The organism is Pseudoalteromonas sp. SMS1, assembly GCF_021530565.1.
Taxonomy (GTDB): domain Bacteria; phylum Pseudomonadota; class Gammaproteobacteria; order Enterobacterales; family Alteromonadaceae; genus Pseudoalteromonas.
This window is the reverse complement of sequence record NZ_JAKGBI010000005.1, coordinates 1-57671: the sequence shown is the minus strand read 5'-3', so window position 1 is coordinate 57671 and position 57671 is coordinate 1. Positions and strand designations below refer to the sequence as shown.

General features: G+C 43.1%; 52 protein-coding genes and 1 pseudogene (1 of these 53 running past the window's edge). 24 read left to right on the top strand and 29 right to left on the bottom strand.

Annotated elements, in window-relative coordinates:
• The 6 genes in view from L1286_RS07705 to L1286_RS07680 are tightly spaced (at most 55 nt apart) and all read right to left on the bottom strand, a layout consistent with a single transcriptional unit that may run on beyond the window.
• Positions 1–380, bottom strand: partial view of an SDR family NAD(P)-dependent oxidoreductase gene (locus tag L1286_RS07705; protein ID WP_235406323.1) — the 5' portion only. Its footprint begins 349 nt before the window's first position; 380 of the gene's 729 nt are visible here — the first part of the coding sequence; it begins with the start codon at positions 378–380; its stop codon lies off the left edge, out of view.
• Positions 381–395: 15 nt separating this feature from the next.
• A complete protein-coding gene (locus L1286_RS07700; RefSeq protein ID WP_235406322.1) occupies positions 396–926 on the bottom strand; it encodes an FKBP-type peptidyl-prolyl cis-trans isomerase in 531 nt (176 codons plus the stop codon).
• A 55-nt stretch (positions 927–981) separates the two neighbouring features.
• Positions 982–2538 carry a transglycosylase SLT domain-containing protein gene (locus L1286_RS07695; protein ID WP_235406321.1) on the bottom strand — a complete coding sequence of 519 codons (1557 nt, stop codon included), beginning with the start codon at positions 2536–2538 and terminating at the stop codon, positions 982–984.
• A gap of 24 nt (positions 2539–2562) precedes the next feature.
• Positions 2563–3549 (bottom strand): hypothetical protein, encoded by a 987-nt coding sequence (locus L1286_RS07690; RefSeq protein ID WP_235406320.1) that lies wholly within the window; start codon positions 3547–3549, stop codon positions 2563–2565.
• A 1-nt stretch (position 3550) separates the two neighbouring features.
• Positions 3551–3838: a cell division protein ZapA gene (locus L1286_RS07685; RefSeq protein ID WP_235406319.1), complete on the bottom strand. Its 288-nt coding sequence runs from the start codon at positions 3836–3838 to the stop codon at positions 3551–3553.
• Positions 3838–4065 (bottom strand): DUF904 domain-containing protein, encoded by a 228-nt coding sequence (locus L1286_RS07680; RefSeq protein ID WP_235406318.1) that lies wholly within the window; start codon positions 4063–4065, stop codon positions 3838–3840. The genes L1286_RS07685 and L1286_RS07680 overlap by 1 nt, the downstream gene beginning before the upstream one ends.
• Before the next feature lie 227 nt (positions 4066–4292).
• On the opposite strand from L1286_RS07680, the gene L1286_RS07675 reads away from it, so the two are divergent.
• Together L1286_RS07675 and L1286_RS07670 are read left to right on the top strand one after the other, a co-directional pair.
• Positions 4293–5129, top strand: coding sequence for a 23S rRNA (adenine(2030)-N(6))-methyltransferase RlmJ (locus L1286_RS07675; protein ID WP_235406317.1), 837 nt, complete (start codon positions 4293–4295; stop codon positions 5127–5129).
• Between the two features lie 202 nt (positions 5130–5331).
• A complete protein-coding gene (locus tag L1286_RS07670; protein WP_235406316.1) occupies positions 5332–6609 on the top strand; it encodes an EAL and HDOD domain-containing protein in 1278 nt (425 codons plus the stop codon).
• Positions 6610–6637: 28 nt separating this feature from the next.
• Here L1286_RS07670 and L1286_RS07665 read toward each other — a convergent pair whose 3' ends face one another.
• The 3 genes from L1286_RS07665 to L1286_RS07655 all read right to left on the bottom strand — a co-directional run bounded on the left by L1286_RS07665 (position 6638) and on the right by L1286_RS07655 (position 10911).
• On the bottom strand, positions 6638–8137 hold the full coding sequence (locus tag L1286_RS07665) for a Ppx/GppA phosphatase family protein (protein ID WP_235406315.1): 1500 nt from the start codon (positions 8135–8137) through the stop codon (positions 6638–6640).
• Position 8138: 1 nt separating this feature from the next.
• Entirely contained in the window at positions 8139–10226 is a 2088-nt protein-coding gene (gene ppk1, locus L1286_RS07660) for a polyphosphate kinase 1 (protein ID WP_235406314.1), read from the bottom strand.
• Positions 10227–10404: 178 nt separating this feature from the next.
• Positions 10405–10911, bottom strand: coding sequence for a glycine cleavage system protein R (locus tag L1286_RS07655; RefSeq protein ID WP_235406313.1), 507 nt, complete (start codon positions 10909–10911; stop codon positions 10405–10407).
• Between the two features lie 270 nt (positions 10912–11181).
• Here L1286_RS07655 and L1286_RS07650 point away from each other — a divergent pair, with 270 nt between their 5' ends.
• From L1286_RS07650 to L1286_RS07620, 7 genes are all read left to right on the top strand, one after another.
• A complete protein-coding gene (locus L1286_RS07650; RefSeq protein ID WP_235406312.1) occupies positions 11182–13416 on the top strand; it encodes an ABC transporter permease subunit in 2235 nt (744 codons plus the stop codon).
• Positions 13417–13430: 14 nt separating this feature from the next.
• Positions 13431–15080, top strand: a complete 1650-nt coding sequence (gene pstA, locus L1286_RS07645; protein WP_235406311.1) for a phosphate ABC transporter permease PstA — start codon at positions 13431–13433, stop codon at positions 15078–15080.
• Positions 15081–15109: 29 nt separating this feature from the next.
• The gene (gene pstB / locus L1286_RS07640; protein ID WP_063358700.1) at positions 15110–15937 is read left to right on the top strand and encodes a phosphate ABC transporter ATP-binding protein PstB; all 828 of its coding nucleotides are present in this window, start codon (positions 15110–15112) and stop codon (positions 15935–15937) included.
• Between the two features lie 70 nt (positions 15938–16007).
• Complete coding sequence (gene phoU, locus L1286_RS07635) at positions 16008–16709, top strand: phosphate signaling complex protein PhoU (protein WP_235406310.1); 702 nt, start codon at positions 16008–16010, stop codon at positions 16707–16709.
• 131 nt (positions 16710–16840) lie between these two features.
• Positions 16841–17518 (top strand): TIGR00153 family protein, encoded by a 678-nt coding sequence (locus L1286_RS07630; protein ID WP_063374481.1) that lies wholly within the window; start codon positions 16841–16843, stop codon positions 17516–17518.
• Positions 17519–17699: 181 nt separating this feature from the next.
• Positions 17700–18968: an inorganic phosphate transporter gene (locus L1286_RS07625; protein ID WP_235406309.1), complete on the top strand. Its 1269-nt coding sequence runs from the start codon at positions 17700–17702 to the stop codon at positions 18966–18968.
• Between the two features lie 74 nt (positions 18969–19042).
• Positions 19043–19948 (top strand): hydrogen peroxide-inducible genes activator, encoded by a 906-nt coding sequence (locus tag L1286_RS07620; protein ID WP_235406308.1) that lies wholly within the window; start codon positions 19043–19045, stop codon positions 19946–19948.
• A 52-nt stretch (positions 19949–20000) separates the two neighbouring features.
• Here the strand turns inward: L1286_RS07620 and L1286_RS07615 are convergent, their stop codons facing one another.
• Both L1286_RS07615 and L1286_RS07610 read right to left on the bottom strand, forming a co-directional pair.
• Positions 20001–20198, bottom strand: coding sequence for a hypothetical protein (locus L1286_RS07615; protein ID WP_235406307.1), 198 nt, complete (start codon positions 20196–20198; stop codon positions 20001–20003).
• Positions 20199–20352: 154 nt separating this feature from the next.
• On the bottom strand, positions 20353–22860 hold the full coding sequence (locus tag L1286_RS07610) for a two-component system response regulator (RefSeq protein WP_235406306.1): 2508 nt from the start codon (positions 22858–22860) through the stop codon (positions 20353–20355).
• Positions 22861–23129: 269 nt separating this feature from the next.
• On the opposite strand from L1286_RS07610, the gene queA reads away from it, so the two are divergent.
• The 8 genes from queA to L1286_RS07570 all read left to right on the top strand — a co-directional run bounded on the left by queA (position 23130) and on the right by L1286_RS07570 (position 32376).
• A complete protein-coding gene (gene queA, locus L1286_RS07605) occupies positions 23130–24167 on the top strand; it encodes a tRNA preQ1(34) S-adenosylmethionine ribosyltransferase-isomerase QueA (RefSeq protein ID WP_235406305.1) in 1038 nt (345 codons plus the stop codon).
• Between the two features lie 202 nt (positions 24168–24369).
• On the top strand, positions 24370–25500 hold the full coding sequence (tgt, locus tag L1286_RS07600) for a tRNA guanosine(34) transglycosylase Tgt (RefSeq protein WP_235406304.1): 1131 nt from the start codon (positions 24370–24372) through the stop codon (positions 25498–25500).
• 32 nt (positions 25501–25532) lie between these two features.
• Positions 25533–25871: a preprotein translocase subunit YajC gene (yajC, locus tag L1286_RS07595; protein WP_023397444.1), complete on the top strand. Its 339-nt coding sequence runs from the start codon at positions 25533–25535 to the stop codon at positions 25869–25871.
• A 21-nt stretch (positions 25872–25892) separates the two neighbouring features.
• Positions 25893–27752, top strand: a complete 1860-nt coding sequence (secD, locus tag L1286_RS07590) for a protein translocase subunit SecD (RefSeq protein ID WP_235406303.1) — start codon at positions 25893–25895, stop codon at positions 27750–27752.
• An 8-nt stretch (positions 27753–27760) separates the two neighbouring features.
• Entirely contained in the window at positions 27761–28702 is a 942-nt protein-coding gene (gene secF / locus L1286_RS07585; protein WP_235406302.1) for a protein translocase subunit SecF, read from the top strand.
• A gap of 164 nt (positions 28703–28866) precedes the next feature.
• Positions 28867–29397, top strand: a complete 531-nt coding sequence (locus L1286_RS07580; RefSeq protein ID WP_235406301.1) for a hypothetical protein — start codon at positions 28867–28869, stop codon at positions 29395–29397.
• A 198-nt stretch (positions 29398–29595) separates the two neighbouring features.
• Positions 29596–31374 carry a bifunctional diguanylate cyclase/phosphodiesterase gene (locus L1286_RS07575; protein WP_268832166.1) on the top strand — a complete coding sequence of 593 codons (1779 nt, stop codon included), beginning with the start codon at positions 29596–29598 and terminating at the stop codon, positions 31372–31374.
• Between the two features lie 210 nt (positions 31375–31584).
• Entirely contained in the window at positions 31585–32376 is a 792-nt protein-coding gene (locus L1286_RS07570; protein WP_235406299.1) for a substrate-binding periplasmic protein, read from the top strand.
• A gap of 1 nt (position 32377) precedes the next feature.
• Here the strand turns inward: L1286_RS07570 and L1286_RS07565 are convergent, their stop codons facing one another.
• From L1286_RS07565 to L1286_RS07545, 5 genes are all read right to left on the bottom strand, one after another.
• Positions 32378–32998 carry a hypothetical protein gene (locus L1286_RS07565; protein WP_235406298.1) on the bottom strand — a complete coding sequence of 207 codons (621 nt, stop codon included), beginning with the start codon at positions 32996–32998 and terminating at the stop codon, positions 32378–32380.
• A 42-nt stretch (positions 32999–33040) separates the two neighbouring features.
• Positions 33041–33178: a hypothetical protein gene (locus L1286_RS07560; RefSeq protein ID WP_235406297.1), complete on the bottom strand. Its 138-nt coding sequence runs from the start codon at positions 33176–33178 to the stop codon at positions 33041–33043.
• A gap of 348 nt (positions 33179–33526) precedes the next feature.
• On the bottom strand, positions 33527–35158 hold the full coding sequence (locus L1286_RS07555) for a methyl-accepting chemotaxis protein (protein ID WP_235406296.1): 1632 nt from the start codon (positions 35156–35158) through the stop codon (positions 33527–33529).
• Between the two features lie 148 nt (positions 35159–35306).
• Complete coding sequence (gene rsuA, locus L1286_RS07550) at positions 35307–36017, bottom strand: 16S rRNA pseudouridine(516) synthase RsuA (protein ID WP_235406295.1); 711 nt, start codon at positions 36015–36017, stop codon at positions 35307–35309.
• A 48-nt stretch (positions 36018–36065) separates the two neighbouring features.
• Positions 36066–36395, bottom strand: coding sequence for a 5-carboxymethyl-2-hydroxymuconate Delta-isomerase (locus L1286_RS07545; protein ID WP_235406294.1), 330 nt, complete (start codon positions 36393–36395; stop codon positions 36066–36068).
• A gap of 207 nt (positions 36396–36602) precedes the next feature.
• On the opposite strand from L1286_RS07545, the gene L1286_RS07540 reads away from it, so the two are divergent.
• The 5 genes from L1286_RS07540 (at position 36603) to L1286_RS07520 (ending at position 41097) form a co-directional block, all read left to right on the top strand.
• Entirely contained in the window at positions 36603–37388 is a 786-nt protein-coding gene (locus L1286_RS07540) for a hypothetical protein (RefSeq protein WP_235406293.1), read from the top strand.
• On the top strand, positions 37381–38004 hold the full coding sequence (locus tag L1286_RS07535) for a LysE family translocator (RefSeq protein ID WP_235406292.1): 624 nt from the start codon (positions 37381–37383) through the stop codon (positions 38002–38004). The genes L1286_RS07540 and L1286_RS07535 overlap by 8 nt, the downstream gene beginning before the upstream one ends.
• Before the next feature lie 8 nt (positions 38005–38012).
• Positions 38013–38510, top strand: a complete 498-nt coding sequence (locus L1286_RS07530; protein WP_235406291.1) for a gamma-glutamylcyclotransferase family protein — start codon at positions 38013–38015, stop codon at positions 38508–38510.
• Positions 38511–38519: 9 nt separating this feature from the next.
• On the top strand, positions 38520–40097 hold the full coding sequence (locus L1286_RS07525) for a serine hydrolase (RefSeq protein ID WP_442961689.1): 1578 nt from the start codon (positions 38520–38522) through the stop codon (positions 40095–40097).
• A gap of 82 nt (positions 40098–40179) precedes the next feature.
• Entirely contained in the window at positions 40180–41097 is a 918-nt protein-coding gene (locus tag L1286_RS07520; RefSeq protein WP_235406289.1) for a histone deacetylase family protein, read from the top strand.
• Here L1286_RS07520 and L1286_RS07515 read toward each other — a convergent pair.
• Positions 41094–41393 carry a DUF4144 domain-containing protein gene (locus tag L1286_RS07515; RefSeq protein ID WP_235406288.1) on the bottom strand — a complete coding sequence of 100 codons (300 nt, stop codon included), beginning with the start codon at positions 41391–41393 and terminating at the stop codon, positions 41094–41096. The genes L1286_RS07520 and L1286_RS07515 overlap by 4 nt on opposite strands.
• Positions 41394–41473: 80 nt before the next feature.
• On the opposite strand from L1286_RS07515, the gene L1286_RS07510 reads away from it, so the two are divergent.
• The gene (locus L1286_RS07510; protein WP_235406287.1) at positions 41474–43990 is read left to right on the top strand and encodes an EAL domain-containing protein; all 2517 of its coding nucleotides are present in this window, start codon (positions 41474–41476) and stop codon (positions 43988–43990) included.
• Here L1286_RS07510 and L1286_RS07505 read toward each other — a convergent pair.
• From L1286_RS07505 to rsmD, 12 genes are all read right to left on the bottom strand, one after another.
• Positions 43966–44778 carry a DUF2797 domain-containing protein gene (locus L1286_RS07505; protein WP_235406286.1) on the bottom strand — a complete coding sequence of 271 codons (813 nt, stop codon included), beginning with the start codon at positions 44776–44778 and terminating at the stop codon, positions 43966–43968. The two genes, L1286_RS07510 and L1286_RS07505, sit on opposite strands and share 25 nt — an antisense overlap.
• Positions 44779–44970: 192 nt before the next feature.
• Positions 44971–46254: a phosphoribosylamine--glycine ligase gene (gene purD, locus L1286_RS07500; RefSeq protein ID WP_235406285.1), complete on the bottom strand. Its 1284-nt coding sequence runs from the start codon at positions 46252–46254 to the stop codon at positions 44971–44973.
• Between the two features lie 14 nt (positions 46255–46268).
• Positions 46269–47099 carry a class I SAM-dependent methyltransferase gene (locus L1286_RS07495; RefSeq protein ID WP_235406284.1) on the bottom strand — a complete coding sequence of 277 codons (831 nt, stop codon included), beginning with the start codon at positions 47097–47099 and terminating at the stop codon, positions 46269–46271.
• Between the two features lie 100 nt (positions 47100–47199).
• The gene (gene purH / locus L1286_RS07490) at positions 47200–48786 is read right to left on the bottom strand and encodes a bifunctional phosphoribosylaminoimidazolecarboxamide formyltransferase/IMP cyclohydrolase (protein WP_235406283.1); all 1587 of its coding nucleotides are present in this window, start codon (positions 48784–48786) and stop codon (positions 47200–47202) included.
• A gap of 259 nt (positions 48787–49045) precedes the next feature.
• Positions 49046–49336, bottom strand: coding sequence for a DNA-binding transcriptional regulator Fis (gene fis / locus L1286_RS07485; RefSeq protein WP_010374122.1), 291 nt, complete (start codon positions 49334–49336; stop codon positions 49046–49048).
• Positions 49337–49351: 15 nt separating this feature from the next.
• On the bottom strand, positions 49352–50323 hold the full coding sequence (dusB, locus tag L1286_RS07480; protein ID WP_235406282.1) for a tRNA dihydrouridine synthase DusB: 972 nt from the start codon (positions 50321–50323) through the stop codon (positions 49352–49354).
• Positions 50324–50602: 279 nt separating this feature from the next.
• Positions 50603–51478 carry a 50S ribosomal protein L11 methyltransferase gene (prmA, locus tag L1286_RS07475; protein WP_235406281.1) on the bottom strand — a complete coding sequence of 292 codons (876 nt, stop codon included), beginning with the start codon at positions 51476–51478 and terminating at the stop codon, positions 50603–50605.
• Between the two features lie 190 nt (positions 51479–51668).
• A complete protein-coding gene (rpoD, locus tag L1286_RS07470) occupies positions 51669–53510 on the bottom strand; it encodes an RNA polymerase sigma factor RpoD (protein ID WP_235406280.1) in 1842 nt (613 codons plus the stop codon).
• 103 nt (positions 53511–53613) lie between these two features.
• A complete protein-coding gene (gene dnaG / locus L1286_RS07465; RefSeq protein WP_235406279.1) occupies positions 53614–55371 on the bottom strand; it encodes a DNA primase in 1758 nt (585 codons plus the stop codon).
• Between the two features lie 75 nt (positions 55372–55446).
• Positions 55447–55893 (bottom strand): GatB/YqeY domain-containing protein, encoded by a 447-nt coding sequence (locus tag L1286_RS07460; protein ID WP_063374509.1) that lies wholly within the window; start codon positions 55891–55893, stop codon positions 55447–55449.
• 21 nt (positions 55894–55914) lie between these two features.
• The gene (rpsU, locus tag L1286_RS07455) at positions 55915–56130 is read right to left on the bottom strand and encodes a 30S ribosomal protein S21 (protein WP_010362466.1); all 216 of its coding nucleotides are present in this window, start codon (positions 56128–56130) and stop codon (positions 55915–55917) included.
• Between the two features lie 179 nt (positions 56131–56309).
• Positions 56310–56891, bottom strand: coding sequence for a 16S rRNA (guanine(966)-N(2))-methyltransferase RsmD (rsmD, locus tag L1286_RS07450; protein ID WP_235406278.1), 582 nt, complete (start codon positions 56889–56891; stop codon positions 56310–56312).
• A 284-nt stretch (positions 56892–57175) separates the two neighbouring features.
• Between rsmD and L1286_RS07445 the strand changes: the two are divergent.
• Positions 57176–57671, top strand: a pseudogene (locus L1286_RS07445) (cell envelope integrity protein TolA); the annotation flags it as partial.

Genomic DNA, 57671 nt, shown 5'->3' with positions numbered 1-57671 from the left:
TGATCAGACGACATGAGTACAATTTTACCGTCTTGCTGTTGCTTCATCGTGGGTAAAACGGCCTGAATGGCGCTATAGGCCCCTTTCACATTGAGTGCGAACATTGCGTCAAGTGTCGCCTCATCTGTTTGTTCTATCGTGGCGCTCAAATGTTTACCTGCATTTGAAACTAAAGCGTCGACTCGGCCTGCTTCAGTTATAATATCAGCAATCACTTTTTTGACCTGCTCAACGTCACTGACGTCACAGTAACGATATTCACCAGCGTCGCTAGGCTGAATATCAAGATTAAAGACGTGATAATTTTGGCTTTGCAGCTTCTCAACAATGGCTTTGCCAATACCGAAGCTGCCACCAGTTATGATGGCAACGGGTTGCATATATTTTCCTTTTAATTAATCACAACACCCTGTTGAACAGCTTTGTTCTTCTTGAGCCGGCGCTCCACAACCACCAGCACCGTGCACGTGCCCATGTGATAATTCTTCAGCTGTCGCTTGCCTTACACTCACGACCTCAACAGCAAATGTTAACGTCTTACCTGCAAACGGGTGGTTAAGATCACAGTCTGCATTAAAGCGTCCCACTTTTACGATGGTTACTTGGTGTCTACCTTGGTTTGACTCAACAATGGCACTCATGCCTGGTTTCCATACTTTATTGTTTCCTAAGCCTTGTAAGTGCTTGATTGGAATGCGTTGTACTAGGCCTTCTTGATATTCACCGTAGCTATCTTTTGGTTCCAGTGTCACCGAAAACTTATCACCCGCAGTTTTGCCTTCAAGTGCTTGCTCAAGCCCTGGTAACATCCCTTCTTGTCCATGTAGGTAGCTGAGAGGCTCACCCTTAGTGCTTGATTCGATTTGTTCAGTGCCCTCACTGAGTGTGTAATGAAACTCCACTGCGGTGTCTTTTGCTATTTGCATATCTGCTCTTATTTATATCTCTATCATGTGGGCCTGTATTCTACGTCACAGCCTGTCATTGGGGCAAGTTAGGGACGTTTGAACTCGGCACTTCTGAGCTATTTACCGCATTTTCTAACTTATCCAAGTAGCTTGGCGTATTCAGTGGTTGTGTCGGCTGTGGAGCCTGTTTTGCGGGTAGGTGCAAAATTAAAACATTACCGGGTGATAAAATACTGGCAGCTTGGAGGTTATTCCAGTCGAGTAAGTCTTTGAGCGGGACCTTGTAAAATAGACTAAGCTCCCATAGTGAGTCACCGGATTCTATTGTATGGTGATGCTCAATTGTGGCTTGCTGAGTGGGGACTTGTTGTTGTAAGTAGGGGCTTATTTGATAGTCCACTGTTAATGAGCGGTCTATATTTGCTTGGTTTATAAGGATGCGCTCACCAACGATAATGAGGTTGCTTTGCTTATCATTGAGTTGCTTAATCTTGTTAACAGAAGTCGAGAAGCGCCTAGCGATCCCATAGAGGGTATCATTTTGTTTTACGGTGTAGCGGCGACTAAACTGTTCACGATAAAAAGCGCTTTGCATCAATGCCTTTTCTGTTAGAGGCACAAGTACTTTGTGGGGGCCGTCGGTTGGGCTTTGATGTCTTAAATAGCCCGGATTTAAAGCATGGAGCTGTTGTTTATTGATCTGTAATAGGTTCGCCAAAATGCCAAAGTTAAACTCCTGTCCGACATCTAAAATTGTCGTTGTAGCTTGATTTGGCAGAGTCGGCCTTTTAAAGCCAGTCTCTGGGTGCTGTAACAGATAACTTAGCGCGAGTAACTTTGGAACGTATTCAGATGTTTCTTTGGGGAGTGATAAATGCCAATAGTGGGTATTTTTGCGCGCTTTACGATTTTTTTTGATGGCACTTTTTACCCGCCCTTCACCTGAGTTGTAGGCCGCAATGGCATGTAGCCAGTTACCATTAAACGTTTTATGAAGATATTTTAAATACGCCAGTGCCGCGTCTGTCGCTGCTAAGACATCTTTTCTGCCATCATACCAATCATTGCTCTGAAGGCCGAAATGGTAAGCGGTCGCGTCAACTAACTGCCATGCTCCAACCGCATGCTGTTTGGAGACGGCATGTGGTCGGAAATCACTTTCGACAAAAGGTAGGAGTGCGAGTTCCAATGGGAGTTTTTGCTGCTCAACTTTTTTTACGATGTGGTATAGGTACGGAGCTGCGCGTGTGTTGACCTTAATTAAATATTGTGGCTGAGACAAATACCAATCAATGCGCTTTTTCAGCCTCGGATGCGGAGAGAGCTCAAACTGTAAGTTGAGAGCAATATGTTGCCACAAGTCTTTTTCTATAAAAGGCTTAGGTATGGAAGGTTGCGCCACCGCTTGAACTGCAAGTGTGGGTTTAGGGTTGCTTGCCGAAGAAACTTCGATCAACAGGGCATTGAGTACTTCTTTTTTGCTCGCTGTTTGAGTTTGGGTTTGCTTACACCCTGACAACATCAGCGTGAGTGTGACACACGCAAATACCGTTAATGCGTACTTTTTCGTTAATAAACAGACGCATTGGACAGCATTTATTTTCATCATAAAATAGATGGAGTAGTTCATGTCCACCACTATACCTTTTGGTGGTTATTTGTTCAAAACCTTGTTGGGACTTTTTTGTTTTGTGGCTTGCTGATAGTGAGTATCAAAACGCGCACGGGCGACCTTTTGTTGTTGATACTGGTAAGCCAATTTATCGAGCGCTTGAGATGAGTGGGCGGTATTGACAAGTGCTAAAAAAGTGGCTGGTAATATAAGTTGGTCGGCTTTATAGGGTTTGCCATATCCAGGCAGCACCCACTTAATGTCTTTACGCTGTGACAAATTTGCCAAGCTTTTTTGCCATTCAAGGGTATTTGGCTGCGCAATATAGGGCAGGAGATCCAAACTGTGTCCGCCATACAGCGCGTTATTTTTTGGACTGTACACGTTTAATGTCGCACCTTTGTAACCACTTTCAGGGGTCAGGCGTAAAGTATAAGCACCCAGGTCTAACTGTGTACTTACCGAGACTGATTGAAATTCAATTGAGGGGAGTGCGCGCCAACGTGTTAAACGCTGCTCTGCTTGCTCAAGCTTGGCATGCCAGTGAAGTTGTTGATCCGGAACGGCCTGTGCGACCCGCTTCTTACTTAAGGTTAAGCTCTGTTCAAATCCAAATAGCTTTTCCGAAAGCTCCAAATTGATTGCATCTTTCACCGTGGAAGTAGTGATATGGGTACTATGTGGCAGGAGTACTTGCGCATTGGGAAAGGCGCCCTTGAGTAAACTCATCCCGCTAAGTTGCTTGATATCTAGATTAGTTGCAATGAGATAGCACAATGGAACAGTTAATCTTCCTCTTATTTTCGCAATCAACAATTCTAAAGCGACAAAGTCTCCGTGACTATCAATCAAAGCTGCGCATTTATCACCTTGAATGAGCGCTTGATTTGGAATAAGGAACTGCGCATTTTTGTGCGGCTCGAGTAAAATGGTGTGCTTGTCTATCGTATGCCAACTGTTAGCAAAAGTGGAAAGCGGGATGAGCGTTATCGTGATAAGTAAGAGGCTGGCTTTTATCACATGCAGCATCTTACTTATCCTCTAGATGAGTGCGAAGTCGTTGGGCCAGTTGTTGGCTATACTGCTTTGCAGACTGCTGTTCTTGTTGCAAGGCTTGATATTCATGGCATAAATGTAACGCAGCCATAAGCAATGCATTTTGATCGGTACGGACCGTATCTCTGCGCTTCATTTCATCAACCCGCTTATTGAGCAAGTCAACCGCGTTGACAAGGGCCTGCTCTTGTCCTTCAGAACATGAAAACTGGTGGCTTTTACCCAATAAGGTAACTGCCACCTGGCTTACTTTATCCGTCATTAGCTCGCCTGATGGGCACTCTGTAACTTATCAAGTAAGCTGCTCAGCGTAGTGCTCGTTTCTTTTTGCTTTTCTTCTCGTTCTAGCAGTTCTAGTTGCAATGTTTCATTTTCATCAACTAGCTTACTGTTTTGTTCTTTTAACGACGCAATTTGTTGTTCAAGTTGCTCATTTTTTCCAATGAGTTGATCTATCAGCTGTTCGAGTTGTGGAAGAATATCGTTCATTTTAAATGCGCTCTTATCACTGTGATTTGTCATGCAAATGTAAAGCAAAGTGGGTTCTATTACCAGTAATTACGTAGCTTTATACTGATTTTTGCGCCGTTTTGAGAGATAATTCCGATAACTTCGTATTTTGTTCATTTGTCATTCATTAAAGCGGTCATATTTCGCGCATAGTGAATTGAGACTAATTTTCAAAAAGCAATTATGTTCAGCATATAAGGCGCCTTATGCTTAGTTATAGACACTCTTTTCACGCTGGTAATCCGGCTGACGTTATCAAACACCTAGTTTTGGCTGAGGTGTTATCTTACATGACTCGTAAAGATAAGCCGTTTGATTATATTGATACACACTCCGGTGCAGGTTTGTTTGAGCTTGCATCCAACGATGCACAAAAAACACAAGAGTTTGCAGATGGCATTGGTAAGTTAATGAATTATGACGGCAGTAACGACGCTATTTTGCGTTATGTTGACATGGTGCGTGGCTTTAATAAAGATAAATTGGCGTTTTACCCTGGGTCACCAAAAGTAGCTGAACAATTCTTAAGAAAGCAAGACAAAGGATGGTTTTTTGAACTTCACCCACAAGATTTGCCGCTGCTGCAAAAAAACACTGAGCACAAACGTTCTTTGCGGGTTAAAGGTGAAGATGGATTTAAAGGTTTAATTGGCCTGGTACCGCCTCAATCGAGAAGGGCCGTCGTCCTTATGGATCCGCCTTATGAAATAAAAACAGATTATCAAAAAGCAGTAAAAGCCATTGTGAAGGCGCATAAAAGTTTTACATCTGGCACCTACATGATTTGGTACCCAGTAGTAGATAGAGAGCGAATCGATCAGATGGAAGAAGCGCTGGTGGCATCGGGGATTCGAAATATTCAATTATTTGAATTAGCGACATCAGCAGATACAGACGTACGCGGTATGACCGCTTCAGGCATGATTGTGATTAACCCTCCATACATACTCAAGCAAACCATGGAGCAAGTTTTGCCTGAGTTAGTTAAGGCGTTAGCACAACAGGGTGGCTTTTACCGTTGCGAAGAGTTGGTCGCGGAATAATTTAGCATGAGGGAGTCAGCAATGGCTGGCTTCTTGTCTATTGAGTCGCTGATATTATCTTATTGCACGTTATCTTGGTCGAACAAGCGGGGTAGAATAAATTCGAACGCGTTTATTTTCTCTATGTATTTTATTTGCCCCGCAGAGCAACTTCTCATATGCTGAAGTTATGGATGCCTCGATTGCGTGCACAGAGTGAAGGATGTTAATGAGTAGTGAAACTGCCAAGGTAAAAAATAATGCCGTACAGTATATTGCCCGCCAAGCCATTTTGAATCGTGAGCAACAAGTGCATGCGTACGAATTATTGTACAGAGATTCTCACAACAACGTTTTTCCTAGTGGCGTTAGCGACGGCTTGGCAACGGGACGTTTGTTTTTTAATTCTCTATTGTTCATTGGGTTGGACAGACTTGCCGCAGGGTCGCTTGCCTTTGTCAACTTTTCTGACGAGACACTGATTCAAGAATTGCCTAAACTGCTCAGTCCGCAAGGATTGGTGGTGGAAATTGTTGAGCGTTCAAAAGACATTGAAAGCTTGACTAAAACGGTCAGTAAGCTGAGCAAGGTAGGGTACCGCTTCGCACTAGATGACTATGATGGGGATGCGCGTTGGGAGCCGCTTCTTGAAGTCGTGGACTTTGTTAAAATCGAAGTCGAGTTACCAATTATCAAAACTACGATGATGGTGAAAAAGCTAAAAAGGCAATATCCGCATATCCAAGTGGTGGTTGAGCGCATCGAAACGCTCGAGCAGTTTAATTTTATTCGCAGCGCTGGGGCGGATTATTTCCAAGGCTTTTTCTTTGCCAAGCCCGAGATGCTCAATCACGGTAATGTGGAACCTTCAAAATTAGCGGTTTTTGATTTACTTCGCTGTACTGCAAAAAAATCTCTGTGTTTTAAAGAAGTGCAGGCGCGAGTGGCAAAAGATCTCAGCCTCACCGCGCGCGTACTTAAACTTGCCAATGCCAAAGCGGGTGAAGACCGTATTGAAATTCGCTCGATTTCCCAAGCCGTTATATATCTTGGCGAAGATGCGATCCGTCAGTTTGTGAAAGTGTTGGCACTTAGTGAGCTGGGTGCAGATAAGCCTACCGAGTTAACGAAGCTGGGGCTAAATCGGGCGAAGTTTCTAGAGTTGTTCTTAGCCCCTGGTGGCGATGAGATGGCGGAGCAGGGATACTTAATCGGATTAATGTCTGTATTAGACGCTATTTTAGATGTTGAACTGTCGGTGATTGTTGATGAGTTTTCCCTCGATCCCAACTTAAGTAGTGCGTTGCTAAACTACAAAGGGCTTATTGGGGGGGCGCTTCGCCTTGCAATTGAGGTAGAGCGTAACAATCTAACGGAAGCTGAGCTGATACTCAATGCGATTCGACCAGCAACTGAAGTGCAAGTTTTATTTGAATTGATCATTCAAAGTCGTGCATATGGCGATGAGATGTTTGCGGTTGCAACAGAGGTAGACGAGTAATCGCTCGTCTACGCATTGTATTGTGCCTTTATATTAAGTGCATTGTCGTGTCGATAGACAAGTCGATGTCTAATGATTTCCAGTAGTGCTGTTCTTGTTCTAAATCTGCTGCGAACAGTGAATGCTCTTCCAACCAAGTGGAATCGAATTTTAAAGCGATATTATGTTTAGAAATGTGCATTTCATGTTTCGGAACCTGTGTTTTTTGGCGCTTCTGGTGGAATAAGATAGCCAGTCTCATTAGCGTTAACAGCTGAGAAAAACGCGGTTTAGATTCTGCGTCAACGAGTTCATTGAGGTCTTGTGTTTTAATTTTTTTGCGGTGAAAGCGAATGAGCGCGCCGAGCTGTTGTTGTTGTTCTTGTGTAAAACCAGGTAACTGGCTATTCAGCACAATGTACGCGCTATGCTTGTGAATACCCGATGAATTAATGGCAATACCGACTTCGTGAAGATAGACCGCCCATTTTAAAAGTGCGAGATCTCCCTCCTCCAAGTGCCAAATTGGCTTTGCGGCGTTGTAGAACTGCGTTAATGTTTGACAGATATGTTTGGCATGTTGCTCATCTACCGTGTATTGCTCCGCAAATGAGTCGATCGTGCGTGTACGAATATCAAACTCTTCATTTTGTGCAAGTTCGTGGAGCAAGCCCTCTCGAAGGGAGTAGTCACAGTATTCAAGTTGTTCGATCCCGAGTTGGTTAATCGCTGCAATTAAAATCGCCAGTCCCCCAGCAATGCTGGCCTTTCGTTCGTCAGGTAGCGCTTTTATGTGCACGTTTTTAAGCTCACCAGCAGAAACTAAGTGTGCTTGGATATCTCTTAAAGAATCTAAGGTAAGCACTTTGGATGCAAACAGTTCGTCATTAATTGCGCTCAGTGTTTTGATTGTACCAGAGGTACCAAGGCAGGATCGCCAGCCGGTCTTTTGGTATATCGCGGTCACAGGTTCGATATATTGTTCGGCATGAATGATCGCCTTTTTAAATCGTTTTTCTGTGAGCTTTTCGTCTTGGAAATACAGTTTACTCATAGTTACGCAGCCCACATCGCGACTTGTCAGCAGCTTATGAGACTGGTGTTTACCAATAATTACTTCTGTACTGCCGCCGCCGATATCAACCACTAAGCGATTGTTATCGTCATGGACATAATTAGAGACACCTTGATAGATTAATCGAGCTTCTTCTTGCCCCGAGATGACATTAATTTTGTAAGGAAAAACCGCTTTGGCTTGCTTAAGAAAATGGCGTAAGTTTTGACAACTACGCAAGGTATAAGTTGCAGCCACTTCTACATGTTTTTTTTCAAACCCTGCCAATGTTGCTGCAAATTGCTTAAGTACATGAAGCGCTCGAACTATAGCGTCTTCACTTAGGACAAAATCTTCATCTAAACCAGCTGCAAGGTAAACGCGATGCTTTTCTTTGTGTAACAGTTGTAATCTGCCATCGACCTCCCTTGCCACCACTAAGTGAAAACTGTTTGAGCCTAAATCTACGGCAGCAAAAGAGGGGTATTTTGTCATTTTATGTCCTACTACTTTCCCATTTTTTTATGTGATCATAAATTGCTATCTGTGAGCGGATTTTTTTCTTATTTCCTCGGTTCACATAATTATTTTTCTGTTCACTATCAATTAGTCGTGCTTTAACACGGTCTCGGAATTGTAGTTCCAATGTGTCAATGATCAACTGTTTTAGTGCTTCATCATAAATGGGAACGCCGACTTCTACTCGATGATCTAAGTTTCGTGTCATCCAATCAGCCGAGGAAATATAGACCTGAGGTTCGCCAGCATTTTCAAACACCATAACTCTCGGGTGCTCTAAAAAGCGGTCTACTATACTGATCACGCGAATATTTTCGCTAAAACGAGGTAACCCCGGGACCAAGGCGCACATGCCCCGAATTATCATGCGAATTTTAACACCAGAGCGCGCAGCACAATAGAGTTTATCAATCAGCTCTTTGTCCACAAGGTTGTTTACTTTGACAGTGATTCGAGCAACTTTCCCCGCTTTGGCATGACTCACCTCTTGCGCTATCAACGAGTATATTTTTTCGCGCGCATTGAGGGGGGAAATCATTAAATGGTCAAATTTAAAAGGTCTATAGCTGGTTTCTATGAACTTAAAGACATCGTCACATTCATTACAAATCTCAGGGTGTTTGGTGAATAAACTGAAATCAGTATAAATACGTGCTGTCTTTTCATGGAAGTTACCGGTGCCGATATGCGCATATTTGACGATTTTGCCTTTTTCCTTACGATGAATCACACATAATTTGCTATGTACTTTGAGTGCAGGTAGGCCCACCATGACTTTGATGCCATATTCACTCAGCATCTTGGCCCATTCGATGTTATTTTGCTCGTCAAAACGGGCTTTTAACTCGACCATAACGGTCACTTTTTTGCCATTCTTTGCTGCGTTTATAAGCGAAGCGACCAACTGAGAGCGGCTTGCAACACGGTAAATGTTGATTTTTATGTGTGTCACTTTGGGGTCGAATGCCGCTTGGCGTACATACTCCAACATATGGTTGAAGCTGTGATAAGGGTAATAAAGTAGAATATCTTGTTGTGAAATGGCTTTAAAAACACTGTCATGTCGATCAAAAGCGCTGCTTTTTAATGGGGGCAGAGGCTTGTTTTCCAAATAGCCTCTACCAACGTTGGGAAAAGCAATAAAATCCCTGAAATTCCGATAGCTGCCTCCTGGGATCAGAGCATCTTGCTGAGTCACGCCTAAACGCTTTTTCATGACTTTCATAATGCTATCAGGCATGGCCTCATCGTAGGTCAACCTGACCGGTTCAGCATACAGGCGCTGTTTTAAGCCTCTGGACATTTTATCCAACAAACCTTCTTCAAGTTCGTCATCCAGGTTATATTCGGCGTCTCGAGTGAGTTTAATTTCGTAGCCCTCGATATGCTCAAATGAAAGGAAGTTGCTAAATACATCACGTAAATAATACTTCACCACATCGTCCAAAAGCATAATGGTTTTTTGCCGGCGCGTTTTTTCTGGAGGCAGTATGACAAACCGTTCCAACCGATCGGTGGGGAGCTCCAATAGGGCATGATGGTGTTTTTCGTTTTCACTGCGCATTTCTACGAACAGGTAGGTCATGGTGTCATTGATCAGATCAGAGTAATCTTTGCTTTCAGTGACTAAAATAGGCGAAAGGTATTGTAAAACTTGATCATTGAAATAGTCGTGAAGCCACGCCTGATGAAACTCTGAAAGTTCTTCTGGCTGTTTAACATGAATATTATGCGCATTTAGGTCATTAAAGATTTGCTTGTGAATGTGATTAAACTTTTTACCAAGCGACAGTACTTTCTTTTGGATCTGATTCAGTAGTGCTTCGTTTTCTTCAAAGTTTGCATCCGGCAAGTTGCTCAGTAATATTCGGCGTTTCACGTCTGCGACTCGAACACGGAAAAACTCATCTAGATTGTTTGAGAAAATCCCCAAGAATCGAATGCGTTCAATTATAGGGTTATTTTTGTCTTTAGCCTCTTGTAAAACACGTTCGTTAAACGAGAGCCAACTGAGCTCTTTTGCAAAAAAACTGATTGCTTGTGGGTCACTAGATAATGCGTGCATTTTTCATTCCGTCGTAACAGTAGCTTTTTCTAGAGTATGTCTGCGATGTGACACTTATATGACAATAGGTACAAGGTGCGTAAATATGCGAAGAGGAAAGGTAATATGGCAGTGGTTCCATTCCTCTGCCATATAAGAGTAACTTAGATTTGACGAAATACGTTGTTTGATATCAACTTTAGTCAGGTTCAACGTCGACAATTAGATCGCTGGTGATAGCTTCTAATGCGTCAACAACGTTTTCTTTGTGTGTGCCTGGAGGCAAACTTACCGTCGCAAATGCGCTAAAAATGGGCACTCCCCAATTCGGGGCGCTTTGCTGTCGTGAATTCAGGTGCGTAATATTCGCGCCTTTATGGCGAATAACGCTTGATAGCTCTTGAATTATCCCTGGGCGATCATTGCCCGTTATCACTAAATTAAGCTTTTCTATCTTAACTTCATTTTGGTTTTGTTCACCATGTTCAATTCGGACTTCTAGCTCTGGTATTTCGTGAAGGGCATCTTGCAATGATTGCAAATGCTCTTCAGCGACTTCGACGAGTACAATACCTGCAAATTGACCTGCTAAATGGCTGAGGTTACTGGTTGCCCAATTACCATGCTGTTGCAAAATAGTGGCAGATATCTGTTCTACGAGACCAGGCCGGTCCTTACCTATAAGTGTTAATACTAACTGCTTCATATCACATGTCTCTTATTATTAAATGCCTTTACGGCGGTGGTGGAAAAGCGATTTATCGCCTGTTAAGCCTAGTAAACATGGGGGAATTTTCCAATAAGATGACAGTTGCTTTGTAAACAAATGCAAATGAAAACTAGATACATTAAAAAAACCTTTTAGTGTTAATAGTTAAAGTTAAAAAAAGCAACAATTTCATCATGGGTCATGTAACATAACTGTCATCTTGATGAAATATAATGCGCCGCAACTTGATAATAAAAAGGTGTTTTGATGACTTCCAATCCGCAAAAACCGTCCTTCAAAACGGATAGAAGCCGTCTCTTTAAAGACCGCTTTGCCCAATTCGGAATTACCTCAGGCGGGGTAATGGTTTTGGTTGCTTTGCTATTGATCTTCTTCTATTTACTTTACGTCGTGCAGCCAATTTTCGAATCTGCTAGCGTCACCAAGCGTAATGACATAACCCTAGAAAGTGACAAGACCTATTTTGGCTTGGGTATGGAAGAGCAAACCGAAATTGCATATTTACTTGATAACAACGGCCAAGTCGATTTTTATCAAATTAAGGGTCAAAACGCTGGCGATAAGCTCAGCGCGTTGGCTGTTGATTTAAATGGTCAAGTGACAAGCTTTTCTCAAAGTGCACCGTTTTTAGGTATCTATGCCTATGGTTTGGACAACGGTCAAGTACAGCTGGTTAAGCCAAGTTTTTTAATTTCATTTCCTGGCAATCAACGCGTTATGAAACCAAGGTTGAGCTACCCGCTGGATGGTGAGCAGCTACTGGTTGATGATCAAGGTCAGGCCATTAAACAGTTTGTATTTAGTCACTACGAAGATAAAACGGCTGTTGTTGCTCAAATGGCAGATAAACGTGTGCTTTTTGCATCGTTTAGCGCAGAAGAAAACATGTTCAGTGGTGAAATTGAGTGGAGTGTCGAGCGTAGTGAGCTTCCGATAGAAGGTCGTGTTGATGAGATGCTGATCTCGCCCGATACAACGCGAGTTTTCATTCGCTCAGCGAATCAAATTTATGTCTTTGACACGCGTTTTGCAGACGATGTCAAGCAGATCCAACTACTGGCGGCAAATGAAGAAAATGCCAACTTAGTCAATATGAGTTTGCTCGCAGGCGCTAACTCTTTGATGTTGAGTAATGATAATGGGGAAGTCTCTCAGTGGTTTGAAGTAAACACGGAACAGGGTCGCCAGTTTGCCAAAATCCGTTCTTTCGAAAGTGTAAAAGGTGCAAAAGTCGATATTTTCAGTGAGTTTTATCGCCGTACTTTCTTCACAACGACGGACACAGGCGAACTCGGTTTGTATTACACAACCAGTGAAGCGCATTTGTGGCAAGGTAAAGTGATGGACGGCGCAATTGAAAAGTTTGCTGTGTCTCCACGTGCGAATGCTGCATTGCTGTTATCAGGTAACACACTAAATGTCGTTGAGCTACATAACGAACACCCTGAAGTGACTTGGTCAGCGCTCTGGCAAGAAGTATGGTATGAAGGCTACCCAGAACCTGCTTATACATGGCAGTCAACTTCTGCAAGTGATGACTTTGAGTCTAAGTTTTCTTTGGTACCCATTTCATTCGGTACGATCAAAGCCGCGATGTACGCTATGTTATTTGCTGTTCCCATTGCTCTATCAGCTGCAATCTATACAGCCTATTTTATGTCGCCGGAATTACGCAGAGTAGTTAAGCCTACAGTTGAAATTATGGAAGCCCTACCAACGGTTATTTTAGGTTTCTTAGCGGGTCTTTGGCTTGCCCCGCTTATCGAGGAACATTTACCTGCGATTGTGGCTCTCCTCGTACTGTTGCCTATCGCGATTATTGGTACTGCATTTGGCTGGACCAAATTGCCTAAACAAATTCGCCACTTATTGCCTGACGGCTGGCATTCAGTGTTACTTATCCCAGTTGTACTGATTGTGGGCTGGTTATCATTTGCCATCAGTGACAGCATCGAAGTGTGGATGTTTGGTGGTAATGTGCGTCAGTATCTAACAAATGAACTTGGTTTGACGTTTGACCAACGTAACTCACTTGTCGTGGGGATTGCGATGGGCTTCGCCGTTATTCCAACAATTTTCTCAATCGCTGAAGATGCGGTGTTTAGCGTACCCAAGCATTTATCTAACGGTTCTTTGGCATTGGGTGCCACACAATGGCAAACATTGGTGCGTGTTGTACTGCTTACAGCAAGTCCAGGTATCTTCTCCGCCGTGATGATGGGGTTGGGTCGTGCGGTGGGTGAAACCATGATTGTATTAATGGCAACAGGTAACACACCAATTATGGACTGGAGTATTTTCCAAGGTATGCGTACGTTAGCTGCGAACATTGCGGTTGAAATGCCAGAGTCAGAGGTAGGTAGTTCACACTACCGGATCCTGTTCTTAGCTGCATTTGTACTGTTTATTTTTACATTTATCTTTAACACTGTGGCTGAGTTTGTTCGTCAGCAGCTACGTGAAAAGTACAGCTCAATGTAATGGAGTGAGATGACATGGTAAGACAATGGTTTAAGTCAGGATCTCCGTGGATCTGGATGACAGGTGGTGCAGTCAGCATCAGTTTAATCTCTGTAATTGGCCTGTTGGCAATGATTGCTTGGAAGGGGCTTAGCTTCTTTTGGCCAACTGAGGTTGTAGAATTTGAGTTAGAAGGATCCGTTGCAAAGCAAACTGTAATTGGTGAGATTTATGACCGCGAGATGGTACCTAGAACGCGTTTAGAGGCTGCAGGTTACGATTTATCTGACTATCAAGATGAGTACATTGAGCGTTTACTGGTCAAAACGGGTAACCGTGAATACGTCGAACTGGATTTTCGTTGGATTTTGACGACAGATATTCAAAGCCGTACAGTGCCAGAAAACATGGCGGTATTTGAACGTAGCAAAAATGGTAACTTTTATGGCTATGTTGTCCGTGTCATAGAAGATGGCAAAGCCGTTACACAGCAGCCTGTTGAGCGATTAGAGTTTCTTGTTGAACGCGCGGTCGAGCTAAATGAAGAGGCTTTGGATCTTCAAAATGGTGACATTGGCCACATTAACTATGAATTAGAAAGACTTCGTCTGAAAGAACGTGGTTACCAGTTAGATAACGAACTAACTGATGAGGTTAAAGCGGATCTAGAAGCGCAAAGAGCGCAGCTAAGAGAAGACTATAAAGTATATGAAAAGCGCTTATTCGAGTTGCGCGCTGATGCAAAGCGTGACTATGTTGTTGTGAGAGACATGCGCGGTGAAGAAGTAACGTTGCCACTTTATCAGGTATTGGATGTGTGGTTCCCGAACAATATGGGTTTCTTCTCTAAAGTGGGGCATTACTTTTCACAAACGGGTAAGTTCATTAGCGACGATCCACGTGAAGCGAATACGGAAGGTGGGGTATTTCCTGCAATCTTCGGTACTGTATTTATGGTGATGCTGATGGCTGTTATCGTGACCCCATTTGGTGTTGTTGCTGCAATTTACTTACATGAATATGCAGCAAAAAATGCAGTGACTAAGATGATCCGCATCGCCGTTATTAACTTAGCGGGTGTTCCTTCAATTGTTTATGGTGTCTTTGGTCTTGGCTTCTTTGTCTATATGCTGGGTGGCTCAATCGACCAATTATTCTATCCAGAAGCTGCACCAAGCCCTGTATTTGGTACTCCGGGTGTTATTTGGTCAGCATTAACACTGGCGATTTTGACTTTGCCAGTTGTTATCGTGTCTACCGAAGAAGGTTTATCACGTATTCCAAGTTCTGTACGTCACGGCTCTTTAGCTTTAGGGGCAACAAAAGCTGAAACGCTATGGCGTATTATTGTACCAATGGCAAGCCCTGCCATAATGACGGGATTGATTCTTGCGGTAGCACGTGCAGCGGGTGAGGTTGCGCCTCTAATGCTGGTGGGCGTAGTGAAGATGGCCCCGACACTACCGTTAGATGGTAACTTCCCATATATTCATTTAGATCGTAAGTTTATGCACTTGGGTTTCCACATCTATGATGTTGGCTTCCAAAGCCCGAATGTAGAAGCGGCACGTCCGTTAGTGTATGCGACGGCGTTCTTACTTGTTACAGTGATCATTGCGCTTAATATTACCGCAATTGGTATTCGTAACCACTTACGTGAAAAATTCAGAGCTCTAGAGCACTAATAGTACAGATTTAAAATAGGTATCCCTTTATGATTACAGTAGCGCCACAAGTAAATAACGCAGATGCTAACAACAAATTGGATCTTGCAAACTTGAGCCCAGAGCAAACAGCTTTAGAGATCAAAGACCTTGACCTTTACTATGGTGACAAGCAGGCTCTGAGTAAAATCAACATGTTGATCCCAAAGGGCCAAGTCACCGCGTTTATCGGCCCATCAGGTTGTGGTAAGTCAACATTATTGCGTTGTATCAACCGCATGAATGACTTGGTAGATAGTTGTCGTATTGAAGGTGAAATTAACCTTCAAGGGCAAAATATCTATGACAAGAGCGTGGATGTTGCAGCACTGCGACGCAACGTGGGTATGGTATTCCAAAGACCAAACCCTTTCCCTAAGTCTATTTATGAAAATGTTGTTTACGGCCTTCGTCTACAAGGTATTAAAGACAAGCGTAAGCTTGATGAAGTTGTAGAGCGTTCATTGCGTGGTGCAGCACTTTGGGATGAAGTTAAAGATCGTTTGCATGACAGTGCATTTGGCTTGTCAGGTGGTCAGCAACAACGTTTGGTTATCGCACGCTCGATAGCCATTGAACCGGAAGTATTGTTACTTGATGAACCAACTTCAGCACTAGACCCGATCTCAACATTGGTAATCGAAGAGCTGATTAATGACCTAAAAGATAAGTATACTGTTGTTATCGTCACACATAACATGCAACAAGCTGCACGTGTATCTGATCAAACAGCATTCATGTATATGGGTGAACTCATTGAGTACTCGGATACAAATACATTATTCACCACACCAACAAAGAAAAAGACTGAAGACTACATCACAGGTCGTTACGGTTAACGTCGCGAGGTGTCGCTTGCCCTGAAAAGGGCAACTTTGTGTTGGGTTGGTATAAGAAGGTAGGTTTTAGATGGAACACAATATTAATAAGCACATTTCTGGCCGCTTTAATGAAGAGCTGGAAAACGTAAGAAACCATGTATTGAGCATGGGTGGGTTAGTTGAGCAGCAACTAAACCTTGCATTGGATGCGGTGAGTACAAGCAACGCGGAAAAAGCGCGTAAAGTAAGTGAGAATGACTACAAAGTTAATGCAATGGAAGTAAACATTGATGAAGAGTGTACACGCATCATTGCTAAAAGGCAGCCTGCTGCAAGTGACTTGAGGTTAGTTGTCGCAATTGCAAAAACCATTGCGGATTTGGAGCGCATAGGCGACGAAGCTGAGCGCATCGCCAAAGTGGCATTGGATTCATTCACTAAAGATCAGCAGCACCTACTTGTGAATGTAGAGAACATGGGCAGACTGGTATCTAAGATGTTACATGATGTGCTTGATTCATTTGCTCGAATGGATGCACAGCGTGCTTTTGAAGTACACAAAGAAGACGCAAAAGTAGACAGAGAGTATGAAGCACTGACGCGTCAAATCATGACTTACATGATGGAAGACCCGCGTTCTATTCCAAAAATTATGGATTTGGTTTGGTCTGTACGTTCATTGGAAAGAATTGGCGACCGTTGTCAAAATATCGCGGAATACGTTATTTACTTCGTGAACGGCAAAGATATTCGTCATACCTCTCAAGAGGATATCGAAAAATCTTTATAGCTTGGTCAGGGGTTAATTGAATAAAAGCGCACGATTAATCCCTTGTTCATGATAAAAATCGTTCACAAATTCGGTTAATGCTGTAAACTTGGCCCTTGCACATGCATATTAATATGATTTAAGGGTCAGTTATGCCTAGTAATGCGTTTTTAGGAGTGTTTGCAAAATCTCCTATAAAGCCGATTGAAGAGCACATTAAGATAGTGCATCAAGCCAGTGAAAGCTTGATCCCGTTCTTTGAACATGTCTTCAAAGGGGAGTGGACTGAAGCGGATGCACTTCGCGTTAATATTCGTAACCTAGAACGTGAAGCGGATGCGTTAAAACGAGAAGTACGTTTACAACTTCCTCGCGGTTTATTCATGCCAGTTGAACGGACTGATTTACTGGAACTTATTACCCATCAAGATAAAATTGCCAATAAAGCCAAAGACATCGCAGGACGAGTTGTTGGCCGTGAAATGGCGATCCCCGAATCTATTCAAAAAGACTTTGTTGCTTATCTATCACGCTGTGTAGATGCAACGAAACAAGCCTCTAAAGCGATTAACGAACTTGATGAACTGCTGGAAACAGGGTTCAGAGGTCGTGAAGTTGCCTTGGTCGAAAAAATGTTAGTTGAGCTTGATGCGATTGAGCAAGATACCGATGACATGCAAATAAAAATTCGCCAAGAACTTCGTCAGGTGGAAGCCGATCTTAACCCAATTGATGTGATGTTCTTGTACAAGATCATTGAATGGGTAGGAGAGCTTGCCGATATCGCTGAACGTGTTGGTGCTCGCCTTGAGGTGATGCTAGCACGCTGATTCTTAATCAGCGAAACGAGTTAACTAGTTGTACACTGTGATTACTCTCCAAGCGAGTTAATGCTAGAGAGCACAGTGTTGTGTTTGTTTAATCGTTATTTGTGGGTCGTTCAACCGATTAAAGTATAAAACGTACACACAAATACAAAAACAGTGCTGAAACAGCACTAAAGGTTTTTCAATGGAATTCATTGCTTCCTATGGCTCGATGCTAGTCATCATCGCAGCTGCAGTTGGTTTCTTTATGGCTTATGGTATTGGTGCGAATGATGTTGCCAATGCAATGGGTACGTCAGTTGGTTCAAAAGCACTGACAATTAAGCAAGCGATTATTATCGCGATGATTTTTGAATTTGCAGGTGCATACCTTGCCGGTGGTGAAGTCACGTCGACGATACGCAAAGGCATTATTGATGCAGCCCCATTTGCGGAAATCCCTGAATTGATGATTTTAGGGATGATCTCAGCATTATTTGCGGCTGGTACTTGGTTACTATTGGCTTCTTTGCTTGGCTGGCCTGTTTCAACAACGCACTCAATTATCGGCGCGATCATTGGTTTTGCGTTAGTTGCAGTAGGTAGTGAAGCAATTCAATGGGGCAAAGTAGCTGGTATTGTAGGTAGTTGGGTTGTGACACCGGCTATCTCAGGGTTTATTGCTTACTTGATATTTATGAGTGCGCAAAAGCTGATCTTTGACACGGATAAACCGTTGAATAATGCAAAGCGCTTTGTACCATTTTATATGGGCTTGGCTGGTTTTGTAATGTCGCTAGTTACGATCAAAAAAGGTCTAAAGCACATCGGTATTAACCTGGGGACAGTTGAAGGTTATGCATTGGCGATTGGTATTGCAGTATTAATTGGACTTATCGGTAAAGTCGTCATTGCTCGCATGAAGATGGATCCGAATGCAGACAAGCAAATGCAGTTCAACAACGTAGAAAAAGTGTTTGCTGTACTGATGGTACTAACGGCATGTTGTATGGCGTTTGCACACGGTTCAAACGATGTCGCTAATGCTATCGGTCCACTTGCTGCGGTAGTAAACATCGTTGAAAACAATGGTGAAATGGCAAAGAAAGCGGCGCTTGCGTGGTGGATCTTACCTTTGGGTGGCCTTGGTATTGTTGTGGGCCTTGCTGTTTTAGGCAAGAAAGTAATTAAAACAATTGGTGAAGGCATCACGCACTTAACGCCAAGTCGTGGTTTCGCAGCAGAGCTTGCAGCAGCTTCTACAGTGGTTATTGCATCAGGCACTGGTTTGCCTATTTCGACGACACAAACGTTAGTAGGTGCTGTTTTAGGTGTTGGTATGGCACGTGGTATTGCAGCACTGAACATGGGTGTGATAAGAAACATTGTGGTTTCTTGGGTGATTACATTGCCAGTCGGTGCTGCCCTTGCTATTGTTATATTCTATATTCTAAGAACCGCGTTCGGCGTTTAATAGAAGACAGACTTTTAGCTTGAAAAGATCTCAGCGCCTTTGGTGCTGGGGTCTTTTTATTTATGGGTACGCAAGTGAATAACTTACCAAGTATAAAACAATTACAATATCTTATTGCTGTGCATCAGCAACAGCATTTTGGCCGAGCGGCAGAGGCTTGTTTTGTCGGCCAGTCGACCCTCAGTAGTGCAATTCAGAATTTGGAAGAAACGCTTGGTTGCCAGCTCATAGAGCGTGAGAATCGCAGCTTGATGTTTACTGACGTTGGAGAGGAAGTCGTCGAGCGAGCGAAAAAAATCATTGATGACTCCATTAGTGTGGTGGAGCTGACTAAAAGCTATAAAAATCCGCTTTCTGGTAAATTGGTCTTGGGTATGATCCCAACCATTGCAAGCTTTATAGCGGCTCCACTTTACCAGTTTTGCCAGACGGCTTTTCCAGACTTAAAGCTGGTCCTTGTTGAAGACACCAGTGACCGACTGCTAGATAAGCTTGAGCAAGGTCATATTGATATGGGAATGTTGGCATTACCGTACAGAACGGAAAAGTTCCATACACAAGTATTAGCAAAAGATCATTTCTCATTGGTACGCCATGAGGATTACCACATTCCAGAAATCTTAGAAGACTTTAATTTGTTGCCTGATGACAGTGTGTTTTTACTAGAGCGAGAACACTGTATGACGGGGCACGCGTTGAGCGCCTGTCATTTGAATCGCAGTGCGTGTATCAATCCATTTGAGGCGGCTAATTTACATACTTTATTAAGTATGGTTGAGTATCAAAATGGAGTTACATTCTTGCCACAAATGGCACTCAATGCAGGCATTTTGGAGGGGAAGCCCATGGTGACTTTGTCTCCACAAGCTGAGGCTTATCGTGAAATAGGGCTGTTGTGGCGCAAAACCACAGGTCGCATACGTGATTTTAAAATGTTTAGTAATCAGGTTGGTGACTTCATTAAAAAGCAGTGTCAATGACACTGCTTTTTTGATGTTGGTACAATTAGTTTGCAGACTAAGCACTGAATGTTTAAGTAGAGCTGAGCCTACTCTGTGACATGATGTTAGGTAGAAACAGCAAATATACCCAAACAACCAAATTAAAATATGGGATAAACCCCAAAAAAGTGAATAACTTAGTTGGATACCCTTTTTGTTTAGCGCAGCGGTAACACTGTAAAGCGATCATACAATGTACCAATGATAAAAACAGAATAAACTGAAACATACTTAGCTCCTCGAATTCCATTGCGAGATGTGCTCAAATCCATTAGATGTCGTCTAGTTTTATGTAAGTAACTTAAACTAGGTGACATTTTGTTGCGAGCTTTAATTATAGTTGAGTTTTGATTGAACTGCAGTGACTTTTTTACCCATTTTGGTTAGCACGCTGTTTTTAGTGATAAAATAGTTTCTAAAGCCAGTTTGAGTTGCTCAATTGGCAATGGTCGAGAGATAAAGTAACCCTGCCCATAGTCGACACCAATCTCTTTTAATGCTTCAAAAATTTCTTTATTTTCAACGTACTCTGCAACAGAGCACTTATCTAAAGAATGGCTTATGTCATTGACTGCCTTAACCAAGGCGAGGTCAATAGGGTCATTGAGCATATCACGAACGAAAGAACCATCGATTTTAACATGCTGCGCTGGAAGCTGCTTTAGGTAACTAAACGTACTAAAGCCTGTACCAAAATCATCGATTGAGAAGTGACACCCTAACTGGTTTAGCTTTTTGATCATCGCCTGTGTTGCCGCTAAGTTGTTAATACTGGCTGATTCGGTGATTTCGAAAATAATGCAGTGTGCAGGAACCTGAAAGTCTCGCAGACAACTTTGAATGTGCGGCATCAAACGCTCGTCTAAAAATGATTGAGCAGACAGGTTTAATGACACTTGGTGCAGCTCTGGGTACGTTGATACAGCGCGAATACTTTCTCTAATGACTGATTGATCCATTAAATAGGTATCGTTCAACAGCTCCAATGCTGGGATAAATTGATTGGGGTAGATTAGCTTGTCGTCTATTACAAGGCGCAGCAGTGTTTCATAGTATGCGATGTTATTGTTTTTAAAATCCCAAATGGGCTGATAGTGCAGTTCGAGTTGGTTGTTCTTGAGAGCTTCTCGTACGCTATGTCCCCACTCAAGGCCAGTTTGTAAGGTACTGTTTTTATCATCTTCTTTACTATAACAATGTACCAAGTTGCGGCCGAGGTTTTTCGCTATGTACAGTGCAATATCAGACTGTTTTAAACATTCATTGGGATCACTGTTTGTATGGGTGATCTGCGTAAGACCAATGGAGCAACTGATGGTATAGCTGGCCTCCTCCGAATGAAAGCGATGGTTTTCGATAGCGCTACAAATACTCTCTGCCATCATGTGGGCTTCAAGAAGAGACTGATGCTTGAGCAACACCGCAAATTCATCACCGCCTATTCTAAAGATAAGATGCTCTTGGTTAATATGTTCACCGAATAATTGAGCAACCTCTTGTAATACAATGTCCCCTTGCTGATGCCCTTTGCTGTCATTAATGATCTTAAAATGATCTAAATCTATGTATATTAATGCATGTTCTATTTCTTGTTGCTGCTTGGCTTGCTGGCAAAATAGGTTGAGCTGTTGATCAAAGTAATAACGATTGTGTAAGCCCGTCAAGGTATCGTGAAGTGCGAGGTGCCTAAGTTGTAACTCTGCTTCTTTGCGTTCGTGAATATTGTCAATCGTCGCGGTGATGGTGGTTGTGCTGGTTTTGTTCTTAATCAACTGAAACCGGCACTCTACCCATATGGCAGCGCCAGTATGATGCTTAATTTGTAGTTCAAAAGTGGAAGATTGGGCGCCGCCTAAAATGTCATCAACCACTAGCTGAAGTTTAGGTAAATACTCGGGCAGGACATAATCGCACAGTTGAGTCGATAAGGTTGATTTTAACTTGTAGCCTGTGAGCTGCTCCCAGGCTGGGTTGATAAAGCGAATTGTGCCTTTGCCATCTAGTTCTAATACGACGGTGTTGAGGTGTAATAATATTCTCTGGTGTGCTGAGAATAGTTCTTTGTAGCTTTGCTCACTGCGACTTAGCTGTTCTACTTTATGCGCAAATTCGGCGTAGCTCACCATGAAATCTTCGCGGCGTGCTGCATGATCACACACTTTGCTTAATAACGATAAGTTATAGGGTGTACGTACAAAGTCAGTGACGCCCAAGAGTAATAGTTGCTCTGCATAGTCCGCATCTTGATTATCTATGATGGTGACAATCGCTTGGCTGGGTTTGTGTTGTAAAATATTGGCAACCAGCTCTTTGGTTGTTTCAGCTCTGGTCGAGGTGGCGTCTAATAAAACAATGGCATAATCGTTTTGTAAAAACTCCGACAGGGCCGTATTGGCAGATATCACATGCTTAGTTGTAAAACTCAACGCGAGGTGATCAATGATATCAGCGGCTTTTTTTTCATTGTGTTCAAGCAGTAACAGGTTAAGGCGGCTACTCTTGTGCAAATGGGTGGACAAAACGTTAGCCAAAACCTGCGGCAAAACATCATGGCGCTCTAGAGGCAGCACTGCGTCAATACTGTAACTTCGTGCAGTTGTTTCTGCGATACGCTCACAGTAGGTCGGTGGGATCAGTACAATGGGCGTGTTTTTTGGCGTTTTCAGCAACCCTGAGCGAATCATACGTGAAAAACGCCACCCATCGATTTTGCCTACATTGAGTCCACTAATCACAAGATCGACAGCCTGCTGCTTCAACAACTGAAGTGCTTCTTGAGTGTCACTGAGCTCTATTATTTGGAATACATTGAGCTTTTGTAACGTTCTTATTACGGTCTGGCGCTCGATATGATCCGCATTGACAAGTAATAAAGTCAGCTGTTTTGCCATGGCGTTACTACCTCAAACCCATGTTTCTAGTTCGTATTCTATTGCCCATATCAATTTATAAGACTGTTTTATATTGCCTTTTTGACAATATCGCATTCATTTTGCTATGGCTAGTTGTCGCGTATACACACGCATAATAGCCTGTAGAGTAAAGCTATTTGCAGCAGCTTACAAGGGGCTAAAAAGTATGAATAGATATCTTATGTCGCTTGATTTCGTTTGCGTGCAGCACTAGACTTGCCGCCAACTTGCACGAATATGAGGTCTACATGCGCGTAGCTGACTTTAGTTTTGAACTTCCAGATGAATTAATAGCCCGTCACCCGAAAGCGGAGCGTACGAGTAGTCGTTTGCTTACCCTTGATGGAGACAGTGGTGAGCTTGAACACAAGATATTCAAAGATATTATTGATCTAATTGAGCCAGAAGATCTGATCATCTTCAATAATACTAAAGTGATCCCGGCTCGCATGTTCGGCCAAAAAGCGACCGGTGGCAAAGTAGAAGTATTGGTCGAGCGCATTCTCGATGAGCATCGAGTACTTGCCCACATTCGCTCAAGTAAATCTCCCAAACCAGGCGCAGAGCTGATTTTAGAAGGCAAAGCTCAGGCAACAATGGTTGCGCGTCATGGTGAGTTATTTGAATTGGCATTTGAAGGTGAACACTCCGTATTGACCATCTTAGATGACATCGGTCATATGCCCTTGCCACCATATATTGATCGTCCTGATGAAGAGGGAGACAAAGAAAGGTATCAAACGGTCTATAGTGAAAAGCCAGGCGCAGTTGCAGCACCGACGGCAGGTTTACACTTTGATGATGCATTAATGGCACAGCTGAAAGATAAAGGTGTGGATATGGCGTTTGTGACACTGCATGTCGGTGCTGGTACATTTCAGCCTGTGCGTGTAGATGACGTCAAAGACCACAACATGCACTCAGAATACATCGAAGTTCCCGATGACGTCGTTGACGCAGTGGCACGTTGTAAGAGCCGTGGTGGTCGAGTTATCGCTGTCGGTACAACGTCAGTTCGCTCTCTCGAGTCTGCTGCTAAAGTGCATGGTGGAGAATTAAAAACGTTCTATGGTGATACCGAGATCTTCATCTATCCAGGTTATAAATTTAATGTGGTGGACGTGATGATCACAAACTTTCACTTGCCTGAGTCGACGTTGATTATGTTGGTGAGTGCGTTTTCAGGGCAAGAGCACATTATGAATGCCTACGAAACGGCCATTGAACAGCGCTACCGTTTCTTTAGCTACGGTGATGCGATGTTCCTTACGAGACAAAGTAAGTAATAATACGAGAGCCCGGCACTAAGCCGGGTTTTTTGTTTTTAGTGTGTGGCTTTTTTAACCGTGACTTTATTTATCGCTTTTTAGCCCCAATATTAGAATTGCTCGGCCTTTATTGGTAGAATCTGACGGTTTATATGACCCCTACATGGGAAAAAGTCATTGGTTAAGAATTGTTGGACTGTTTTTCCGACACGAGGTAAATATGAAATTTGAATTAGATTGTACGCATGGCAAAGCCCGTCGTGGACGTTTGGTGTTTGATCGCGGTGTTGTAGAAACCCCTGCGTTTATGCCAGTAGGTACTTACGGGACAGTCAAAGGTATGACACCGGACGAGTTGAAAGAAACGGGTGCACACATTTGTCTTGGTAACACGTTCCACCTAATGCTACGTCCAGGCACAGAAATTATTAAGCAGCATGGCGATTTGCATGATTTTATGAACTGGGATAAACCAATTTTGACCGATTCAGGTGGTTTCCAAGTGTTCAGCTTAGGTGCAATGCGCAAAATTTCTGAAGAGGGTGTGCTGTTTAAATCGCCGGTTAACGGTGAAAAAATTATGCTTTCTCCTGAGAAGGCAATGGAAGTGCAGCGTGATTTGGGCTCAGATATCGTGATGATATTTGACGAATGTACTCCTTATCCAGCGACAGAAAAAGAAGCAAAAGACTCGATGGAGTTGTCTTTGCGCTGGGCGAAGCGTTCAAAAGAAGCCCATGGAGATAATCCATCAGCATTATTCGGTATTATCCAAGGCGGTATGTACCCTGAACTACGTGCTGAATCGCAAAAAGGCTTAGAAGATATTGGTTTCGATGGGTATGCCTTAGGTGGTCTGTCAGTCGGTGAGCCAAAAGAAGAGATGGTAAAGATCCTTGATCACTGCGCTTACAAAATGCCAGAGCAAAAGCCTCGTTACTTGATGGGGGTGGGTAAGCCAGAAGATTTAGTGGAAGCCGTGCGTCGTGGTATCGATATGTTTGACTGTGTTATGCCGACACGAAATGCGCGTAACGGGCACTTGTTTGTAACGGATGGCGTGATTAAAATCCGTAATGCAGTTCATAAAACAGATACAAGTCCTTTGGACGCAGAGTGTGATTGCCACACCTGTAAAAATTACTCTCGTGCCTACCTACATCACTTAGATAAGTGTAATGAAATTTTAGGCGCAAGATTAAATACCATTCATAACTTACGTTACTATCAGCGTTTGATGGAAGGTATGAGAAATGCCCTTAGTGAAGGGACATTTGATGAATTTGTCGCTGACTTTTATGAGCGTAGGGGGTTACCTGTACCCCCTCTAGCTGACGTAGAAGCAGAGTAACCGTTTTATTCAAAATTAAAAGAGGAATAGCAATGAGCTTATTTATTTCTAGCGCCCATGCAAGCACTGCGGCTGCGGCCCCTGCTGGTGGTGGTATGGAAATGCTTATTATGTTGGCAATTTTTGGTTTGGTATTTTATTTCCTAATTTACCGTCCACAAGCCAAGCGTGTTAAAGAGCATAAAGACCTTATGGGTGCTTTGGGCAAGGGTGATGAAGTACTTACTTCAGGTGGCCTTGTCGGTAAAGTTTCGAAAGTTGCAGAAGACAAAGATTTCGTGGTGATTGCCCTGAATGACCAAGTTGAAGTAACAGTTCAAAAATCAGCGGTTGCAGCAGTTTTACCTAAGGGTACAATGAAGTCGCTATAACAATAAGAAAGGGATAATCCAGTGCTAAACAAGTATCCAATGTGGAAATATTTACTTGTACTCGCTGTATTGGCCGTTGGCATTCTCTATGCTACCCCGAATATGTATGGTCGTGATCCGGCCATACAAATTTCTGGTACGAAAGGAGCTGACGCTGATTTAAGCGTGCTTGATCAAGCAAATAAAACACTTCAAACAAACAACTTACCAATTAAATCTGCCGTTCTTGAAGAAGGGCAAGTGCTTATTCGCTTTAAAAATGTTGAAGATCAACTCAAGGCGCAGGATATCCTACGTGACACTCTAAGCGAAGACTACATCTCAGCAATTAACATGTCTCCAGCTCAGCCAGATTGGCTAAAAAACATTGGTGCGAACCCAATGAAACTTGGCTTGGACTTGAGCGGCGGTGTGCACTTTACAATGGAAGTGGACATGGCTACTGCGATGAGTAAAGCGCTCGAGCAGATGGAACAAAATTTTAAGAGTGACTTACGTGAAGAGAAATTGCGTTATGGCTCAGTGCGTCAAGTTGCTAACAGTGAACGTATCCAAGTGGTTATGCGTTCAGAAGAAGATAAAAAGGCTGCTGAGCGCTTCTTGAAGAGTCGCTACCCTGGTAATGTATTTATCAACGACAGCAGCAATGATCTCGCTTTTTTCTCAAGTTTAAGTGATTTAAAACAGCGAGAGCTGCGCGATTATGCAATCAAGCAAAACGAAACCATCATCCGTAACCGTATCAATCAACTCGGTGTTGCAGAGCCTAATGTACAGCGTCAGGGTTCTGAACGTATTATCGTTCAACTACCTGGTGTACAAGATACTGCCCTTGCGAAAGAAATTTTAGGTGCCACAGCGACTTTAGAGTTTCGTGAAGTTGATGAACGTGCTGATACACGTTTAGCTGCACAAGGTCGAGTGCCTGGCGGTAGTGAAGTTCTATATCATAAAGACGGTTACCCAGTTGTATTGAAAAAGCGCGTGATCTTAGAAGGTTTACACATTACCGGTGCGCAATCTGGTATGGATGAATACCAACGTCCTCAAGTGAGTATTAACCTTGATAACAAAGGGGGGGCGAAGATGAGTGCCTTTACCAAGCGCGCTGTTGGTAAGAGCATGGCAACGGTATTTATTGAATACAAGCCATCGGGCAAAGTGGATGCTGAAGGAAAAGCACTTCCTCCAATTAAAGTGGAAGAAGTGATCAACGTGGCCACCATTCAATCACGTTTAAACAACTCATTCCGTATCACTGGCATTGATAACCCAGCCGAAGCGCATAATTTGAGCTTGCTATTACGAGCTGGCGCATTGGTTGCCCCAATCCAGATTGTAGAAGAGCGTACGGTTGGTCCAAGCCTTGGTCAAGAAAACATTGAAGCAGGTATGACCGCTGTCGTACTTGGTTTTGCTTTTGTACTTGCATTTATGTTGATGTACTACAAAGGGTTTGGTCTTGTTGCTAATTTAGCACTGGCTGCAAACCTTGTGATGATTATTGGTGTGATGTCGATGATCAGCGGTGCAACACTGACACTGCCTGGTATTGCAGGTATCGTACTAACCGTGGGTATGGCAGTTGATGCGAATGTACTTATTTTCGAGCGTATTCGTGAAGAGCTTGCGGATGGTCGTAGCCCCCAGCAAGCCGTTCATCATGGGTATGACAGTGCATTTAGTACAATTTTTGATGCGAATATCACGACTTTAATCGCTGCGGTTATTTTGTTCTCGGTAGGAACTGGCCCTATAGCAGGTTTTGCCGTGACATTAGCGATTGGTATTCTAACGTCGATGTTTACCGCTATCATCGGTACTCGTGCAGTGATTAACGCCTTTATCGGCGGTAAGCGCATCAATAAGTTGTCTATCTAGGAGCGAATATGCAGTTATTACAATTATCAAGCACTATCCGCTTTATGTCGGCACGTAAATTGTCGATGGCTTTTTCTGCCTTATTGATTTTGGCTTCTGTTGCATCATTTATGATTAAAGGCCTTAACTTTGGTTTGGACTTTACGGGTGGTACAGCGGTAGAAGTTGGCTTTTCACAGCCAGCAGACTTACCTAAAATTCGTAAAGTACTTGCAGAGAATGGGTTTGCCGACGCTGCAGTGACGTTATTTGGCTCAAGCCAAGAAGTGTTAGTGCGTATTGCCCCGCGTGAGGATGTGAAAGCAGAGACAATAGGCAACCAGTTGATTGATGCACTGAAACTGGCTGACAGCAGCGTAGAGATGCGTCGTATCGAATTTGTTGGCCCAAGCGTGGGTGAAGACCTTAAAGAGCAGGGTGGTTTGGCGATGCTAACTGCACTGCTATGTATTTTGGTCTACGTAGCATTTCGTTTTGAATGGCGTTTTGCTGTGGGGGCGGTTGCCGCACTATTCCACGATGTGATTTTGACCATGGGACTATTCTCTTTGCTTGAGTTGGAATTTGACTTAACCATTTTAGCGGCCATTTTGGCGGTAATAGGTTACTCGCTTAACGATACTATTGTGGTATCTGACCGTATTCGTGAAAACTTCCGTAAGGTGCGTATCGACGATACGATCGAAATCATTGATATATCGCTGACACAAACAATGAACCGTACACTTGTGACATCAATTACCACTATTCTTGTATTGATCGCGCTATTTGTATGGGGTGGTCAAACTATCCACGGTTTTGCTACGGCACTACTATTTGGCGTTTTCATTGGTACTTACTCTTCCGTTTATGTTGCAAGCTCTGTCGCAGTTGCGATGGGGGTAAGCAAAGAAGATCTGATCCCAGTTGAGGTTGAAAAAGAAGGCGCAGATCTGGACGCGATGCCTTAGTGAAGGCTTCTTTCTGGTTTGCGTATTTTACTTTGAATAAAATAACGTAAGACCGCTAGATCAAAATCAAAAAGGCCGCATTTTATGTGGCCTTTGTTATTTCAAAATGATGACAAGACTGTATAATGAGAATTGTTATCAATAATAAAGATTTTGAGGATAGTATGTATAAACAGCTAGGAATTGCATGTGCAGCATTGGCTTTGATTGCATGTTCAGAAAATGAAAGCACGCAAACTACTCAGCCAGAGGCAAAAGCCCCTGCGACTGAAAGCGCGCTAAATCAGTATAAAACACAAGCAAAATCACTTTTAGCCAATATCAGAGAGCAAAAGCCGGCATCTGAACTTGAGCAAGAGTCTGCTAATTTAGTTGCTACTTCACGCAATGTACTTTCTGATTTCGTGACTAAATACCCTCAATGTAAAGACTATTTAGATGCACTAGATAAAGCGGCAGATCTGATCCCATCTTTACCACTGGCAGAAATTGAAAGTGGCTATCATGAGGATGGCAAGTTGCCTAAATACAGTGATCCAGTGTGTTATCACGCCAAAGACTTATTAGTGCACCCAGCAACAGTTCAAGCAATTGCAAAACTAGGCTTTACGGAAAATGCACAGTACCAAGATGCCGAGCTTGAAATTGTAGAAGTGATTGCACACTTTGACCAAGTTGAGAGAGCGTTAAACTAAACGCACACAGGTGAGAGCGTTGCTCTCACCGAAATCCTCTTAATTTCATCACTTTAGTATGTAATCATGCATATTTCTCATCCCCATAATTGGTAATTTCCATCTGATTGCAATCTAATTGTCATAAAACCTTGATAATTTGACTGATTATTGAACATATTAATTAGATTGGCTGTACCTGTGGATCCTATAAAATCCATGTTGGATGACATTCTCAGCAATGAAGCTGTGTATCCAATGTTTCAACCTATTTTTGACCTTGCCAAAGAAAAGGTACTTGGTTTTGAGGCTTTGAGTCGAGGGAGTTTGGACAATGATCTCGTGATGCCAGATAAAATGTTTGCTGCAGCCAGTAGATATGACCGACTATCTGAACTTGAGTTATTGTGCCGAAAAAAAGCGATAGAGCAGTTTGCTTTACTTAACTTGCCCGGGAAACTATTCCTTAATGTGAGTCCAAAGGCATTGCTGGATCCCCATCACCCAAAAGGCGAAACCTTACATTTAATTGAAGAAGCGGGACTCAACTGCAATCGCGTAGTCATTGAAGTCACTGAGCAAGATAAAGTGGACGACGGCTTTCTGTTACTGAAAACTATATCGCATTATCGTCAGTTGGGGTTCAAAATTGCCATTGATGATCTAGGAGCTGGCTATTCAGGCTTGAAGCAATGGTCTGAGCTATGTCCTGACTTTGTAAAAGTGGATCGATACTTTATTGATTACTGCGATCAAAGTATTGTGAAGCGAGAGTTTTTAAAATCAATTATTGACCTCGCTAAAGCAACCAACACCGCTGTCATTGCAGAAGGCATAGAGCGTGAAGAAGAATTACTGCTATTGAAAAAGCTAGGCATTGTAAATGCGCAAGGTTTTCTATTGGCAAGACCGAGTTGCCAGCCAAGCAATACATTGAATCGACTTAATGATAAACCAGCTCCAATAAGCCAGTCTACATCCTCTTCCAGTCAATTTGAACAATCTATGGCAATTGGCTGGTTAGCGACAGATGTCACTGCTATTCATACCAACACACAATGTTTAGATGCGCATCGGCGGTTTGAGCAAAATAAGCAATTGATGAGTATCGCCGTGTTAAATGACGCTAGACAGCCTGTTGGTTTGCTGCATCGAGATCAACTCACAGAAGTATTCGCCTCTCCCTATGGGCATGCACTATTTGATAAAAAGTCCGTCGTAAAGTTGATGGATAAGCAGCCTTTGATTGTCGATGAACAGCAAAAGCTGGATTATGTCAGCCAAATGATTACTGAAAATGAGTTTGACATTCGACGCCATATTGTCATCACCAAAGAAGGTGAATATTTAGGACTTGCGCCGTTAAGAGACATTTTAAAACACATTACCGAAGAAAAAATTCGCCATGCGCAGCACGCAAATCCATTGACGATGTTACCGGGCAATGTCGCGATTAATGAAGCGATCGAGCAGAGGTTAAAAGCAAAACATGAATTCTCTTTGGCCTATATAGATCTTAATCATTTTAAACAGTTTAATGATCTCTATGGTTACGCCAGCGGTGACAGTGTCATTAAATTGCTTGCAGATGTGACATTAGAAGTATGTAAGCAAAGCGTGTGTTTTGTGGGTCATATTGGCGGAGATGATTTTATGGTGGTGTTTGATGGTGCAGATGCCGAGGTACTTTGCCACCAGATTATAGAGCAATTTGAAGCACGTTCTAAATCCTTGTTTACGCCAGAGCATGTTTCGGCAGGCGGCTATTGGGCAACTAACAGAGAGGGACAAAAACAATTTGTGCCGTTGTTGACCTTGTCTATTGGTCTGGTGAGTCCAGATGTCCACTCATGTCACAATAGCCATCAGGTGGCTGCCTTGGCGACGGATGCAAAAAAAGAAGCGAAGCGCTATCGTAATAGCTACTTGTTTGTATGCAATCGTCGCAAACCAAGTGCACCGATGGTTAGGCTTGAAGCCGCTGCAAATCTTCCTTAGTTTTCTCTTATATGCCGTGTTATCACTCCAAAAGGGTAATTTTATCTGAGGGAGTGATTTAACGGTGATTCAACGAAACCATCTTGCTTTGTGACGACAAAATATGAAATATATATACTTAAGGCGAAGAGAAATTATTTGCTAGGTTATATATATTTATAATTACGTATGCAATTACCATGTCCAAAAGGGCTTTAGGGGGACGCTGTCATGATGAAGATATTATTGTATGTTTGTTTGATTGTCTTATCTTCCTATACGTTTGCATCCCAGAGCAAACCCACTATTTATGTGGCGAAAGAACAAAGACCGCTTTATGATCGTGATTTGTTTTTGTATGAATTGTTGCAGCAAGCGCTATTGGCGGCGGAATATGACGTCAACATAGAGCATGTAAAGGTGCATCCACACCAACAAAGGACTTTAATGGCGCTCAATAAAGGGCGTGTCGATTTGCACTGGAGTATGACCAGCCCCGCGCGTGAGAAGTTAGCGATTGCTGTTAAGTTTCCACTATTTGATGGCCTAATTGGTAAGCGCGTCCTGATCATTCATAAAGCGCATTATGAGCGCTTTAAATCGATTACAGAATTGACTCAACTTCGCCGGTATACAGCTGTTCAGGGACATGATTGGCCAGATACTAAGATTTTGGCAAGTAATGGATTACAGGTGAAGCCAATTGCCAATTATCAAGCGATGTTCGACATGGTTTTGGCAAAGAGAGCGGATTACTTTCCGCGTTCAATTGTTGAAGCGCAATCTGAATTGGCGAGTCAAAACAACCCTGATTTAATGATTGTGCCAGATTATTACTTGTCTTACCCTGCTAGGTTTTACTTTTTTGTGAACAAAGAAAATCCTGCTTTGGCGGCTAAGTTGGAGCAAGGCCTGAGAAAAATAAAGGAAAGTGGCGCATATCGCGCCTTACTTGTCCGTTATTTTGATATTGATATGCTCTCTCATAGCCATATGTTGCCTCTATCAAACCCTTTTTACTAGCTTATTTCGTGCGCCTAATTGACGGGACTTTAAAGTCATAGGCCTCTTTATAGCTGAAAAACGTGAGGACAACTAATACACCACAAAACATGGAGTAATTTAGGTGGCCAGTCACGTCAAACGCATAGTAAAAAAACGTGATATCGTAGCCTTTTCCATTGCGCATGTAGTTTTCTATGAGTGCGAAAAAGCTAATTGCGGCACTGATAAGGCATAACCATGGCAAGATGCTATCAGCGAATGTGTACTTAATTTTATGTTTAGGAAATAGTTTTTTTGATATTTCTACCCGATATGTAAGCGGAACCAAGATCATCAACTCTTTGACGAGGTGAATACCATATATCAGGCTATTTTGAATAAGACGGTCTCCAGGTTCAGATACAAGGCTAATGAGCCCCGTAGTGAAAACGATATTCTCAAACAAAACAGGCATCATGGCCAAAAAAGCGATGGAACAAATATTGACGTCTCTAAGTCTGTGCCCAATTAAGAATACCAGAGAGACGATGGATATGTACGCGAGAAAAAAGAAGTACGTCGCGTCTTGGATGATAAAGATCACTACTACCATTACAACATAAGGTAGTAGTAGATCTTTGAATGCAAATTGTTTTGCCATAAATAGTACTTTATTAAGAAATAAACTAAAGAAATGACATTGTTATGGTTTAACAATGGGCTTGCTTTGTGTGTGTTTATTTCTCTTAGGGTCACAGTTATTTGAAAAAGGGTCTGCTGGACCTAATAAACCTGAACCGCCTACGATTAAACGGCATTGTTTCTTAGCAATCATCTTCATAGTGATTATCCTTATTTCATTGTTGTCTAGTCAGCTAACTAATATACGACACTCGATAGTTTCCAATGGCAATAGGCACAACGCAAAGCCTTACTGCTTTACCAGTGAAGAGGTGTCACCAAATACTCATCCAAAAGAACCAAAACACATACTTTGGATAGCACTTAAAGTCTGTATTAATGTGGGTGACTCAATGAATTTAACACCAAATAATTTGGAGTTAAACATTTTTTTACAAAAAAATAAGATGCTAAATTCAGGCCAATTTGTGAAAAAAACTACCCAAAGAAGCAGGTAGACTTAGTCCCTACTTTTCTGGGTAACTTATTGTTTGGTAATACAATGATATTAAAGCTTAAATTTTGCCATTTCAGTTTCTAGCTGAGACGCCAACCCTTTGATACTGTCTGTCGCGGAGTGCGCTTGCTGAGATACGTTAGCGGTCTGAGCAGCCGTATCAGAAATGGTCACAACTCTTTGCGCGGTATCTTCACCTGCTGCCAACTGTTCTTTTGCTGCTAAAGCTATCTGATCGCTCATTTGCGATATTGCGCTTAATGAGCTGGCTACGCTACGTAACGCTTCGCTTGCTTCATTTGACATGGTCACGGTCTTTTCACTGGTTGAAATACTTAAAGAAACAGATGATTTTGCTTCTTGAGTAGCCGATTGTAAGTTTCCTATCATGGTATGAATTTCTTCAGTACTAGATTGGGTACGCTGTGCCAATTGACGAACTTCATCCGCAACAACAGCGAACCCTCGGCCCTGCTCACCCGCGCGCGCAGCTTCTATTGCTGCATTCAGAGCGAGTAAATTAGTCTGCTCAGCAATACTTTGTATGACACTCAGGACATTCGCAATATTATTCACTTCTTCATCGAGTGCTTGAATATTACTTCCTGCGCTATCAATTTGCTGCTCAAGTAAGGCAATGGCTTCAGATGCATCACTCGTTAGGCGATCTGCATTTTGACCTTGATTCTCTGCTTCTTGAACCGAAAAGGCGGCTTGCTCAGCATGCTCAACAACGGTTTGCGCTGAAGCGGTTAGCTCGGTGATTGCTGAAGCGACCATCTGGGTTTCTTCACTGAGGCTCATCGTCAAGTTCTCTAATTCAGTTGAGCGGGCTTCACCATCGTAACTCTGTTCCTTGAGTGTGTCACTGACAGTCATCAATCCTCCGACAACGCCTTTTAGGCCATCCTGCATATAACGCATTGCAGCCATGATGCTGTAATCCTTCGCTGTAGAAGTATCAATCTGAGAGGTCAAATTTCCCTGCGAGACCTGTCGGACAATGTTGAGTACATCATTCAGTTCAGCCCCTAACTTGTTCGACAGTGATAAACCGTACCTTGCTATGGCGAAAGTGAGCGCGATCGCAATTATCAATGATAAGGATAATAGCCAACTGGCTGTTTCCCAGTATCTCGCATCGACTTCTTTGTAGCTGATCCCCGTACCGACATACCAACCAAACAGCGACGTTTTTTGCACAACAGACGTTAAATCAACGACCTCACCATTGCGTTCCGAATTCCAATGGTAGGTGATAATACGGTTGGTTTTATTGCCCACCAACCGCTCCACTAAACGACCAATACTATTGCCACTGGCATCTTTAAAGTCGTTAAAACTGGTACCATGCAATTGAGGGTCGTGTGGTGCTGCGACAAAGTTTAGTCTTTCATCAACAACATAGACATACTCTGAATCGTGATATTTATTCTCTTGTAATATATTGGCAGCAAGTCGTTTAGCTTCTTGTTCTGTAAGTTGTCCAGCTCGAACAAACTGCTCAAACTGCTCAACAATATTAACCGTACTCTTCATTAACTGGTTGATACGGGCAATATTATCCGTTTCACTGGCGTGGCGCAGTGACTGTAGTCCTAGCACGGCAACCAAGATAAGTGAAATAAAGATGGCGGCAGCGAATAGGATGATTTTAAGTCTTAAAGTCAGGGTCGAAAACACAATATGCACCTTAACAGAGATCGAGTTAATAATTTATGGCACTCCACTTTTATGATTTATCATGTTTAAGCAGAGTATGTAAGTAGCCGATTACTGTATATGAATAAAAATTAGATGATTTTTCCTCATATGACGACTTTTTCCCCCATTAAATTGCATTGATTATGCGTATTTCATGTTCTGTAAGGGGTCGATAATGGCCTGGTTCTAGGTCATGATCTAACGTGATATCTCCAATCTTTTCTCTATGCAATTCAATAACATGATTTTCCACAGCGGCAAGCATGCGCTTCACTTGATGGTATTTCCCTTCGCAAATTGAAAGCCTCAGTGCATACTTGCCTACTGCTTCAGCTTGGGCTGGGCGAGTAAGCTGTTTTTCGTTATGCAATGCGACGCCTTGACGTAAATTTTGTAGTGCTTCTTCTGTGATTATTTCTTTTGTTTCAACAAGGTATGTCTTGAACTTTTGTTTCTTAGGCGAGGTGATTTGGTGCGACCAATCACCATCATTGGTGATCAGGACTAGGCCAGTTGTATCGATATCTAATCGCCCAGCAATATGAAAATCTTTTAAGTTAGGTTCGTCTAACAGATCAAATACCGTAGGGTGCAAATCATCGTGATTAGCGCATACATAGCCTGATGGCTTATGTAGCATGAAATATCTTTTACCAAGGTATTTCAGTGGCTTATCTAAAAGTTTAATATCATCACTAGCGGTGATCTGTTGTTCGTTTTTTTTACAAACTAGGCCATTTACAGTGACATTGCCTTTCTTAATTAATGACTTTACTTTAGTGCGTGGTAGCTCACCAATATTGCTCACAAACTTGTCTAAACGGCATGGGAATTTCATGGTATTTCTCGGGTAATCAATTATAAAAAAGTACTAGTTATGAATTATTTAATTTTTTCGATAAATAGTCGGGTCTAAATCGTATGGGTGAACACTTAAGCTGACACCATCTGGCAGTAAATTTTGCAGCATGGATAGCACACGCTCACTCAGCATTTGTTTTTGAGATTGAGTCCGGCCTTCAAGCAAATGTATTTGGACATGAACAAAGTGCTCCTTGCCATCGCCCAATAAACAGGCTTGATATGCTATTAGTCTGGTTTTAATTGTGGTGATGTCAAATAATGTTGAATCGACAACGCTTTGATGTACTGATGTGAGTAGCTCAGATGTACATATATTCAGGTTTGGGGAGTGTTCTATGATGATATGTGGCATTGACAGTTCGATGGGTTATTTTTAAGAGCCCTATGATAAATCGGTTGAGGTAGAAAGCCAACTCAGGGTAGGTTGGTAAATCAATGATTAATAGTTAAATAATGTTACACTGAGTTTAATTCATTTTATCAGTCGAGCAGCTTGCTTCACACGAAGCCACCTTGGTAAGGTGAGTCTGTATGTCTAAATAGTCGTGTTGGATTGAATATGTTATCTATTTTTAAGTCAAAGCCATTATTAGAGGATGCTGAGTCTCACTCGGTGCTGGAATTGTTTTTATGGGCTGCAGAGCACTTTGACAGTGAGTACTTTCTACAACAGACCCAGATCGTCCAACCTACGGAGCAGTTTTTTCCAGACAGAGTCAGTAGCGTAGAAGAAATGGCAGGTTCAGTATTTCAAAGGGTAAAGGAGTATGCGGGTCTGACAAAATGGCCTATTCAGTTGACGCCACCTCAACTTATGCAGCTGCAACAGACTTTCCCTCACTTTAGTTTTGTCAACGGGATAAGGGGGGAAAATATTGAGTTAGCCCAAGCCCCCCTACAGCCGGTGTCGATTTCTTACAACCCTAACCAAATTAATCAGCCACAAGATTTAGTCGCAAGTATGGCCGGCAGTATGGCGCTCATGCTGATCCATCAAGTAGGCAAATTGCCTCCTGGCGGGCAGCAAAATTTAGCAGTGGCGGCTGATGTGTTGGCTATTTTTATGGGATTTGGCACGATGTTATGTAATACCGCCTACCATTTTAGAGGGGGCTGTGGGTCTTGTTACAATCCATATGCAAATCGCCAAGCAGCCTTGAGTGAACAAGAAAGTGTATTCTTACACGCATTGGTTTGTCATTTTAAACCGTCCAGCCACGGTAGCAAGCATTTGAAACCTCATTTGAAAGGCATGTATAAAAAAGCCGAAAAGCAGCTCAAGCAGATCCTAAATACGACACCTGATCCGCTTTTATTGGCCCTTGAGGAGCGCAGCCGTGTTTGAGTATCTTGATGAATTTATCATAATTGCGCTTGCACATTTTTTCGCAGTCGCCAGTCCTGGCCCAGATTTCGCGATTGTTCTAAAACAGAGTGTGCAACAAGGCCGAAAAAATGCACTGTATACCAGCGCTGGGGTCGGGTTGGGTATTTTTGTTCACGTGAGCTATTGTTTACTGGGCGTGGCCATTGTGCTGTCGCAATCTCCTGAGTTGTTCAATGCATTTAAATATCTAGCTGGTGCTTATTTGGCTTATATGGGCATACAAGCCCTGCGTTCTACTAAGCAAACAGAGGCACAACAGGCTGCTCAACAAACACTGCCTGCGGAGTCAAATATCAAGGCATTGAGGCGTGGGTTCTTAGTAAACGCACTAAACCCAAAAGCGACCTTGTTTTTCTTATCTTTGTTTACTCTCATGATAGACCCCGAAACACCACAGCAGGTACAGATCTTTTATGGTGTATACATGGCGCTTGCCACTTGGATATGGTTTTCAATTCTATCCATGGTTTTATCAAAAGATGCTGTTAGGCAATTTTTCCACCGTGCAGGTCACTGGTTTGACCGAGGGATTGGTGTGATTCTGATACTGTTAGCGCTCAGAGTTGTGGTTTAGGAGGTAAGGTGGATAAGCAAGTTTACTACTTTGCATATGGCTCAAATTTGTCAACCAAACGGCTCACAAAACGCTTACCTACAGCAAAGTGTGTTGGTGTTGCAGAGCTAATGGGGTATTCATTGACGTTTGCAATGCTCAGTACGGACGGCTCTGCAAAGTGTGATATTCAAAGCGATCCATCTAATGAAGCCATGGTGCTCGGTGTCATTTATCAACTTTCGGAGCAAGAGTTGAGTCAACTCGACAGTATTGAAGGGGCACGGTATGACCGGATTGCGATGTCAGTACAGTTAAAAAATGGTCAAAGCACGATGGCATTTTGTTACATTGCAAATACCCATCATACTGGCGTGTTGCCTTTTTGCTGGTATAAGCAACATGTGCTAAACGGGGCTAATGAACATGACTTTCCGAAGGAATATGTAAACCTGATAGATATGCAACTATGCACGCAAGATCTCGACCTTGGTCGGGAGCAACGAGAATTAGAAATATATAAATAACAAGGCAATATGGAAATGAAGCAAACACTATGGGGTAAAGCGCTGTGCGCCAGCTCAGCACTTTTATTAAGCAGCAACGTATTCGCGCTCACTGGTGCTCAACTAAAAGAAGTCGAAAAATCAGTACAGCAGGCAATGAAAAGCTTTGCGATACCTGGCATGGCAGTCGGCATTGTCAATAACGGGGAAGTGGTCATGGCAAAAGGGTTTGGTGTAAAGACCCATGGCAATGACACGCCTGTTGATGCGCACACGTTGTTTGGCATTGCTTCCAATAGTAAAGCGTTTACTGCCGCTGCATTAGCCATATTGGTTGAAAAGGGCAAAGTTAATTGGGACGACCAGGTTATTAAACATATTCCTGAGTTCGAATTACACACGAAAACTTTGACCGAGCAGATGACCATCCGTGACCTGTTAAGTCATCGTAGTGGACTCGCCCTTGGAGCGGGGGATTTGATGATCTGGCCAGATACCGACAAATCTATGCAGGACATATTAGCTGGACTCAAGTATCTTAAGCCTGTTTCTCCTTTTCGAAGTGGGTATAACTATAACAACTTGATGTTTGTTGTTGCCGGCGAAGTTGTGAGCCGAGCCAGTGGTATGAGTTGGCATGAATTTATTGAGCAGCATATTTTTTCAGAAGTGGGTATGACTGGGTCATATGCGGCTTTTTCGCGTATTCCACATACTCATTCTAACTTTGCCACTGGCACCATTGAGTATCAAGGCGAACTTGAAGAGTTTATCGGAGACTATTTAGAAGACTTTCGAGGTGCAGGCTCTATCGCGTCTAATGCCGTAGACATGACGAAGTGGATGCAGACGCAAATGTCTGCAGGTAAAACCCCCAGCGGAAAGCAGCTATTTGATGCGTCGTCACAAGATATGATGTGGCTGCCTCATATTATGCGCCAACCTAGTCCGCGCGCTTTAAAAAAGTTTAGACAGCATTTTAAAGGCTATGGATTGGGGTGGTCTGTAGAAAGCTATTTTGGCTACAAAAAAGTGGGCCACATGGGCGGGATCCTTGGTATGGGCTCACAAGTGGCAATGATCCCAGAAAAAGGGGTCGCAGTGGTGTTGCTGTCGAATCAACAAGCTTACCCAGCACTCAGAGCCATTACCAATGAAGTGTTTGAGCTGGCCCTTGGGTTGGAGCCTCAGCAGTGGGTGACAGACAGTGCTCAGATGTATAAATCAAGTCGTATCGAAAAATACGGTGCGCTTGGGCCTTCAACGCCTAAGCAAAAGGAAATGGGCCTTTCTAGTGACCATTACACCGGCACGTTGCGTAGCCCGTGGTATGGTGATGTCATTGTTGAACAGATCGCTGGAGAGATGCGCATAGATTTCACGCATACAGGACTTTTAAAGGGCGCGTTACACCATCATGACGGTCACAGCTTTGTCGTGAAGTGGGATGAGAAATTGCTCGAGGCGGATGCTTATATTCATTTTAAGTTGAACGATAAAAATCATGTAGAAAGTGCGACAATGGAGTGGGTCAACCCACAAATCACAGACTTTAGCTTTGACTTTCACAACCTGAACCTTAAAGCATTCCCGGCACCCAAAAACTAGGTGCAGGGCCTAAAACCAAAGTATCAAAGCTCACCGCTGTAAGCTTTGATACACTGGACACAGACTCTATCAAGGAATCGTTATGCGTACAGCCATCATAAGCCATCCACATTGTCGTAAGCATAAAATGCATGAAGCACATCCAGAATGCCCAAATCGACTGGATGCAATCTCTGATCGTATTCTCGCGTCAGGTTTAGATATCGCGCTTACGCATCTCAGTGCGCCAAAAGCACAGGTAGCGCATTTTGCCTTGGCACATGATAACGCGCATATTGAGCAAGTGCTTGCTGCGATACCAGCGCAAGGTTTAGCTGAGTTAGATGGTGATACATCGCTGTGTGGCGACTCACTGAAAGCCATTGAACGGGCTGTGGGCGCAGGCATATTGGCTGTCGATGAAGTCCTCGCAGGGCGTCTTGATGCGGCGTTTTGTTCTGTGCGTCCTCCAGGTCATCACGCTAGTCGAGCTCAATCAGCGGGGTTTTGTGTATTTAATAATGTCGCCATTGCGGTGGCTTACGCCAAGCAGCAGGGGGTAAAGCGGATCGCTATATTAGACATTGATGTGCATCATGGAGATGGTACTCAGGCGATTGTGAAAGATGATACTGATGTGCTTTTTTGCTCCTTATTTCAGTACCCTTTCTATCCGAACAGTGAAATTGAAAATTCCGACACTGTTGTGAACTCACCTTTACCTATTGCCAGCGACGGAAATGATCTAAAAGCACTTTACACCCAACAGTGGTTACCAAGGATACGTGCATTTAAACCTGAGCTTATTTTTATCAGCGCTGGTTTTGATGCGCACCTCGAAGATGATATGGGCGGTTTAAAGTTTGTTGAGAGCGATTATGCTTGGTTTACTGAGCAAATTGCGACGTTGAGCACAGAGTTGAACTGTCTAGGCATTATTTCCTATTTAGAAGGGGGATACGACCTGTCGTCTTTAGGTCGCAGCGTTGAAACTCACCTACGAACACTGGCTGAATTCTAATTGGTCTCTTTTAATAGGTTAAATAATTGGTCTAACTGACTTATTTGAATTTTTGCAGTACAACATTGACCTTCTGAAACCAACTTTTGTTGCACTAATTTCGTTAAATCAGAGTAGTTTGGTAAGTGGGTGGGGTGGCCGTCACGATCATAAACATCTCCATGAATGTTAATGTAGATAACTGTTTTTAATTGCTTTTCTGATAAATAGAACAAACTCTCTTCAAGGTTTTTTGCACTGTCTACATACTCTATACTTTGGTCGAATATAAGCACTAATGGGTACGAATTAATCATAATAATTTGTTCTCAGTCAAAGTCAGCGATCAGGGTCAAAGTATACTCGAGTTGATTGTGTTATTGCGAGGAAAGTGCTTATGATGGGTGATTCACGTCAACTGAAGATCAAAGACGTGTTTTCGGCTAACTTGCTGTCATGTGACTATTCGACCAGCCTGTATGATGCGCTCTGCATTATGCGAAAACATAGTATTAGCTCAATTTTTGTCAAGCGTAATGATGAAATTGTCGGAATTTGGACTGAGTCGGATTGCGTAAAACTAGATGTAAAAAATGTCCATATTGTAGCGCTGCCTATCGGGCAGGTTATGACAGCCCCTGTTCATGATATCCTCGTTGATAAGACCCTAAGTGAAGCAACAGTCAAGCTACACCAGCTTGGGATCAGGCATCTGTTGGTAAAAGATGAGGACTTTGTGCCTATTGGGGTGGTTTCTTTGTCTGATATTGTGCGAAACCAAGGCCTCGATCACTACCTGCACTTTCGACCTATTGAAGATCACTATGATGACAATGTAAAAATACTGGATAGTGAACAGTGTGTGAGTGACGCCATTGAAGTCATGCGTGCTGAGCGAGCCACCGCTGTTTTGGTGTACAACCAACAACTTGAAGAGTATGGCATCATCACGCAACGGGATGTAGCTTATGCTATCTTGGAGCCGAAATGGCAAATGCCGTGCTGGCAGCTGGCCAGTTACCCTATGTTATCCATGACGCCACAAGAAAGCTTGTTTGATGCTTATCGAAAGATGACAGCCAAATCGATTCGGCATTTGGTAGTTAGGACCCATGATACGCACCAAGTAATCGGGTTATTAGCACTGAAAAATGTCTTAACTGAGATTGAAACAGCCTATTGTAGCGAATTAGAAAATGTCCTAGCGCAAAGGGACATTGCACTGCGAAAGTCAGAAAAAAATTTATACCTCGCTAATCGCATTATTGATGCTTCACTAGATGGTATTATGATCACGCGTAGCAGTGGTGAAATTATTCAAATCAACCCCGCGTTTAGTGCCCTAACAGGCTATCAAGATTATGAAGTCATTGGTAAAACTCCCAGTATTTTGAGTTCAGGACTTCATAAAAAGCCTTACTATGACACGATGTGGGACGAGCTGAGAAATAAAGGTGTCTGGCAAGGGGAGATCTGCAACAAAAAGAAAAGTGGCGAAATTTACGTCGAGTGGTTGACGATCATTGAAATCAACGAGCCCTATAGTGATGAAGTCCTGTATGCCGCCATTTTTAGTGATATTACCGAGCGCAAGAATGCCGAAGAAAAGATTGCACGTTTGGCATATTTTGACGAGTTGACAGGGCTGCCAAATCGTCGCTTGTTTTACGATCGGCTGGCGATGGCACTTGCTGCTGCTCATCGTGATCGAGACAAAATTAGTATCATGTTTATCGACCTAGATCGTTTTAAAGAAGTGAATGACACCTTGGGCCATAGTGCCGGCGATAAATTACTTATCCAAGTCAGTGAACGTATCAAGTCGATCTTAAATGAAGGAGATACCTTAGCAAGGTTGGGAGGAGACGAATTTGTGGTGTTACTCACAGAGGTCCATGATATGGACAGTGTCGTAACGTTTGCAGACAAGCTCTTACTTCAATTTAATAAATCTTTTGACCTTGGAGAAATATCCGTCGCGGCGACAGCTTCTTTAGGTGCTTCGATGTATCCTGAAGATGGTTTGGACAGTGAGAGTTTACTTAAGCATGCTGATGTCGCTATGTACCGCTCGAAGGAGCTAGGGCGAAATTCGTTTCAAATGTACAAAGCTTCGATGAATGCGCGTTCGCTAGAGCGATTGTCAATGCAGAGTCGCTTTCAAAGCGCATTAGAAAATGGCGAGTTTGAGCTCTACTTTCAACCGTTAAAGTGCCTCGCCAGTGGGCGTATAATGAGTTTAGAGTGCTTATTACGGTGGCAAGACCCTAACCTCGGTATCATTTCTCCTGGGCAGTTTATTCCTTTGGCCGAAGAGCTCGGATTGATAGTTAAACTCGACGAGTGGGTGATTGACAGGGCCTGTGCGCAGTTGGCCGACTGGCAACGACAAGGGTGTGAAATTCGTCGTATCGCCATTAATATTTCTGCCCAACATCTTACCCAAGGGGGGCTGGTGGAAACGATACAATCGGCATTGAATGAGTATGGTATAGAAGGGGGTCAGATAGAACTAGAGCTGACTGAAAGCTGTTTTGTCGGTAACTTCCAAAAAGCTAAAAGGGTACTGGGCGCGTTAAAAGAGTTGGGGATCAGCATTGCCCTCGATGACTTTGGTACCGGTTACTCTGCACTTAGTTACTTGACTAAGCTACCCATAGATATCCTCAAAATTGATCCTAGTTTTATCGCTAAAATTCCCGATGAATATGGCAATAGCGAAGTAGTCAGTGCAATCGTGGCGATGGCAAAGGCACTCAAATTGTTTGTGGTCGCGGAAGGAGTAGAAAAACTTGAGCAGATGCAGTTTTTACAAAAGCTTGGCTGCCACGCGATGCAGGGGTACTTGTATTGTAAGCCGCTTTCTCAAGCGGCTTGGCAGCGCTTTTATCAAGCCGAAAAGCTAACTTCATAAGATGTGAACTTACGAATATTGATAACGCCATTGTCGAAGATTAAGTATTGGCCTTTTATCCCTTTTAGTACCCCAGTGACAGTCGGTTCTTTGTCAAAATTGAAAGAACTGATTTTAGTTGGATACTCGCCCACGGGGAAGGAGAGGTCAACGACCTCTTCATCTAAGCGTTCTATTGCGGTTGCGCCGAATAATTGAGCGAGCTCATCTAGTTTCTCTTCTATTTTGGGAATTAATAATTGAGCACTTGCTTTTAGGTCAAGCTCAGGGTTGATACCTTTGAGCATATTTCGCCAATTTGTTTTGTCGGCAATAAACTCAGCCAAAGCCACTTCAACTAAACCAGATTGCAAACGTGTTTGTACTTTGAAGATGGGTAATGCTTGCGTTGCACCTTGATCTATCCAGCGAGTGGGAATTTGGGTATGTCTGGTGATCCCAACCTTCAGACCGGAGGTATTGGCTAAATATACGTAGTGTGGGATCATGCAATTTGCTTCCCCCCATTCTGGCTCTCGACAAGTTCCCTTATCGAAGTGACAGGTCTCAGGTTTCATAATACACATGTCACAGCTAGCTAGCTTTTTCATACAAACAAAGCAGTGGCCTTGGGAATAGCTTTTTTTCGTTTTTTTACCACAGCTACAACAGTAAATATTGCCACTGAACGTGAGGGTGATTTCGCGGCCAAAATACTCGTTGAGGTTGATGAGTTCATCACCAACGGGTAACTGATACTGAATTGGGTTTGTGAGTGTGGCTTTGAGCTTTTTCAAAGTACCTTGCATCTTTACGCCCCTAAAGATGAGTCAAAAGGAGATCCTAGCAAGTCAGATACAAAATACCAATGGCTAAAATAAAAAATACATATATTTCATATGTTTGAAATTGATAGTGGTTTTTATTTTTATTCAATACTTGTGGTCGGCGCATAAAAAAAGCGGTTGTATAATCAACCGCTTTTTAAAGGTACTTGGGGTTTATTGCTCTCGTGCAATCGCGCGATAAGCAATATCTGTACGGTATTCAACACCGTCCCAATGGATGTCTTTTACCAGTGCATAAGCGCGTTTTTGTGCTTCAGTAACTGAGTGTCCTAACGCAGTGGCACAAAGTACGCGCCCACCAGCCGTCACCACATCATCACCCTGTTGCTTAGTACCCGCATGGAATACTTTCTCACCTTCAGAATACTCAACTTGAAGGCCTGAAATTGCATCGCCTTTAGGGTAACTTGCAGGGTAGCCCTTTGCAGCCAACACTACGCCGACCGCAGCTCTAGGATCAAACTGAATGTCGGTTTGGTCAAGCTCTTGTCTGTTTGCCGCTTCAATCAATGATACTAAGTCAGATTGTAAACGTAACATGATAGGCTGAGTTTCTGGATCGCCAAAACGACAGTTATATTCAATGACCTTTGGTGTACCGTCGGCTGTGATCATGAGACCTGCATATAAGAAACCAGTATAAGGGTGTCCTTCAGCTGCCATCCCTTCAACAGTTGGATTAATTACTTCATCCATAATGCGATTGTGAATTTCTTGAGTAACGACAGGTGCAGGTGAGTAGGCACCCATACCACCGGTATTTGGACCTTGGTCGCCATTGTATGCACGTTTATGGTCTTGGCTGGTGGCGAATGGTAAAACATGTTTGCCATCAACCATAACGATGAAAGAGGCCTCTTCACCCTCAAGAAACTCTTCAATGACAACACGACTACCAGCATCACCAAATGCGTTACCTGCAAGCATATCGCGAATTGCTTCTTCAGCCTCGGCTTCTGTCATCGCAACGATCACACCTTTACCAGCTGCTAAACCATCTGCTTTAACAACAATTGGAGCGCCTTGCGCTTTAACATATGCAATCGCAGGGTCTATCTCCGTAAATGTTTGATAGCTTGCTGTTGGGATGTTATGTCTGGCTAAAAAGTCTTTTGTGAAAGACTTAGAGCCTTCTAATTGCGCAGCTGCTTGAGTTGGTCCGAATATCGCTAATCCTTCTGAGCGGAATCGATCGACAACACCAATCACAAGCGGTGCTTCAGGTCCTACAATCGTTAGTTCAACCTTTTGCTCTTTTGCAAATGCCACTAATGCGTCTAAATCTTCAACGCCAATTGCTACATTTTCAAGCTTAGGCTCAAGTGCCGTGCCTGCGTTACCAGGTGCAACAAATACAGTTTTTACAGATGGGTTTTGAGCGGCTTTGAACGCGAGTGCGTGTTCGCGGCCACCGCTGCCAATGACAAGTACATTCATGGCAAAGTTTCCTATTAAATCTTTTTAAACTTTAAAGTCATACGGTCGCTTTCCCCAATTGCCTTGTATTGCGCCGACTTTTCGTCTCCAAGCGCAAGTCTAGGCGGTAGCGTCCAAACACCACGTGGGTGGTTAGCGCTGTCCAGTGGGTTAGCATTGATTTCGCTGCTTGCTACCAATTCAAAGCCTGCTTGTTTCGCCATTTCAATGACGTAGCTCTGCTTCATATAACCAGAACGTTTTTGATCTTCCGTGTCACGGTGTTCAGGTAAGCGATGCTCTACAACACCAAGAATACCACCTGGTTTCAGGGCTTTATGAAATGCCTGAAATGACTTTAGAACGCCTTCGTCGCCTGGACGCATATACCAGTTGTGCACATTACGGAAAGTTAGAACCATGTCTGCAGAGCCCGCGGGGGCCACATCGTGGTGAGAAGCCGCTGAAAACTCAGTGACTTTAACTTCACTAAAACGAGAGTCTGTAGCGACTTTCTTTTTAAAAGCTGCCAGTGAGTTTCTGAAGTATTCACGCTCTGAACTGGCAGGGAAGTGTGCAGCATATAAGGTGCCCTGTCCCTTAATTGTTGGAGCAAGAATTTCAGTATACCAACCGCCACCAGGTGAGATTTCAACGACCGTCATGTTCGGCTTTAGACCAAAAAACGCCAATGTTTGGACTGGATTACGGTATTTATCACGTGCACGATTGTTTTCTGCACGTTCACTGCTTTGCGCTGCTTTGGCAATGCTGGCAGTTGAACTATCAGAACTCGTTGTACTACTACAACCTGCTAATGCAGTAACGATGCCCGCGGCAATTAAAGCTTTAATACCTAATTTCATTATTCAGTTCCTTCAAGTTATTGTGATTGTCTTTTGGTCAGAATACTTGAATTTGGTGCAAACAAAAAGCGCGAAACGTTAAACATCTCGCGCTTTTCGATTAATGGCGGAAATGGCGCATTCCTGTGAATACCATTGCCATACCAGCTTCGTCAGCGGCTGCAATGACTTCTTCGTCACGCATTGAACCACCAGGCTGAATCACCGCTGTAATCCCGGCTTCTGCCGCTGCGTCAATACCGTCTCTGAATGGGAAGAATGCGTCCGATGCCATCACAGACCCTTTTACTTCAAGGTTTTCATCAGCAGCCTTAATGCCGGCTATTTTGGCTGAGTAAACACGGCTCATTTGGCCAGCACCTACACCTATGGTCATACCGTCACGGGCGTATACAATCGCGTTTGATTTTACAAATTTAGCAACCTTCCAGCAGAACAATAGGTCTTTCAGCTCTTGCTCTGTCGGTTGACGCTTCGATACGACAGTGAGGTCATCAAGTGTCACCATGCCTTGATCGCGATCTTGGATCAGTACACCACCATTCACACGTTTGATGTCAACGCCAGTAGACTTTACATCCCACTGACCACATTCAAGAAGGCGTACATTTTTCTTCTCAGAAACGATTTCAGCTGCTTCGACAGAAATGCTAGGAGCGATTATCACCTCAACAAACTGGCGCTCCACGATGGCTTTCGCTGTGTCAGCGTCTAGCTCACGGTTGAATGCAATGATGCCACCAAACGCGGATGTCGGGTCTGTTTTGAATGCTCTATCATAAGCCGCTAAGATATCTTTGTCTTCAGCAACGCCACATGGGTTGGCGTGTTTAACAATAACGCATGCAGGTGCGGTAAAGCTCTTAACGCACTCTAGTGCTGCGTCAGTGTCTGCGATATTGTTGAATGACAGCGCCTTACCTTGAAGTTGCTTAGCAGTTGCAACTGACGCTTCTTCAATATCGTTTTCAACATAGAAAGCTGCGTCTTGGTGTGAATTCTCACCATAGCGCATATCTTGTTTCTTAGTGAACTGCATATTGATCGTACGCGGGAATTTAGTTTCTTCAGCCGCTTCTTCAGTGTAGTCAGCAACCAGTTTCCCAAAGTAGTTTGCGATCATGCCATCATATTGTGCTGTGTGTTCGTACGCTGCAATAGCGAGGTCAAAACGTGTTTTGTACGTTGTTGAGCCCTCGTTAGCTTTGATTTCAGCAATTACGCGGTCATAGTCACTCGCATTCACCACAATCGTCACATCTTTGTGATTTTTAGCTGCTGCACGCACCATTGTTGGGCCACCGATGTCGATATTTTCGATCGCATCTTCAAGGCTGCAGTCAGCTTTTGCAACAGTTTGTGCAAAGGGGTATAAGTTAACTACAACCATATCAATAGCAGAAATGTTATTGTCTGCCATGACGCCTTCATCTTGGCCACGACGTCCCAAGATACCACCGTGTACTTTTGGGTGGAGGGTTTTCACGCGACCATCCATGATCTCAGGGTGGCCTGTGTAGTCAGATACTTCCGTTACCTGAATGCCGTTATCGGCTAGGAGTTTGCAAGTACCGCCTGTAGAAAGTAGTTCAACGCCTGACTCTGCTAGAGCACGAGCGAACTCAACGATACCGGTTTTATCTGACACGCTTAATAGTGCGCGACGAATAGGACGATGTATATCCATGATGGTTTTGATTTCCTCAATGATTAGTTAAGGGCTAGCTTAGAAAGGCTGTATTTTAGCTCAACTAGGATGAGAAAACGATGGAAATCATGTTAACGAGGTTGAGAAAAACTGAACTTTGTCGTTGAGGAAGTCACTGATGGAAATTTGTAGCTAGAAAAGGGGTCGGCGTGCTATTAAAAAAATCGAAGTTGGGAGCGTGAAGAGGCAAATTCGAAAACGCCCATGGGAGGCGTTTTCGAGGATTTAAAAGTACGGATTAGTTCATGCCGTATTTTTTAAGTTTCTTACGTAGAGTACCACGGTTGATACCTAGTAAGATCGCAGCACGTGTTTGGTTACCACGAGTGTAAGTCATTACTTCTTCAAGTAATGGCGCTTCTAGTTCAGATAAAACTAGCTCGTAAACATCTTGTACGTCTTGACCATTTAACTGCTTTAAATAGTGGTGGACAGCTTTTTTAACTGCATCGCGTAATGGTTGCGGTTTCTCTTGTGACTGAACATGAGCGTTAGTGATAAAAGGAGAAGTCACATTTTGTTCAAACATCTTTATGTCTCTTTCTTAGTTAGCTGCTAGTGTTTCAAAATAGTTTTCTAATGCCTCGATTTGCGCTTCTGGCTCTTCAAGGGCATTGAATACTCGCCTAAATTGACCTTCTTGGTCATGGGACTGCAAATACCAAGATACATGTTTGCGTGCGATGCGCGCACCCATTGGTTCACCGTAAAACTGATGGAGGTTAAGCAGGTGCTCCATCAAAATACTACGTACTTCGGATATTTCCGGGTTCGGTAGATGTTTTCCAGTTCGCAAATAATAGTCTATCTCTCGGAAAATCCAAGGACGACCTTGAGCGGCTCGACCAATCATGATGGCATCTGCGCCCGTATAATCTAAAACCTGCTTTGCTTTTTCAGGAGATGTAATATCTCCATTTGCAACGACAGGTATAGAAACCGATTGCTTTATCGCTTTGATAGTGTCGTATTCTGCCTCACCTTTATACATGCAAGCACGTGTTCTACCGTGCACAGCCAGTGATGCAATACGATTGCGTTCGGCTATTTTCGCAATTTCAACGCCATTACGGTTTTCTGGATCCCATCCTGTACGAATTTTCAAGGTCACAGGTACTTCAACCGCGCCAACCACGGCCTGTACTATTTCCTCAACTAGATCCGGATACTGCAATAGTGCAGAACCTGCGAGTTTCTTGTTCACTTTCTTGGCTGGGCAACCCATATTGATATCTATGATTTGCGCGCCATTTTGGACATTAAACTGAGCAGCTTGTGCCATGAGTTCAGGATCAGCTCCTGCAATCTGCACTGAGCGTATGCCTGATTCACCGGAATGATCCATACGGTTCATTGATTTATCAGTTTTCCACACCTTCGGATTTGAAGACAACATTTCCGACACTGCCAGTCCTGCACCTAGACGTCGACATAATTGTCTAAATGGACGGTCAGTGATCCCCGCCATTGGCGCGACGATTACATTGTTTTCAAGTTGGTATGGGCCTATACGCACTGCTGTTTAATCTGCCTCATTTCAAGGGGCGCTAAGTTTACGGTTTTTTTTGCAAAAATCAAAGGCTATAAATTGAACATAAGTGTTTTTTTTTTGAACTTTTTGGGTTGACTTTTGGTAACAATATGAAGGTGGGAAAAAATTGCTTTAAAAATAAACAAAAAAACTTTATGTGACAGTTTTAAATTATTTCTTATGCTGTAAAAAAAGCGTAAAGCCTGTTAATTGGTGGCTTTACGCGTAATAGATTACTAACTCAGTATTTCGTCGTTACAGTTGTTATTCTTTTGTAATTCCGCTAACTCGGGTCCATTCACCTTCTTGCTTTATTGCGTCTAAATCAACATAAGGTGCGTACACGTTTGCGACGGATTCGGCTTGCTCTTCTAATATGCCAGACATAGCAATTGCCCCTTTTGGTTTAAGAAAGCCTAGAATAATTTCGTGTAGTTCACGAAGAGGTTGTGCAAGGATATTGGCGACAACAATATCGGCTTTAAACTCGGGCTGGTTTTCAGGTAAGTAAACTTCGAGCTGGTCAGCCACACCATTTCGCTCAGCATTATCTCTACTAGCTACTAAAGCTTGAGGATCAATGTCAATTCCGATGACACGCTCAGCTCCCAGTTTAATAGCCGCTATACCTAGGATACCCGAGCCACACCCAAAATCGACAACGGTTTTACCACTGAGATCTTGTGCTTCAAGCCATTTTAAGCACAGAGAGGTGGTCGCGTGAGTCCCTGTGCCAAACGCTAAGCCAGGGTCAAGTAATACGTTAACTGCGTCCGGATCTGGAATATCACGCCAGCTAGGGCAGATCCACAAACGCTCACCGAATTTGATTGGGTGGAAGTTGTCCATCCATTCTCTTTCCCAGTCTTTGTCTTCTAATTGCTCTATTTTGTATTTAGGAGCATGTGGCATGTTTTTCGTCAGGTAGTCAACAACAGACTGCATATCATGAGTTGCTTCAAAAAGGCCGATGACGGTTGTTTCCGGCCATAGGATCACTTCACCCGGCTTGGGCTCATATACAGGGTTGTTCTGGCTATCGATAAAAGTCACAGAAGGACAGCCGATGTCCATCAGCAAATCACTAATATGATCGGCTGTGTCTTTGTTAGCATCAATTCGGATTTGGATCCAAGCCATAATGTTGTTCCTATTAAGTTCTTGCAATTCATATTAAGAGTGAAGAACACTCTTAATTTTGAGCGCTAGAGGTAACGAGCGAGATAGTTTGCCTGTACACCTACATAAGCTAATGCGGGGATATTAATGCGCTCATGTTGATTCAAATAAAAAGGCCGCATTATGCGGCCTTTGAAAGTAAATTTTACGCTTAGCCTTTTACGTCTAAGAAGCTTTTCAGTAAATCTGAACGAGAAGGGTGTCTCAATTTACGAAGCGCTTTTGCTTCGATCTGACGAATACGTTCACGTGTTACGTCAAACTGCTTACCTACTTCTTCTAACGTGTGATCGGTGTTCATATCAATACCAAAACGCATGCGCAGTACTTTGGCTTCTCTTGCTGTTAGGCCTGCAAGCACTTCATTTGTTGCGCCACGTAAGCTTTCCATCGTTGCTGAGTCAATCGGAGATTCAATCGTCGTATCTTCGATGAAATCACCAAGATGTGAATCTTCATCATCACCAATGGGGGTTTCCATTGAGATTGGTTCTTTGGCGATTTTCAACACCTTGCGGATTTTGTCCTCAGGCATCATCATGCGTTCAGCCAACTCTTCAGGACTTGGTTCACGCCCCATTTCCTGTAGCATTTGACGAGAAATACGATTCAGTTTATTGATCGTTTCAATCATATGCACTGGGATACGGATTGTTCTCGCTTGGTCTGCAATTGAACGAGTAATTGCTTGGCGGATCCACCATGTAGCATAAGTTGAGAACTTATACCCACGACGGTATTCAAACTTATCTACCGCTTTCATCAAGCCGATATTACCTTCTTGAATCAGATCCAAGAATTGTAAGCCTCGGTTGGTATATTTTTTCGCAATTGAGATTACTAGACGTAAGTTAGCTTCAACCATCTCCTTCTTTGCACGGCGAGCTTTCGCTTCACCAATGCTCATTCGACGGTTGATGTCTTTAATACGTTCAACGCTTAAACCTGTGCTTTCTTCAATTGCTTTTAACTTATTGATACAGCGGTCGATTTCAGGTCTTACCTGACGTAGCTTTTCTGAATGCTTTTCACCAGATGCAATTTCTGCATCAATCCAAGCCACGTCCGTTTCGTTGTTGGCAAAATGCTTAACGAATGTTTTCTTAGGCAGTTTTGCAATTTGTACAGCTTGTTTCATGATGATACGCTCTTGAACACGTACTTTATCCATCATTTCACGCATGTTGTTAACCATGCGATCAAACTGTTTTGGTACTAACTTGAATTTACGGAATAATTCACCGATTTCTTGAATAGCCGTTTGTGAGTCTGGATGACCGCGGCCTTTTTCTTCGAAACATTGGCGTGCACTTGTATACAGGGTACGCAGTTCTTCAAAATGCTCACGCGCAACTTCAGGATCAGGACCATTATCGCCTTCTTCTGAATCATCATCATCTTCAGATTCATCATCTTCATCATCTAAGTCTTCTTCACTTAGTTCTGAACCGATATGTGTCGCTGAAATTGTTGCTTCATCGTCTTCTAATGAATCAAAGAAGCCTGTTACGATGTCACTTAAGCGCATCTCTTCAGCTTCGTATTTATCCCACTGTTCAAGTAAGTAAGTAATTGCTTCAGGGTACTCAGCGACAGAAATCTGTACTTGATTAATCCCTTCTTCAATTCTTTTTGCTATTAGAATTTCGCCTTCCCGAGTCAGTAGCTCAACGGTACCCATTTCACGCATATACATACGCACAGGGTCTGTTGTTCTGCCTATTTCTTTTTCTACCGTTGCTAGCGCAGCTGCCGCTGCTTCTGCCGCATCCTCGTCGGTGGTGGTTTCTTGCATCATCAACTCATCGGCATCAGGGGCTGCTTCAGAAACCTGAATACCCATATCATTGATCATGCTAATGATATCTTCTACTTGATCCGAATCTATGATGTCTTGTGGAAGGTGATCGTTAACTTCTGCAAAAGTTAAGTAACCTTGCTCTTTACCTTTCTGAATCAGAAGTTTGAGTTGTGACTGAGGAGATTGATCCATAGAGATTTTTGCTTCCACTCTGATAAAGTTTATACAACGGGCGCCAGCTAAAAACAGCGTTATTTTGGTTGACGCAGTGAATAGAACATTATAACACCAAAATTTAATTTTGGCCAGTTCTACGAGTGCTTAAAGCTTGCGTTAATAACGCACATTCCAGTCGTTCATCGCTACTTAAGCCCTCCGTTTTGTCCTTAATAAGTAAGGTCTCTAACCGCAAATTTAAACACTGATCTTCGATAAATTTAAAAGTGTGCTTAAACTCGTCTTCTAGTGCTTCATCTTGGATATTATGCTGCCAAGTTGCCAGCTTTTTTAGCGCTTCATAATCTGGTGTTTCACGAAACGATTCTAAAATATGTGCAGTCGTATAGTGTCCGTTTTCTAAGCAAGTATGTTGCAACCTTAGAAACAGCGCCATACCTGGTAGCTGCATATGGGCCAATTCAGGTAAATAATCGACACTCTGTGCCAATTTTGGATGCTGAAGAAGCAAGCCAATTGCTCTTCGCATTGGCGTCACCTTAAACTTGCGTTCAATCGCATGTTGTTTTTTTGGTGTAGCCAATTTGGCACTTAATTGCTCTCGTGTTCTACCAATAAGTCTCGCCAATGTTGTGAGTAAAGACTCTTGGTAAAATTCACTCGGAATTTTATTAATCAAAGGAATGGCTTCAGCCAATAACTTCGCTTTTCCGGCATCAGTTGTCAGATCACACTGTTCAGATAGACGACTAAATAACACTTTGCTGTAGTCATCGGCGTCACTGAGCCTTTGCTCAAACTGCGCTTTTCCTTCTTTCTGTACTAAAGAGTCTGGATCTTCACCATCTGGTAAAAACACGAAACCGAGAGATTTTCCATCTTTTAAGTTAGGTAATGCATGTTCAAGTGCACGCCAAGCGGCATCTCGACCAGCTCGGTCACCGTCGTAGCAGCAAATCACTTTGTCAGTATTTCGAAAAAGTGTTTGCATGTGTTCTATGGTGGTGGCCGTACCAAGTGCAGCAACCGCATAGTCAATGCCATACTCAGAAAGAGCGACGACATCCATATAACCTTCAACAATTAAAACTTGTTCAAGGGACTTGTGTGCTTGTTTGGCCTCATAAAATCCATAAAGTTCAAAACTTTTATGGAAGATACGTGTTTCTGGTGAGTTTAAATATTTGGGTCCTTGGTCTTGCCCCATGACACGCCCGCCAAATGCGATTACGCGGCCTCGTTTATCTCTAATTGGAAACATGAGACGATCACGGAAAAAGTCGAACTGACGTCCTGGCGACTTTTCACTGGCAAGCTTTAACTCCAATAATTGTTGGCGCTGCGCAGGTGTCTTAGCTAACCGAGAGAGTAGAGCATCCCATTCTGGAGGGGCGTACCCGATCAAAAATTTACTTACGGTTTGCTCAGATAGACCTCGACCTTGAACATAATTTGAAACAGCGTTCGCATTATTGTGGTTCGCTAACTGATGTTGATAGAAATTAGCTGTGTGCATCATTAAATCATAATCAGATTTTTTTTCTTCAAAGCTACGTTGAGGCCCACCTAACCCTTGCTCTCTTGGGATCTCCAAATTGTAGAGTCCTGCGAGTTCTTCTATGGCGTCAACAAATTCGAGTTTGTCATACTCCATTAGAAAAGAAATGGCATTGCCATTGGCCCCACAGCCAAAGCAATGATAAAACTGTTTATCTCTAGATACGGTGAAAGAAGGGGACTTCTCATTGTGGAAAGGACAACAGGCTTGATAATCTTTACCTGCTTTTTTTAAGCCAATACGCCCATCGATCAACTCAACGATATCGGTTCTAGCCAATAGGTCATCGATAAACTGTCGTGGAATTTTGCCTGCCATAATTTTCCTAACGCTTATACGAAGAAACCGAGCGCAAGGCTCGGTTTACTAATTTCATACATTTGTATGTGGGTATTATGCGCTTAATCTTTGCTTTATTAAACCAGAGATTTTGCCCATGTCAGCACGACCTTCAGCTTTCGCTTTAATCACACCCATTACTTTACCCATGTCTTGCATACCAGCTGCGCCTGTGTCAGCAATGGTTGCATCGATCATTGCTAATACTTCTTCCTCACTAAGAGGTTGTGGTAAGAATGATTCAAGCACTTTTATCTCACCAGCTTCAACGTCTGCTAAGTCTTCTCTTCCTGCATCAGTATACTGAGTGAAAGAGTCTTTGCGTTGCTTAACCAGCTTGACCAACACGGAGGTGATACCAGCATCGTCTAACGTTGTCTGGTTATCAATTTCGCGTTGCTTGACTTCAGCTAGAGCTGCTCTGATAGCCGTAAGACGAGGTTTGTCTTTGGCTTTCATTGCTTCCTTTTGGGCGTCTTTTAGCGTCGCTAATAAGCTCATATGTACAAGACCAAATGTTAATTAGTATAGTTTAACGCGACGTGCGTTTTCACGAGAAAGCTTTTTCATGTGGCGCTTAACAGCTGCAGCTTTCTTACGCTTACGCTCTGCAGTTGGCTTTTCGTAGTGCTCGCGACGACGAACTTCAGAAAGGATACCTGCTTTTTCACATGAACGCTTGAAACGACGAAGTGCTACGTCAAACGGTTCGTTTTCTCTTACTTTAATTACTGGCATTAAAAATTCACCTACCTAAATTATGAGCTTGGCTCAAATTGACCGAAAAATGGTCAATTGGTTCAAAAATGGTGCGGTATTGTAAGCCGAAGCGAGACCGCGTGTAAAGACCAAATTATAGCGGATCTAAATTATTGTGTCATGCCCCAAATTGGAGCAGTAAAAATGAAGCGCAGCTTTTAACGCCTACTAAATAACATGCAGGTGACCTGCCCTGCTTGTTTTTCCTTCAAAAGCTGCCACTTATCTGGAAATTCGGGTTGAGTCTCTTTCTCGAATTCAACATAAATAAGAGAGTTTTCGTGCAGCCATTGGTGCTGCTCTAGCAAATCACAACATGGCGAAAGTAAGTTTTTTCTGAATGGGGGATCAAGAAAAATGACATCGAAAGATTGTTTATTTTGATTGTTCTTTAGAAATTCGAGCGCACTGGTATTAAAAACAGCTGCGTTTTCTAATCCGAGCGTGACTGTATTTGTTTTGATCTGTTCAGCAGCGCCCTTATTCAACTCAATAAAAGTTGCATCTTGCGCAAACCTGGACAGACACTCGAGACCTAAACTACCTGAACCAGCGAAGCAATCTAATACTGACGCACCTCGAATATCAGCCATTAACCAATTAAATAACGTTTCTTTTACTCTGTCTGTTGTTGGTCTCAGACCTTCAACATCTTTGACTGGGAGTTTGCGGCCTTTAAATTTCCCGCTGATTATTCGGATATGACCATTACTTTGGTGTTGAGGCTTCTTTTTTCTCATATAACTTCACTATCGAGTTGCATGTGCACGATTATAAATTTTTCATCTACTTGGAACATGATACACTAAGCGCACATTATGGCGTTAACTCGGTGATTATAACAACGATTGCTGAGTGTTTAAGTTGATTATTAATGTCTTTGCAAAGTTTCTAAAGCTAGCGCTGTAATAAGCTATCAGACTTTTATGCTTAAAATAGTGTGATGCTGAGCTTTTATGCGGTGGTTCATACACAGCGATGAGCACTGAATCGCAACTCAAAAATTTCATGGTATTAGTTGGTTATGGGAAAAAAGAATAAATTTTTGTCTTGGTTGGGTTTTGGGAAATCCGATAAGGCACAAGCAGAACGTGAAGAAGCCGAGCGTTTAGCCAAAGAACAGGCAGCGGGTGAAGAAGCCGAGCGTGTAGCGAAAGAGCAGGCAGAACGAGAGGAAGCAGAGCGGGTAGCCAAAGAACAAGCAGCGCGTGAAGAAGCTGAGCGGTTAGCCAAAGAACAGGCAGCGCGTGAAGAAGCCGAGCGGGTAGCCAAAGAACAGGCAGCGCGTGAAGAAGCCGAGCGGGTAGCCAAAGAGCAAGCAGCGCGTGAAGAAGCTGAGCGGTTAGCCAAAGAACAGGCAGCGCGTGAAGAAGCTGAGCGGTTAGCCAAAGAACAGGCAGCGCGTGAAGAAGCCGAGCGGTTAGCCAAAGAACAGGCAGCGCGTGAAGAAGCCGAGCGGGTAGCCAAAGAACAGGCAGCGCGTGAAGAAGCTGAGCGTGTAGCCAAAGAACAGGCAGCGC

Coding starts and splice junctions, on each gene's coding strand:
- L1286_RS07675 (WP_235406317.1), top strand. CDS start 4,293: ATGCTTAGTTATAGACACTCTTTTCACGCTGGTAATCCGGCTGACGTT.
- pstA (WP_235406311.1), top strand. CDS start 13,431: ATGGTAAGACAATGGTTTAAGTCAGGATCTCCGTGGATCTGGATGACA.
- L1286_RS07525 (WP_442961689.1), top strand. CDS start 38,520: ATGGAAATGAAGCAAACACTATGGGGTAAAGCGCTGTGCGCCAGCTCA.
- pstB (WP_063358700.1), top strand. CDS start 15,110: ATGATTACAGTAGCGCCACAAGTAAATAACGCAGATGCTAACAACAAA.
- L1286_RS07460 (WP_063374509.1), bottom strand. CDS start 55,893: ATGAGCTTATTAGCGACGCTAAAAGACGCCCAAAAGGAAGCAATGAAA.
- L1286_RS07495 (WP_235406284.1), bottom strand. CDS start 47,099: ATGAAATTAGGTATTAAAGCTTTAATTGCCGCGGGCATCGTTACTGCA.
- L1286_RS07685 (WP_235406319.1), bottom strand. CDS start 3,838: ATGACGGATAAAGTAAGCCAGGTGGCAGTTACCTTATTGGGTAAAAGC.
- L1286_RS07545 (WP_235406294.1), bottom strand. CDS start 36,395: ATGCCACATATCATCATAGAACACTCCCCAAACCTGAATATATGTACA.
- L1286_RS07565 (WP_235406298.1), bottom strand. CDS start 32,998: ATGGCAAAACAATTTGCATTCAAAGATCTACTACTACCTTATGTTGTA.
- dnaG (WP_235406279.1), bottom strand. CDS start 55,371: ATGGCAGGCAAAATTCCACGACAGTTTATCGATGACCTATTGGCTAGA.
- secF (WP_235406302.1), top strand. CDS start 27,761: ATGCAGTTATTACAATTATCAAGCACTATCCGCTTTATGTCGGCACGT.
- L1286_RS07560 (WP_235406297.1), bottom strand. CDS start 33,178: ATGAAGATGATTGCTAAGAAACAATGCCGTTTAATCGTAGGCGGTTCA.
- yajC (WP_023397444.1), top strand. CDS start 25,533: ATGAGCTTATTTATTTCTAGCGCCCATGCAAGCACTGCGGCTGCGGCC.
- purH (WP_235406283.1), bottom strand. CDS start 48,786: ATGGATATACATCGTCCTATTCGTCGCGCACTATTAAGCGTGTCAGAT.
- L1286_RS07575 (WP_268832166.1), top strand. CDS start 29,596: ATGTTGGATGACATTCTCAGCAATGAAGCTGTGTATCCAATGTTTCAA.
- rsmD (WP_235406278.1), bottom strand. CDS start 56,891: ATGAGAAAAAAGAAGCCTCAACACCAAAGTAATGGTCATATCCGAATA.
- L1286_RS07695 (WP_235406321.1), bottom strand. CDS start 2,538: ATGAACTACTCCATCTATTTTATGATGAAAATAAATGCTGTCCAATGC.
- queA (WP_235406305.1), top strand. CDS start 23,130: ATGCGCGTAGCTGACTTTAGTTTTGAACTTCCAGATGAATTAATAGCC.
- L1286_RS07505 (WP_235406286.1), bottom strand. CDS start 44,778: ATGCAAGGTACTTTGAAAAAGCTCAAAGCCACACTCACAAACCCAATT.
- ppk1 (WP_235406314.1), bottom strand. CDS start 10,226: ATGCACGCATTATCTAGTGACCCACAAGCAATCAGTTTTTTTGCAAAA.
- prmA (WP_235406281.1), bottom strand. CDS start 51,478: ATGGCTTGGATCCAAATCCGAATTGATGCTAACAAAGACACAGCCGAT.
- L1286_RS07630 (WP_063374481.1), top strand. CDS start 16,841: ATGCCTAGTAATGCGTTTTTAGGAGTGTTTGCAAAATCTCCTATAAAG.
- L1286_RS07610 (WP_235406306.1), bottom strand. CDS start 22,860: ATGGCAAAACAGCTGACTTTATTACTTGTCAATGCGGATCATATCGAG.
- L1286_RS07700 (WP_235406322.1), bottom strand. CDS start 926: ATGCAAATAGCAAAAGACACCGCAGTGGAGTTTCATTACACACTCAGT.
- L1286_RS07680 (WP_235406318.1), bottom strand. CDS start 4,065: ATGAACGATATTCTTCCACAACTCGAACAGCTGATAGATCAACTCATT.
- L1286_RS07615 (WP_235406307.1), bottom strand. CDS start 20,198: ATGTTTCAGTTTATTCTGTTTTTATCATTGGTACATTGTATGATCGCT.
- L1286_RS07580 (WP_235406301.1), top strand. CDS start 28,867: ATGTATAAACAGCTAGGAATTGCATGTGCAGCATTGGCTTTGATTGCA.
- L1286_RS07540 (WP_235406293.1), top strand. CDS start 36,603: ATGTTATCTATTTTTAAGTCAAAGCCATTATTAGAGGATGCTGAGTCT.
- L1286_RS07515 (WP_235406288.1), bottom strand. CDS start 41,393: ATGATTAATTCGTACCCATTAGTGCTTATATTCGACCAAAGTATAGAG.
- L1286_RS07570 (WP_235406299.1), top strand. CDS start 31,585: ATGATGAAGATATTATTGTATGTTTGTTTGATTGTCTTATCTTCCTAT.
- L1286_RS07690 (WP_235406320.1), bottom strand. CDS start 3,549: ATGCTGCATGTGATAAAAGCCAGCCTCTTACTTATCACGATAACGCTC.
- L1286_RS07670 (WP_235406316.1), top strand. CDS start 5,332: ATGTTAATGAGTAGTGAAACTGCCAAGGTAAAAAATAATGCCGTACAG.
- L1286_RS07655 (WP_235406313.1), bottom strand. CDS start 10,911: ATGAAGCAGTTAGTATTAACACTTATAGGTAAGGACCGGCCTGGTCTC.
- purD (WP_235406285.1), bottom strand. CDS start 46,254: ATGAATGTACTTGTCATTGGCAGCGGTGGCCGCGAACACGCACTCGCG.
- L1286_RS07510 (WP_235406287.1), top strand. CDS start 41,474: ATGATGGGTGATTCACGTCAACTGAAGATCAAAGACGTGTTTTCGGCT.
- L1286_RS07665 (WP_235406315.1), bottom strand. CDS start 8,137: ATGACAAAATACCCCTCTTTTGCTGCCGTAGATTTAGGCTCAAACAGT.
- L1286_RS07625 (WP_235406309.1), top strand. CDS start 17,700: ATGGAATTCATTGCTTCCTATGGCTCGATGCTAGTCATCATCGCAGCT.
- phoU (WP_235406310.1), top strand. CDS start 16,008: ATGGAACACAATATTAATAAGCACATTTCTGGCCGCTTTAATGAAGAG.
- rsuA (WP_235406295.1), bottom strand. CDS start 36,017: ATGAAATTCCCATGCCGTTTAGACAAGTTTGTGAGCAATATTGGTGAG.
- rpoD (WP_235406280.1), bottom strand. CDS start 53,510: ATGGATCAATCTCCTCAGTCACAACTCAAACTTCTGATTCAGAAAGGT.
- fis (WP_010374122.1), bottom strand. CDS start 49,336: ATGTTTGAACAAAATGTGACTTCTCCTTTTATCACTAACGCTCATGTT.
- L1286_RS07650 (WP_235406312.1), top strand. CDS start 11,182: ATGACTTCCAATCCGCAAAAACCGTCCTTCAAAACGGATAGAAGCCGT.
- tgt (WP_235406304.1), top strand. CDS start 24,370: ATGAAATTTGAATTAGATTGTACGCATGGCAAAGCCCGTCGTGGACGT.
- L1286_RS07520 (WP_235406289.1), top strand. CDS start 40,180: ATGCGTACAGCCATCATAAGCCATCCACATTGTCGTAAGCATAAAATG.
- rpsU (WP_010362466.1), bottom strand. CDS start 56,130: ATGCCAGTAATTAAAGTAAGAGAAAACGAACCGTTTGACGTAGCACTT.